52 protein-coding genes (2 of these 52 cut by a window edge) are annotated in these 57,671 nt (G+C 54.3%); 35 read left to right on the top strand and 17 right to left on the bottom strand.

All coding sequences use genetic code 11. The annotated features are described in order from the left end of the window. Positions 1–562, bottom strand: the beginning of a protein-coding gene (locus tag ABD851_RS00860) for a sensor histidine kinase (protein ID WP_344973823.1). The gene continues 1,112 nt to the left of window position 1, outside the view; only the first 562 of its 1,674 coding nucleotides appear in the window; it begins with the start codon at positions 560–562; its stop codon lies off the left edge, out of view. Positions 563–679: 117 nt separating this feature from the next. Here ABD851_RS00860 and ABD851_RS00865 point away from each other — a divergent pair, with 117 nt between their 5' ends. Next, positions 680–1,777, top strand: coding sequence for a DNA topoisomerase IB (locus tag ABD851_RS00865; protein ID WP_344973826.1), 1,098 nt, complete (start codon positions 680–682; stop codon positions 1,775–1,777). Between the two features lie 276 nt (positions 1,778–2,053). Further along, entirely contained in the window at positions 2,054–2,503 is a 450-nt protein-coding gene (locus ABD851_RS00870; protein ID WP_344973828.1) for a YbhB/YbcL family Raf kinase inhibitor-like protein, read from the top strand. Positions 2,504–2,570: 67 nt separating this feature from the next. Here ABD851_RS00870 and ABD851_RS00875 read toward each other — a convergent pair whose 3' ends face one another. From ABD851_RS00875 to ABD851_RS00895, 5 genes are read right to left on the bottom strand one after another with little or no spacing between them, the layout of a single operon-like run. Further along, positions 2,571–2,870, bottom strand: coding sequence for a hypothetical protein (locus ABD851_RS00875; RefSeq protein ID WP_344973831.1), 300 nt, complete (start codon positions 2,868–2,870; stop codon positions 2,571–2,573). Positions 2,871–2,874: 4 nt separating this feature from the next. Continuing rightward, positions 2,875–3,171 (bottom strand): hypothetical protein, encoded by a 297-nt coding sequence (locus ABD851_RS00880; RefSeq protein WP_344973834.1) that lies wholly within the window; start codon positions 3,169–3,171, stop codon positions 2,875–2,877. A 25-nt stretch (positions 3,172–3,196) separates the two neighbouring features. Next, positions 3,197–3,775 (bottom strand): hypothetical protein, encoded by a 579-nt coding sequence (locus ABD851_RS00885; protein ID WP_344973837.1) that lies wholly within the window; start codon positions 3,773–3,775, stop codon positions 3,197–3,199. Positions 3,776–3,803: 28 nt separating this feature from the next. After that, positions 3,804–4,655 (bottom strand): HEPN domain-containing protein, encoded by an 852-nt coding sequence (locus ABD851_RS00890; protein ID WP_344973839.1) that lies wholly within the window; start codon positions 4,653–4,655, stop codon positions 3,804–3,806. Between the two features lie 6 nt (positions 4,656–4,661). Beyond that, entirely contained in the window at positions 4,662–5,111 is a 450-nt protein-coding gene (locus ABD851_RS00895; RefSeq protein WP_344973841.1) for a hypothetical protein, read from the bottom strand. A 179-nt stretch (positions 5,112–5,290) separates the two neighbouring features. On the opposite strand from ABD851_RS00895, the gene ABD851_RS00900 reads away from it, so the two are divergent. Further along, a complete protein-coding gene (locus ABD851_RS00900; RefSeq protein WP_344973843.1) occupies positions 5,291–5,515 on the top strand; it encodes a helix-turn-helix transcriptional regulator in 225 nt (74 codons plus the stop codon). A 32-nt stretch (positions 5,516–5,547) separates the two neighbouring features. Here ABD851_RS00900 and ABD851_RS00905 read toward each other — a convergent pair whose 3' ends face one another. Then, positions 5,548–6,012 carry a DinB family protein gene (locus tag ABD851_RS00905; protein WP_344973845.1) on the bottom strand — a complete coding sequence of 155 codons (465 nt, stop codon included), beginning with the start codon at positions 6,010–6,012 and terminating at the stop codon, positions 5,548–5,550. 374 nt (positions 6,013–6,386) lie between these two features. Here ABD851_RS00905 and ABD851_RS00910 point away from each other — a divergent pair, with 374 nt between their 5' ends. The 11 genes from ABD851_RS00910 to ABD851_RS00960 all read left to right on the top strand — a co-directional run bounded on the left by ABD851_RS00910 (position 6,387) and on the right by ABD851_RS00960 (position 14,830). Beyond that, on the top strand, positions 6,387–6,818 hold the full coding sequence (locus tag ABD851_RS00910) for an RrF2 family transcriptional regulator (RefSeq protein ID WP_344973847.1): 432 nt from the start codon (positions 6,387–6,389) through the stop codon (positions 6,816–6,818). Positions 6,819–6,926: 108 nt separating this feature from the next. Next, entirely contained in the window at positions 6,927–9,080 is a 2,154-nt protein-coding gene (locus tag ABD851_RS00915; RefSeq protein WP_344973849.1) for a cbb3-type cytochrome c oxidase subunit I, read from the top strand. A 26-nt stretch (positions 9,081–9,106) separates the two neighbouring features. After that, positions 9,107–10,111, top strand: a complete 1,005-nt coding sequence (locus ABD851_RS00920) for a cytochrome c (protein ID WP_344973851.1) — start codon at positions 9,107–9,109, stop codon at positions 10,109–10,111. A gap of 82 nt (positions 10,112–10,193) precedes the next feature. Further along, the gene (locus tag ABD851_RS00925; protein WP_344973853.1) at positions 10,194–10,454 is read left to right on the top strand and encodes a hypothetical protein; all 261 of its coding nucleotides are present in this window, start codon (positions 10,194–10,196) and stop codon (positions 10,452–10,454) included. Further along, positions 10,455–10,856 carry a cytochrome C gene (locus tag ABD851_RS00930; RefSeq protein WP_344973855.1) on the top strand — a complete coding sequence of 134 codons (402 nt, stop codon included), beginning with the start codon at positions 10,455–10,457 and terminating at the stop codon, positions 10,854–10,856. 14 nt (positions 10,857–10,870) lie between these two features. Beyond that, on the top strand, positions 10,871–11,365 hold the full coding sequence (locus ABD851_RS00935) for a hypothetical protein (protein WP_344973857.1): 495 nt from the start codon (positions 10,871–10,873) through the stop codon (positions 11,363–11,365). Position 11,366: 1 nt separating this feature from the next. Further along, positions 11,367–12,311, top strand: a complete 945-nt coding sequence (gene ric / locus ABD851_RS00940; RefSeq protein ID WP_344973859.1) for an iron-sulfur cluster repair di-iron protein — start codon at positions 11,367–11,369, stop codon at positions 12,309–12,311. A 36-nt stretch (positions 12,312–12,347) separates the two neighbouring features. Continuing rightward, positions 12,348–12,833, top strand: a complete 486-nt coding sequence (locus ABD851_RS00945) for a hemerythrin domain-containing protein (protein WP_344973861.1) — start codon at positions 12,348–12,350, stop codon at positions 12,831–12,833. 29 nt (positions 12,834–12,862) lie between these two features. Further along, positions 12,863–13,228, top strand: a complete 366-nt coding sequence (locus ABD851_RS00950) for a hypothetical protein (protein WP_344973863.1) — start codon at positions 12,863–12,865, stop codon at positions 13,226–13,228. An 11-nt stretch (positions 13,229–13,239) separates the two neighbouring features. Further along, complete coding sequence (locus ABD851_RS00955; RefSeq protein ID WP_344973865.1) at positions 13,240–14,523, top strand: hypothetical protein; 1,284 nt, start codon at positions 13,240–13,242, stop codon at positions 14,521–14,523. Beyond that, a complete protein-coding gene (locus ABD851_RS00960) occupies positions 14,504–14,830 on the top strand; it encodes a metal-sulfur cluster assembly factor (RefSeq protein WP_344973867.1) in 327 nt (108 codons plus the stop codon). The genes ABD851_RS00955 and ABD851_RS00960 overlap by 20 nt, the downstream gene beginning before the upstream one ends. A 49-nt stretch (positions 14,831–14,879) precedes the next feature. Here the strand turns inward: ABD851_RS00960 and ABD851_RS00965 are convergent, their stop codons facing one another. The 4 genes from ABD851_RS00965 to ABD851_RS00980 all read right to left on the bottom strand — a co-directional run bounded on the left by ABD851_RS00965 (position 14,880) and on the right by ABD851_RS00980 (position 20,062). Then, complete coding sequence (locus tag ABD851_RS00965; protein WP_344973869.1) at positions 14,880–16,556, bottom strand: NADPH-dependent assimilatory sulfite reductase hemoprotein subunit; 1,677 nt, start codon at positions 16,554–16,556, stop codon at positions 14,880–14,882. Positions 16,557–16,601: 45 nt separating this feature from the next. Beyond that, a complete protein-coding gene (locus ABD851_RS00970) occupies positions 16,602–18,422 on the bottom strand; it encodes an assimilatory sulfite reductase (NADPH) flavoprotein subunit (protein ID WP_344973871.1) in 1,821 nt (606 codons plus the stop codon). 5 nt (positions 18,423–18,427) lie between these two features. Further along, positions 18,428–19,063: a peroxiredoxin gene (locus ABD851_RS00975; protein WP_344973874.1), complete on the bottom strand. Its 636-nt coding sequence runs from the start codon at positions 19,061–19,063 to the stop codon at positions 18,428–18,430. Between the two features lie 93 nt (positions 19,064–19,156). After that, complete coding sequence (locus tag ABD851_RS00980; RefSeq protein WP_344973877.1) at positions 19,157–20,062, bottom strand: LysR family transcriptional regulator; 906 nt, start codon at positions 20,060–20,062, stop codon at positions 19,157–19,159. 424 nt (positions 20,063–20,486) lie between these two features. On the opposite strand from ABD851_RS00980, the gene ABD851_RS00985 reads away from it, so the two are divergent. Further along, on the top strand, positions 20,487–22,733 hold the full coding sequence (locus ABD851_RS00985; RefSeq protein WP_344973880.1) for a GH92 family glycosyl hydrolase: 2,247 nt from the start codon (positions 20,487–20,489) through the stop codon (positions 22,731–22,733). Positions 22,734–22,757: 24 nt separating this feature from the next. Here the strand turns inward: ABD851_RS00985 and ABD851_RS00990 are convergent, their stop codons facing one another. Then, complete coding sequence (locus ABD851_RS00990; protein ID WP_344973883.1) at positions 22,758–23,615, bottom strand: SDR family oxidoreductase; 858 nt, start codon at positions 23,613–23,615, stop codon at positions 22,758–22,760. A gap of 141 nt (positions 23,616–23,756) precedes the next feature. On the opposite strand from ABD851_RS00990, the gene ABD851_RS00995 reads away from it, so the two are divergent. Genes ABD851_RS00995 through ABD851_RS01005 form a run of 3 tightly spaced genes read left to right on the top strand, consistent with a single transcriptional unit; the run spans position 23,757 to position 26,010 of the window. Then, positions 23,757–24,125: an ArsR/SmtB family transcription factor gene (locus tag ABD851_RS00995; RefSeq protein ID WP_344973886.1), complete on the top strand. Its 369-nt coding sequence runs from the start codon at positions 23,757–23,759 to the stop codon at positions 24,123–24,125. A 41-nt stretch (positions 24,126–24,166) separates the two neighbouring features. Next, positions 24,167–25,072, top strand: coding sequence for an SRPBCC domain-containing protein (locus ABD851_RS01000; RefSeq protein ID WP_344973889.1), 906 nt, complete (start codon positions 24,167–24,169; stop codon positions 25,070–25,072). Positions 25,073–25,089: 17 nt separating this feature from the next. Then, entirely contained in the window at positions 25,090–26,010 is a 921-nt protein-coding gene (locus ABD851_RS01005; protein ID WP_344973892.1) for a BPSS1187 family protein, read from the top strand. 7 nt (positions 26,011–26,017) lie between these two features. Here the strand turns inward: ABD851_RS01005 and ABD851_RS01010 are convergent, their stop codons facing one another. Beyond that, positions 26,018–27,112 carry a glycosyltransferase gene (locus tag ABD851_RS01010; protein ID WP_344973895.1) on the bottom strand — a complete coding sequence of 365 codons (1,095 nt, stop codon included), beginning with the start codon at positions 27,110–27,112 and terminating at the stop codon, positions 26,018–26,020. Between the two features lie 336 nt (positions 27,113–27,448). On the opposite strand from ABD851_RS01010, the gene ABD851_RS01015 reads away from it, so the two are divergent. The 3 genes from ABD851_RS01015 to ABD851_RS01025 all read left to right on the top strand — a co-directional run bounded on the left by ABD851_RS01015 (position 27,449) and on the right by ABD851_RS01025 (position 30,504). Beyond that, the gene (locus ABD851_RS01015) at positions 27,449–27,697 is read left to right on the top strand and encodes a hypothetical protein (protein WP_344973898.1); all 249 of its coding nucleotides are present in this window, start codon (positions 27,449–27,451) and stop codon (positions 27,695–27,697) included. Between the two features lie 316 nt (positions 27,698–28,013). Next, positions 28,014–29,141 carry a formimidoylglutamase gene (locus tag ABD851_RS01020; protein ID WP_344973901.1) on the top strand — a complete coding sequence of 376 codons (1,128 nt, stop codon included), beginning with the start codon at positions 28,014–28,016 and terminating at the stop codon, positions 29,139–29,141. A 43-nt stretch (positions 29,142–29,184) separates the two neighbouring features. Further along, positions 29,185–30,504 (top strand): D-alanyl-D-alanine carboxypeptidase/D-alanyl-D-alanine-endopeptidase, encoded by a 1,320-nt coding sequence (locus ABD851_RS01025; RefSeq protein ID WP_344973904.1) that lies wholly within the window; start codon positions 29,185–29,187, stop codon positions 30,502–30,504. An 81-nt stretch (positions 30,505–30,585) separates the two neighbouring features. Here the strand turns inward: ABD851_RS01025 and recA are convergent, their stop codons facing one another. Together recA and ABD851_RS01035 are read right to left on the bottom strand one after the other, a co-directional pair. Further along, positions 30,586–31,587 (bottom strand): recombinase RecA, encoded by a 1,002-nt coding sequence (recA, locus tag ABD851_RS01030; RefSeq protein WP_344973908.1) that lies wholly within the window; start codon positions 31,585–31,587, stop codon positions 30,586–30,588. A gap of 132 nt (positions 31,588–31,719) precedes the next feature. Beyond that, positions 31,720–32,397 (bottom strand): hypothetical protein, encoded by a 678-nt coding sequence (locus tag ABD851_RS01035; protein ID WP_344973911.1) that lies wholly within the window; start codon positions 32,395–32,397, stop codon positions 31,720–31,722. A gap of 819 nt (positions 32,398–33,216) precedes the next feature. Between ABD851_RS01035 and ABD851_RS01040 the strand changes: the two genes are divergently transcribed. From ABD851_RS01040 to ABD851_RS01070, 7 genes are all read left to right on the top strand, one after another. Continuing rightward, on the top strand, positions 33,217–36,567 hold the full coding sequence (locus tag ABD851_RS01040; protein ID WP_344973914.1) for a SusC/RagA family TonB-linked outer membrane protein: 3,351 nt from the start codon (positions 33,217–33,219) through the stop codon (positions 36,565–36,567). A 10-nt stretch (positions 36,568–36,577) separates the two neighbouring features. Then, entirely contained in the window at positions 36,578–38,371 is a 1,794-nt protein-coding gene (locus ABD851_RS01045; protein ID WP_344973918.1) for a RagB/SusD family nutrient uptake outer membrane protein, read from the top strand. 96 nt (positions 38,372–38,467) lie between these two features. Beyond that, positions 38,468–41,503: a SusC/RagA family TonB-linked outer membrane protein gene (locus ABD851_RS01050; protein ID WP_344973922.1), complete on the top strand. Its 3,036-nt coding sequence runs from the start codon at positions 38,468–38,470 to the stop codon at positions 41,501–41,503. Positions 41,504–41,522: 19 nt separating this feature from the next. Further along, positions 41,523–43,289, top strand: a complete 1,767-nt coding sequence (locus tag ABD851_RS01055; protein ID WP_344973925.1) for a RagB/SusD family nutrient uptake outer membrane protein — start codon at positions 41,523–41,525, stop codon at positions 43,287–43,289. Between the two features lie 25 nt (positions 43,290–43,314). Continuing rightward, positions 43,315–44,328 carry a DUF5627 domain-containing protein gene (locus tag ABD851_RS01060; protein ID WP_344973928.1) on the top strand — a complete coding sequence of 338 codons (1,014 nt, stop codon included), beginning with the start codon at positions 43,315–43,317 and terminating at the stop codon, positions 44,326–44,328. Between the two features lie 29 nt (positions 44,329–44,357). Next, positions 44,358–46,304, top strand: a complete 1,947-nt coding sequence (locus ABD851_RS01065) for a heparinase II/III domain-containing protein (RefSeq protein ID WP_344973931.1) — start codon at positions 44,358–44,360, stop codon at positions 46,302–46,304. A gap of 25 nt (positions 46,305–46,329) precedes the next feature. Then, positions 46,330–48,240, top strand: a complete 1,911-nt coding sequence (locus tag ABD851_RS01070; protein WP_344973934.1) for a heparinase II/III domain-containing protein — start codon at positions 46,330–46,332, stop codon at positions 48,238–48,240. 80 nt (positions 48,241–48,320) lie between these two features. Here the strand turns inward: ABD851_RS01070 and rpoN are convergent, their stop codons facing one another. Beyond that, a complete protein-coding gene (rpoN, locus tag ABD851_RS01075) occupies positions 48,321–49,814 on the bottom strand; it encodes an RNA polymerase factor sigma-54 (protein WP_344973937.1) in 1,494 nt (497 codons plus the stop codon). Between the two features lie 546 nt (positions 49,815–50,360). On the opposite strand from rpoN, the gene ABD851_RS01080 reads away from it, so the two are divergent. Genes ABD851_RS01080 through ABD851_RS01105 form a run of 6 tightly spaced genes read left to right on the top strand, consistent with a single transcriptional unit; the run spans position 50,361 to position 56,503 of the window. After that, the gene (locus ABD851_RS01080) at positions 50,361–51,530 is read left to right on the top strand and encodes a glycoside hydrolase family 88/105 protein (protein ID WP_344973940.1); all 1,170 of its coding nucleotides are present in this window, start codon (positions 50,361–50,363) and stop codon (positions 51,528–51,530) included. Positions 51,531–51,585: 55 nt separating this feature from the next. After that, positions 51,586–52,809, top strand: coding sequence for a glycoside hydrolase family 88 protein (locus tag ABD851_RS01085; protein WP_344973943.1), 1,224 nt, complete (start codon positions 51,586–51,588; stop codon positions 52,807–52,809). Between the two features lie 34 nt (positions 52,810–52,843). After that, positions 52,844–53,689, top strand: coding sequence for a 5-dehydro-4-deoxy-D-glucuronate isomerase (gene kduI, locus ABD851_RS01090; RefSeq protein WP_344973946.1), 846 nt, complete (start codon positions 52,844–52,846; stop codon positions 53,687–53,689). Positions 53,690–53,730: 41 nt separating this feature from the next. Further along, complete coding sequence (locus tag ABD851_RS01095; RefSeq protein ID WP_344973949.1) at positions 53,731–54,522, top strand: gluconate 5-dehydrogenase; 792 nt, start codon at positions 53,731–53,733, stop codon at positions 54,520–54,522. Positions 54,523–54,563: 41 nt separating this feature from the next. Next, on the top strand, positions 54,564–55,859 hold the full coding sequence (locus ABD851_RS01100) for a DUF4861 domain-containing protein (protein WP_344973952.1): 1,296 nt from the start codon (positions 54,564–54,566) through the stop codon (positions 55,857–55,859). Between the two features lie 29 nt (positions 55,860–55,888). Then, positions 55,889–56,503: a NanQ anomerase/TabA/YiaL family protein gene (locus ABD851_RS01105; RefSeq protein ID WP_344973955.1), complete on the top strand. Its 615-nt coding sequence runs from the start codon at positions 55,889–55,891 to the stop codon at positions 56,501–56,503. Between the two features lie 79 nt (positions 56,504–56,582). Here the strand turns inward: ABD851_RS01105 and ABD851_RS01110 are convergent, their stop codons facing one another. Further along, positions 56,583–57,185 (bottom strand): ribonuclease HII, encoded by a 603-nt coding sequence (locus ABD851_RS01110; RefSeq protein ID WP_344973957.1) that lies wholly within the window; start codon positions 57,183–57,185, stop codon positions 56,583–56,585. 75 nt (positions 57,186–57,260) lie between these two features. Between ABD851_RS01110 and ABD851_RS01115 the strand changes: the two genes are divergently transcribed. Next, positions 57,261–57,671, top strand: the start of a protein-coding gene (locus ABD851_RS01115) for a COX15/CtaA family protein (protein WP_344973960.1). Its footprint extends 633 nt past the window's final position; only the first 411 of its 1,044 coding nucleotides appear in the window; it begins with the start codon at positions 57,261–57,263; the stop codon falls past the right edge of the window.

The following is a 57,671-nucleotide window of genomic DNA, read 5'->3' on the forward strand; positions in this document are numbered from 1 at the left end:
TAATCTTGGCCGTGGCATCGGCCACTTTCTGCAGGATATCCTGCACATCCAGCTTTTCAGAGATCGTCCTTCCGATCGCATTCAATATGGCCAGGTTCTTTGCGCTTTGTTTGATCAGCTGCTCCGCCTTTAGACGTTCGGAAATGTCCCTTAGTATCTTGGATGCCCCGATAATATTTCCCTGACCGTCCTTGACAGGCGATATCGTCAGGGAAACCGGGATCATTCTGCCCGACTTGGCCATACGGATGGTCTGGTAGTGATGTATCTTCCGGCCGGCCTTGATGCTGGAAATGATGACCTCCTCTTCTGCTTTCAGCTCCGGCGGAATGATCAGACTGATGTGCTTACCCAGCGTTTCTGCTTCTGTATAGCCCAATATTTTTTCTGCCCCCGCATTCCAGCTCATAATGATCCCTTCCAGGGATTTGCTGATGATAGCGTCGTCGGAAGATTCTACGATGGCAGAGAGGATAGCTTTTTTTTCTTCCCCCGCCGACAGGTTTTCAGCATGTTCCCCGCCTTCTCCCCCAGGGGAGCAGTCGCGATCAGTTCTTTGCATATGTACCAAAGCTACAATTTTAACTTCAAAAACGGAGTGGGCAAAGCGGAGGCATTTCAGTGTCCGGCCGCTGTTTGGTATGATTATTTCTATAGACGGAAATAAATAACGCGCTGCATGGAAACTGCTACTGCTGTACCGCTGCTTGCGAAAAAGAAACTCCGGATCGCCCTGGATCAGCCCGAAAAGGGTGCGGCTATGGCCCAGCTGGTCTATGTGTCGGACGACCAGGCCGGCATAACCCGGGAGCGGAAACAAAAAGGCTTTGCTTATTTCCTGGCGGGTAAGATGATCCGCGAGAAGAAAACGCTCGAACGGATACGGGCCCTCCGCATACCGCCCGCCTGGGAACGGGTCTGGATATGTCGCCTGCCCAACGGCCATCTTCAGGCCACCGGCGTCGATAAGCGCGGCCGCAAGCAATATCTTTATCATTGCCGCTGGACAGCCCTGCGGGGCCAGACCAAGTTCCTTCATCTGCACGCGTTCGGGGAAGCGCTTCCGGAAATACGCCGGCGGGTGAGCAGGGACCTTTCGCAGGAGGGGCTGGGGATGCCGAAAGTCATGGCCCTCATCGTGCGTATCATGGAGCAGACGACCATCCGGATAGGAAGCGAATTTTATGAAAAGCTCTACGGTTCGTTTGGTATTTCCACATTAAAGAACCGGCATGTAAAAATAAAGGGCAGCAGCATCCGCTTTATCTTTAAAGGTAAAAAGGGGGTGGAACATGATATCGGTCTCCGGAGCAGGAAGCTGGCCAGGCTGATACAACGCTGTAAGGATATTCCCGGGAAAGACCTGCTGAAATACGTGGATGCCGAAGGTGTCGTCCACGACGTGACCTCGGGGGATATCAACGCTTATATCGGTGAAATATCCGGCGGTGAGTTTACCAGCAAGGACTTCAGGACCTGGGCCGGATCGGTGGAATGCCTCCGGGCGCTGGCCGAGGGCGACGATGGCAACAGCAGCACCCAAGGACAGATAAAGCAGCAGCTCGTGGCGGCATTAGACCAGGTAGCTTTTCACCTGGGCAATACGCGCAGCGTTTGTAAAAAGCATTATGTGCATCCGGCTATCCTGGAAGGCTATGAGAGCGGTCGCCTGATGCGTATGCTGAGATCTGCATCCCGGAAAAAAGAAACCCGGTATCCCGCCCTGAATGGATACGAACTATTACTGATGCGGCTGCTGAAGAAAAAGCCGGAATGATGATTAAGGCTTTGCCGGATGTTATGTCCCGCCTCAGGGCTGCCATATTTCGGTGCGCTGTTGAATTTATTGCCCACAAAACGTAGACTTCCTTGCCGGTAGGAAAAAGCGCATTTTTTCGTTAATCCGCCTAACGCTCATCCGAACAGCCGGTCCCGGCGAAAAAGACGGCGGATAAGAACAGCCTGAAAGCAGCGGACGGGAAGCACAGGTCGTAAAAGCGGGAGATGGGGAAAACGGTATGGCATGCTTTTTTGGATATAGCTGAAAAAAATCATGCAGATCAAAAGCCCGGCGTTCAGGGAGGACGAAAGCATTCCCCAAAAGTATACCTGTGAAGGACCGAACATCAGTCCGCCTCTGCAGTTTCTGGATGTGCCTTTAGAAGCAAAGACGCTCGTCCTGATGGTAGAAGATCCCGATGCGCCGGCAAGGCCCTGGGTACACTGGCTGGTATTTAATATACCGCCCAAGTGCCGGGGGTTTGAGGAAGGCAGTATCGACCAGGGCGCGCAGCAGGGGTGGTGCAACGGCAATACCTTTGGTTACGAAGGTCCCTGTCCGCCCGGCGGCGAGCATGCCTATCTTTTCCGGCTGTATGCGCTGAAGAGCGTTTTGCAGCTTCCGCCGCAATCCGATCGTAAAGACGTGCTGGCAGCCATGCAGGGTGAGGTGCTTACCGAAGCCGTGTTGAGGGGCCGGTACCGGAAAGGCAATAAGAGCTGAACGACGGCTATGCTTCTACTTCATCGACCCGGAACCGGAAGATTCTGCAGAGCGTTGCAGCGTCGACTCAACCCGCCTTTTTCGCGGCTCGCGCCTTTTTCGCCTGATAGAGCACATGCACGGCCTCCAGGAGCAGTATCAGGAATTCATATCCGAAGATAAGATCATGGCGTGTTGTTCCTTCCTCAGATTCTTCCACGAGATCGTTGGTAAGGGCCCCTTTGGTAAGTACCCAGAGTTCTTTCTTTGTTTCCGCTATACTGATAAATTGAAAGTATTCCTTAATAATAGCCCAAGCAGCTTCTTTATTCTTCTCCTTTAGTAATTCTTGTCGCATTTCTTCTAAATCTTTCGGTAGCGAATGCATATGTTTACTTTTTGATGGTTGTTTCCCTCATTTTAAAGAACAATACATAATTGGCTTTCAGCAACTCGGTAAGCAGCTCGAAAAAATAGATCAGGTTGGTCCGCTTTATTTCATCCCATTCATTGATTTCCTCGCTGCCTATGGTGAATTTCAACATTTTCCAGAGCCGTTCATGTGCGCTGCCCAGGCTATAGGTATCAAAGAATTGATGGATCGATTTTTCAGGATGCTCCACCGCATCTTTCGAGAGATACCATAGTTCTTCCGGGGAAGGTTTGTTGACGAATTGAGTATTGAGCATAATTCGTTTTGGATGGTTGAGAATTTTATTTTGCCATGCTGTAAGCGAGGCGGGTCAGGTAGTGAATATGCTGGTAGAACATTACGGGGTTGACGGTATAAGCCGATTTTACTCCCTCGTATGATGTTACCGCTCCTAACAGATCCAATAACTCTATCCTGACATAGGATTTCTCAAAAGCTTTGCAAAATAGGTTAACTGCTAAACAGGGGTCTTCTTTTTCTTTATTGGTTAGTAAAATGGGTTGGTTTATTTGAGATATTACTGTTTTCATTTTTCGTGAGAAACCTTTTATCAGTCTGAGTTTTCTGCTTGCGTTTTGCCTCTCATTAATTATGTGAAAAGCTTCAATAAGCCTTTGCAGCAATTGTATAAAATCAATCAAATCTTCCCGTGCATTGCCTTCATCGTATGCGCTGTGATCATTTGATAAGGCCATATTCTGCCAATGGTTTATTTCTCTTCGGAAATCTTCGAGCGAGAAGTTTTGAAATATTTCCCAAAGACAAGACACAGGATTATAATCCGACTTAACTAAAAAATGATCTGGTTTATAAAATCTTTTCAGCGCCGGTTCTTTATTTTCATGCGGGTTTGATTTCATTTTCAAATTGTATGTTGTTTTGCAAGTTTTATGTATTAAATATATTTTCTCCCGTTTTTAATAATATATCATGCAGATGTCTGATCTTGCCCATAAGATGCAGCAGGTCATCATTACAAATCTTATAGTTCTTATTGTACCGGCTGTCTATATATGCTTTTTGTAAAAGAGAAAGTAATCGCCTGTCCTGTTCATTACCTTGTGAAAATACATCCGGTATTCGGTAGGATACCAGGCCGGCATAACGCAGCAAACGTTCAATGTTATGCGTATTGGGATGGTATTCTGTTGCGCTTTTTATCAATGTAATCAAGGCTTGTTCCGCAGATTGATGTAACATAAAAGCAGCTATTGTATTTTGATTGCGGAGGCGACATAGTTCCGATCCCGCCAGAAATCCTTCTGCCATTTCTAATCCTTGTGTAAAGCTGTGCTTCAGCGCTCTATTAGGGAGCAAATCAGAACTATCTGATTGGACATTCCAGGGTAAATTCCCTGAATCATGTATCTTGGCTCCGGAGTGCCAAACCTTGAGTGCAAAAGGATGCCCCGATTTCAACCATTGTCCGAATGTTTCTGCACGGAGTACCAGGGCAGTAACTGGCATTAATGACTTACAGCATTCTTCGATCTTACTCTGCCATTCGTGTAGTCCTCCCGGTATAGTTTCCTTCATAAGAACCAGGAAAAAACAGTCGGAAAAATATGTAGAAGAAGGCGCCGGCTCATTAAATATGCTTTCTGATCGTCTTCGGTATAAAGAAGCGCCCAGGAGAAAAATCATTTCCGGATTCGCAGCTTCTATAATAAGGGCCACAAGCTTTTGCTGAAAAAAAGTTAAAGCGCCCTGCGATAAGTAATATATGCTAAAAGGTCTCATACCCGGTCACTTTGTGACAGTTTTTCGTCTTGGCTTTGAATACCATTTGTTAAACCAGTAGATATCATTTTTATCCCGCCATTCGCTATACAGATCGATTAATCCGGTATGGTCGTTTTCGGGAAATAAAAGTCCCACGGCATCCATCTCCCGGAATATTTCCCGGATTTCCTCTTCGGTATAATGCTGTTGACCATAACCATGTTTAATGAAATATTCAATGAGGATGGTTTTAATTTCATCCCTGCCTTCCCGTTTCCAGCTGCCGCAGGAGAGGTTGTCCATGAAATCGAGTACGACTTCATAAGGCGTAATATCCATGAGCTTGCATAGGCAAAGAAAAGGCTGCGGAGGGGCAAAGTTGAATTTATCCTGCTTGTCATATTCTTCTATTTGCCATTCGGCCCTGGACTTACGGCCCGTCGTTTTTCTCTTTTTCGATGCGGTCTTTTTCATGAGGATGATTGAACTATCAAAAGAAATTCACGTTCGTGTGCAAGGTAAATAAAATTCCTGATAAGAGAGATATAATTCTTATTTAAGTTTATTTAGTGCTGTTATACAGCTTCTCCTTGCAAAAATAAATCCGCAAAGTTTCTTATTTTGTCATTTAAATCGTGAAATGCGCTAATAAGATGGCAGAAGAAAGAATACTCAACCGCATCAAAGCCGTCCTGGCTGAAAAGGGTAAGACCAATCTATGGCTTGCGGAACAGCTGGGGAAGAACAAAAGCACCATCTCAAAATGGTGCACCAACGACCAGCAGCCTTCCCTGGAAACGCTTTTTGACATTGCGCAAGAGCTGGGCGTAGAGGCCTGCGAGCTGTTGGCGTCCGGTAAAACGAAAAAAGAGCATTAGGCCCCGTCACGCCGGCAGGGAACAGGAGATATTCATACCAGGTGCTTCAGCGAAAGGATAGACCCGCTGTGCAGTCCTTCATGATAAAGCAGGTAATCGATAGCTTCATGAATGTTGGTTACCGTAAATCCGTAGACCTCCGATATCCTCACGGAGGGGGTATAACGTCCGAACATGTTTTTATCAAAATCGGATTGCAGCCGGTCTATCGACCGGATAAAAAGCTCCCTGATGTTTTTGATCTCCGCTTCCTCAACAAATGTTTCCGGGCGGGTGCCGGACAGGTAAGGCGAAACATATTTGCCTTCAATTGTGAACGGCAGGCCGGATCGTTCATAGCACATCATCTGCACGACGGCGGTAAGATGCGCCAGGTTCCAGATGATATTGTTGTTGTGCCCGGGCGGGATGATATTCAGCTGACCGGCGCTGAGATCATCGATGTGACGGAGCAGGAAAAGTCGGAACCCTCTTATCTTGCTGATATTATTATACATAAGGACCTCGTTTGACAGAATGTTCGATCACCTGCACCTTTGTTGATGCCTGAGGGTGGGCAATACCCATAACAAAGGAAAGCAAATATCCGTCTGTCCCCAAAAAATACTGATTACTCTGGCTCATCCCAAAGCGGGCCGGGATCCTGAAAGTATTGATGAGCGACCGCCCCGGCCGCTCTCACCTTACTGAGCGGATCTTGTTCGTTATACCTGAGGAATTTATTTCGGCTTCGCTATGGCAACGGCAGGGAGCAGACAATAAAAGATATTTTTGTCTTTTATTTTGAATGCTGCTATCTTTGTCGGGTGAAATGCGGGAGCCGGGTCGTTTAAGATACGGTTAAAAGATTGAGAACCACAAAAAAGGGTGAATGTTTTCGAAGACTTGTGAGTATGCCATCCGCGCCATGATTTTTATTGCGCAGAAATCCAGGGACGGTGATAAGGTGGGCATAAAAGAGATCGCCAAAGGCATTGATTCTCCTGTACATTTCATCGCCAAGATCTTGCAGGACCTGAGCAGGAAACAGCTGGTCGGTTCGGTGAAAGGGCCGAACGGCGGGTTCTATCTGGATAAAAATTCCCTGAAATACTCCCTGGCGGATATTGTAAGGGTTGTGGATGGCGATAAGCTTTTTTCGGGTTGCGGACTCGGTTTAAAACAATGTTCTGAAACGCATCCCTGTCCCATACACCACGAGTTTGGAAAGATCAGGCGGGAAATGCACGCCATGCTCGAAAAGGCGAAACTTGGGGAATTCACCGAAAAGCTGGAGAAAAACCTGATGTTCTTAAAAAGATGATAGTTTTTATATCTATTAAAGATAAAAAGGTCTTATTATCTGCTATGGAAAACCGGGCATGGTCATCTACCGGCCGGCGGATGACACTATAAAAATGAATATCAACAGATGAAACGGTATGTTTTTGGAAAAATAACCGTCCTCCTGACGGTTGCCGGTATGCTGGGGACGAATCCCGCCTTCTCGAGACAGCGGACCCAGCCCTACGGGTTCTCTTTTGCGGATGCGGCCACCTGGCCCTGGCTTTTATTGCTGTTTCTCCTCATCTTGCTGTGCGCGGCCCTGGCATTGAAATGGAAGATAAACGGTTTCAGGAGATCCATGCTGAGACAGGCCGGAAAGGAACGGGAAAAAAGACTGAAAGAGCATACTGCCCGTTTGAACAGCGACCAGGTCGAACAATTGCTGCGTTACAAACGCGCTCAGATCAGGAATAAGACGAGAGCGGCGACCGTCCTTGCCTTTTTGTTGCTGACCGTTGATTTTTCCGCGATGCCCGTTTCCGGCGTCATGGCACAGGGGGCAGACAGTCGACCCCTGCTGGGAGAAGCCGGTATCCTGATCACTATTTTCCTGCTGCTCATCCCGGTCCTGACCGGTATCGTTCTGCTGACCGTGAAGATCATCCGCGTCATACATCAGTATAAAGACAAACAGCGCCAGGAAGAAGCAGAACAGCTGGCCGGCTACCTGGAGTCGCTTCCCCCCGAGGAAACGGCCGCTGCATTGGAAAAGCGGAAGTCAGCGCTGGATTACCGGCTGACCCATGCCGAATTATCCGGTAACCGTGAAGCGGAAGACGATAAAGGGCTGCTGCAGCTGCATGCCCCGGCCGGCCTGCCGCTTGTGGAACTGAAGAAAAAGGCCCAGCCGCGCCCGGCCGTAGATCCTGCATTGTCGCGGCTCATCCTCGGATATTTCGGCTGCGCCGTCTTCTGGCTTCTTTTCGGGACCACAGTAGGGGAATACCTGGGCATAAAGTTCGTCGCCCCGGATGCCGACCATCTGAGCTGGCTGAGCTTCGGTCGGCTGCGCCCGGTGCATACCAATGCGGTGTTCTGGGGCTGGGCTTCGCTCGGGATGCTGGGTCTGGGGTATTATGTGGTGCCCCGGGTAAGCAATGCGGCGCTGGCCAGCATAAAAAGAGGGTGGTACGCGCTGTTCCTGATCAACGCCGCAGTGGTGCTGGGGTCGCTCTGCCTCATGGGAGGTATCAACAACGGGGGCGGCGAATACCGGGAATACATCTGGCCCGTGATGCTGCTCTTTGCCCTGGGCCTGGTGCTGAGCCTGTCTGATTTTTTAAAGACGATCGCCCGGCGGACGACAAAAGAGATCTATATATCCAACTGGTATATCGTTTCCGCGCTCATCTTTGCCCTGGTGATCGTCACCGTGGCCTATGTGCCCTACTGGCAGAACGGTCTGGGCGAAACCATCGTACAGGGCTATTACATGCACCAGGGGGTGGGCATGTGGTTCATGCTGTTCACCCTTGGCCTGGTCTATTACTTCCTGCCCCAGCAGCTGAACAAGCCGATCTATTCTTACAGTCTCGGTATCCTGGCCTTCTGGACGCAGATACTTTTTTATACGCTTATCGGTACCCATCACTTTGTGTTCAGTGCCATCCCCTGGTGGCTGCAAACCGTCGCCATCGTGGGAAGCGGCGGGATGATCATCCCGGTGGTGGCCGGCACCACCAACTTCCTGATGACCTTTAAAGGTGCATGGTACAAGGTTGGGAGCAGCTATACCCTTCCCTTCTTCCTGGTCGGCATCGTCTTCTATTTTACCGGTTCGATGCAGGGAACGGCCGAAGCCTTCCGGAGCACCAACCTGATCTGGCATTTTACGGATTTCACAGTGGCGCATTCCCATCTTACGATGTACGGGATCATCAGCTTTTTCCTCTGGGCGGGCATGTATGCCATTATGCCCAGGCTGACCGGAAGGGAAGCGCCGCAGATCACCGTGGGAGCGCATTTCTGGCTGGCCCTTATCGGGTTGCTTTTCTATACGGTTCCGCTCATGTACGGGAGCACCCTGAAAGGCCTCTTATGGCTGCAGGGGAAACCCTTTATCGACGGCGTCGTGCTGATGGCCCCCTATTGGCTGTGGCGGGCTATCGGCGGCAGCCTGATGTGGATCTCTCATCTCTTTTTTGCGTACAACATATACAAGATGTGGCCGGCCCGCGAGTCCCCGGATATAAAAGAGCAGGCTATCCGGATACTGGGGGAAAAGACTGCCGCCGTTTGACTTATGCATAAATCGTCGCATGCACTATGGAATTTTTTGATAATCATAAAAAGCTTTTCACTGCCGCCGCGCTGTTCTTCGTGGGTCTGACCGTCCTGGTAGCCATTGCCCCGGCGATCCACAACCAGAACAGCAACGCATCGCTGCCCGGTGCCGCGGAATTGAGCCCGGATGCCGCCCGGGGGAAAGCGATATTCGTGGCCAACGGCTGCGTAGCCTGTCACACCCAGCAGGTCCGCAATGTGGATATGGACAAAATATGGGGATCCCGGCCCAGCCTGGCTGCCGATTACGCGGACATACACCGTACAGATTTCTGGAGGAATACGGCCACCCTGATGGGCACCGAACGCACGGGCCCGGATCTTACCGATGTGGGGAACCGCCAGCCGAGCAAAGACTGGAACCTGGTGCATCTCTTCAACCCCCGCATCGTGGTGAAGGAGTCGGTCATGCCGGCTTATTCCTGGCTGTTCACGGTCAAGAAAAGCCCTGACTCTTCCGATGTGGTCGTGAATGTGCCCCCCGGGTATCTGAAAGGGAAGGAAGGAAAGGTGGTGGCTACCCGGGATGCGCTCTACCTGGTGGCCTATCTCCGGTCGCTGAAGCAGGTGAAGCTGCCGGATGGGATGCCGCCGCCAGGGTTTTTGTATAAAAAGGAAGCGGCAAAAACGGAAGGCAAGCAACCGGCTGTGGCCGGCGGGCAGCAGCTCTTTACCGCGAACTGCCAGAGCTGTCACCAGGCGAACGGGGAAGGCCTTCCGGGCGCCTTCCCGCCCCTGAAAGGAAGTCCTGTCGTATTGGGAGATAATCTGGAAACCTATGTAGGGATCATTATGAATGGCTACGATGCAAGAGCGGAGTATGGGGTGATGCCGCCGGTAGGGACCAATATGGATTTTACCGAGAACGAGGTGGCTGCGCTGATCAATTATGAGCGCAGCAGCTGGGGGAATAACGGCAAGCAGGTGACACCCGAAGAGATAAAGAAGATCATGGATTTTGTCAAGCTAAAGCCTGCAGATAAATAATGCCGGGCATGATAATGCTTATTACACAGGGACGGGTTGATGCGAGGCGCGATCTGACCGTACCTGAAAAAAATAATAACAGATGAAACGACTGTTCTTTCTGCTGTGTCTGCTGCTGACCGCTTCTGCTGCCATGACCTGCCCGGTCTGCGATACCCGGCAACCTGCGGCATTGAGGGGTATTACGCATGGGACGGGCCCTGAAAGCCGATGGGATTATCTCATTGTGTGGGCCATGGTGGCTATCGTGCTGGCGACGCTTTTCTTTTCGGTAAAATGGATGATCCGGCCGGATGAGGGCGGAGAGGATCACATCAAGAATTTCATTTTAAACAATCCGTAAATGGAGGAGAGAAGCACCATATTTGTTTTTATAGATGATGAAAGCAAGCCTTTGGCGAAGCTGGTATCGCCGGTCACCCTTGAGCTGGATACCCGCAAATTACCCGACGGCGATCATGTGCTGAAGATCGTCAGCAAGGATCCTTCCGGGAAAGAGGGTATCCGGAAGATCCCCTTTGTAGTGCGGAACGGACCCGCCATTGTAGTGGAAGGCATCCGGGAGAACGATGTGGTGGACGGCGTCCTTCCCCTGATGGTCAACGCATACGGGAAGGGCGATCAGAAAAACTTTGTGATCGTCGGCAGCGAAACGCCCAAAGGCATTCCCTCCTGGGTCTGGATCATGGTGGTCGGATTCTTCGGCTGGGCCCTGTATTATCTTATTACTTATTTCACTATTTAAATATCAGCATGGTCATGAAATGGAGCAGACTGATCATCATGATGAGCATCTATATGTGGATAGGATTTACCTGCGCCATCAGCTTTATGGAAGCCTGGCTGAAATTCCGCGCGCCGGGCGTTTCGCTCCCGGTGGGACTGGGGATCGGCAGGCTGGTCTTCTCCGCTTTGAATAAGGTGGAATGGGGGTTTGTGATCGTGCTTACGGCCTGCTTCCTGTTCGGGGAAGACAGGGGATTGCTGACGCGGATGAACCTTGTGCTGTATATCGTGATATTGCTGCTGCTCGCTCTTGAAACCTTCTGGCTGCTCCCCCGTCTGGACGCCCTGGCCGCCGTCGTCATCAGCGGAGAGCCGGTTGCCCCCTCCCGGCTGCATATCTATTTCGTGGCGGCCGAGCTGCTGAAGACCCTTGCATTGCTGTTCCTGGGCGCCGGACTGTTCCGCGCTTTCCATCTTGCAGACCTGAAGACCGTCATACCTGTTAGTTCACCCATAAAACCAGATTAATATGATTATCACGCAAACGCTGGATGTGACCCAAATTGAGCCGAGGCTCAAGCACCCCACTATATTCAGTCATTTTGATGCGCTTGAGCCCGGAGAAGGGTTCTGTATTTCCAATGACCATGATCCCAAGCCATTATACTATCAATTGTTGGGAGAAAGAGGCAACATCTTTAGCTGGGAGTACCTCGAAAACGGTCCCGATCTGTGGCGGATAAGGATCGCCAAAAATGAAGCGGAAGAGGGTGAGGTTACCGTAGGAGCGATTGCCGCCGGGGACAGGCGGAAGGCCGAGGTGTTCAGAAAGATGGGAATCGATTATTGCTGCGGCGGGCAAAAGACGCTTAAGGCGGCCGTAAGCGAAGCCGGTATACCGGAGGAGCGGCTCCGGGCGGCCCTTAAAGAAGCGGAGAAGACTGCGCCTTCCGGGCCCGTGCACGATTATGACGGGTGGGATCTCGGCTTCCTGGCTGATTATATTATCAATATCCATCACCGTTATGTTAAGGACAATGCCGAAGCCATAACGGAGCTGGCGCTTAAAGTAGGCCGGAGGCACGGGGATCATCATCCTGAATTAAATATACTGTCTGAGCGGGTTCATCTCTTTATGGATGATCTGCTGCAGCATATGGTGAAGGAAGAACGCGTATTGTTCCCGCAAATCAAGCGGATGGCCGCCGGCGGGAATGCAGGCGCTGTCGCTCCGGGGCTGATAAGCAATGCCGTAAAAATGATGGAGCAGGAGCACACCACCTCGGGCGACGATCTTCGCTTTTTCCGCCGGATCACCAGCGATTACAGCCTGCCGGCAGATGCCTGTAATGCTTATGCCCATCTTTTTGAGCAGATGAAGGCATTTGAAGATGATCTGATCCAGCATCTTCACCTTGAAAACAATATTTTATTTCCAAAGGCGGTGAAGCTGGAAGAAACATGGCCTGCCTGATGCAGGGGATAATAAAGAAGCATCAAACTTTTTATCATGACACAAAAACCGATTAAACGGGATGAAAACATACGGCATTTTTCAAAGGAACATCACTTCAGCCTGCTGTTTTGCTGGAAAATACGGCAAGGCATAAAGAAGGATGTCGACCGGGAACGGATACGCCGATATGTGAAATACTTCTGGGTCAAATGCTTACAGCCGCATTTCCAAACCGAAGAGGAACTCCTGTTTGTGCCGTCGGGAAGCAGGATGGTACAGCGGGCCCTGAACGAGCATAAGCTTATCGGCGAGCTGGTTGCCGTTATCCTGAAGCCTGCCGCCCGGGATGTTTCAAAAAAACTTTCCCTGCTGGCCGACGCGATCAACGATCATGTGCGGTTCGAGGAGCGGCAGCTGTTCCCGCATCTTGAAAAGAAGCTGGGCAGGACAAAGCTGCAATCCATCGGTGAACATATGCCCGAGGAGATACCCGCAGACGAATACCGGGATGATTTCTGGAACTGGCCCTCCACGTTGTGAAAAAGTTCCGGCCGTAAAAGCTTTCTGAGATGACCGTCATTTATCCATATACGAAGATATCCAGCATCATCAGGGCCGATAAGGACAGCATAACCGCGATCTCGTCCCTGTCCCGGCCGCTTGAGAAGCTGCGCAACCCGGTGCTCCGGAAGGTCATGGCCTCCCGGGTGACCGTGGCGGAAGCGGCCCACATCGGCGGCTGCTCGCTGGAAGATATTGCCGCCGTCCTGCGACCGTTGGGTTTTTATCTTATGAAGGGCGACGAAGAGACATCTGATGATAAGACCGGGAAAAAGCCGGCGTGGCTTTTGGAGGCGCTGCGCGATAAAGGCTGCGCTATACACATATGGGAGGTTGCAGCGGGGGATGTACGGCTGCTGATATACAAAAAATGAAGGTATAGGTCATGGATAATGTGCGCATCGGAAAAGCTCCGCCCGTATGGGCGGTGTTGCCGTTCTTTGCTGCGGGAACGATATTCTTTTTGGCCATGGCGGTAATGCTGCTGCTCTCGGGCGATAGCCTTCGGGGAAATTACTTTGATCCGCGGTTGCTGGCCATTGTGCATACCGCGGCGATCGGATGGGGCACCATGATCATTTTTGGGGCGGCTTATCAGCTGCTGCCGGTCGTTTGTGAGCGGGATCTGTACAGTCCCCGCCTGGCGTTGTTGTCGTTCGTGCTGTTGCTGGCGGGGGCTGTTCTTTTGATCGGCAGTTTCTGGTATTTCCGGACAGGCCCGTTGATGATCGCTGGCGGCATTCTTGTCGTGCTGTCTGTCTTGTCCTACTGCATCAATCTTTACGGCACTGTCGGCATTTTTCATAAGCCGGACATACAGCGGTTATTTCTGCTCAGCTCTGCCGCCTGGCTGTTATTTACCGTCACAATCGGGTTATTACTCGCTGTAAACCTCGCCTATCCGTTTATCGGCAGACCGCATCTGGAGATACTGACCTTACATGCGCATGCCGGCCTCGCGGGATGGTTTTTACAGCTGATCACCAGCATTGCCAGCCGGCTGTTGCCGATGTTTCTTCTGGGTAAGCCCCGTCCCGGGAAATGGCTGCAGTGGTCGTTCCTTCTTCAGCAGACAGGGCTGGTCCTTTTTCTTGCGGACAGTTATTTCAATGGCAGCAGCTGGCGGGTTATGCTGTATGCCGCTGTTTTTTCAGCCGGCATCTTCCTGTTCATGTATTATCTGTACAGCGCTTTTCGTGGCAGGTTGAGGAAGACGGTTGATCTTCCGATGAAGCAGAGCCTTTTTTCCTTTGTTTTTTTATGGCTGGCCATAGCCTGTGCCCCCGCTGTATATTTCCTGACCGATAGCCGCTGGACGGTCATCTATGGTCTCTTGCTTTTTTGCGGATGGATCAGCGGCCTTATACTGGGTCAAACCTTCAAGACGCTGCCTTTTATCATATGGAATTTTCATTACAAAGCGGTTAACGGAAAGATAAAGACGCCCCTGCCCCGCGATCTGTACAGTGCTTCCCTGGTCCGCTGGCAGCTCACCGGCTTCATCCTCTCCCTGGCCGTGCTGGGAACAGGGATAATTGCGGACCGGGCGATGCTGATCCGCTCCGGCGTTTGGCTGTGGCTGATTGTCGCTGTCCTGTACATGTGGAATGTGTCAAGAATTTTCAGTCACCGTATCAAAAACAACACTGATGAAAGTGGACATACATGACCCGTTTTTCAGCCAGAAAATGACGGCGTTGCATGCGCTGCACGGCGTGATGGACCCGGAGCTGTTTATCAACATCATAGACCTCGGTCTGGTCTATGACATCAGCTTTCTTGAAGAGGAGAAGATCATCATCATCATGACGCTCTCCACCCCGCATTGTCCCCTGGGGGAGGCGATAAGATCGGGTGTGGGGAATGTGCTGCGTCCGCTCTTCCCGGAGCGGGAAGCAGAGATAAGGATCGTATGGGAGCCGGCCTGGAGCCCTGCCATGATCACCGAAGCGGGGAAGCAGGAACTGGGTATATAGCCGTAAGATCAGGGACCTGATGACCTTCCCTGCTGACAACGGCCGGGCCTCAAACAATCTTTTTCCGGTGAACGAAATCCCCGAAATGTTCGCCTGCCAGCCTATCCCCGGAGAAGCGCTGCAGTATGCCGCCCAGCTCCTGCAGGATATCCGCCTCGGCCAGCATTTCCTTATATAAAGTATTCAGGCGGTCCCCGTTATGACTGGCGCCCAGATACAGGTTGTACTTTCCGACGGTGCGGCCCACAAGTCCTATTTCTCCCAGTCGCGAGCGTGCGCAGCCGTTGGGGCAGCCTGTCATGCGGATATTGATCTCTTCTTTTTCAAGCCCGTTCTCTTTCATGAGGATATCCAGCTTGTCGATCAGCGAGGGCAGGTAGCGTTCTGCCTCTGCAAAGGCCAGCCCGCAGGTATTCAGGGCCACGCAGGCCAGGGAGCTGAGCCGCAGTCCCGTATAAGCGGCGCTGTCCGCTATATGATAAGCCTTCAGGATGTCTTCGATGGCGTTTTTATCCGCCGCCTCCACATTTCCGATGATCAGGTTCTGATTGCCGGTGAGCCGGAGATCGCCCCGGTGTATGCGGGCTATCTCGCGCAAAGCGTCCTTTAGCGCCCGTTTCCCGTTGTTTCTGACCCTTCCGTTTTCCACAAAAAGCGTGTAGAACCATTTTCCGTTGATGCCCTGCAGCCAGCCGTACCGGTCGCCGTTGGTGTCAAAATGGTAAGGGGCGGCGGGTAGGAGCTCCCGGCCCAGCCGGTTTTGCAATTCGGCCACAAACCAGTCCATTCCCCTGCGGTCGATCGTATATTTTATGCGGGCGTTTTTGCGGTTCAGCCTGTCCCCGAAATCGCGCTGAATGGCCATGACCGTTTCGGATACGGCTATGATCTCTTCAGGAGCAATAAAGCCGATCACATCGGCCAGGCGGGGATAAGTGCTGCTGTCGCCAAAGGTAGCGCCCATGCCGCCGCCTGCACAGACATTGAACCCCTTTAGTTTTCCGTCCTCTTCAATGACGATAAAGCCCAGATCGCTCGCAAAGATGTCAATGTCGTTATTGGGCGGCGTCGCAATGCCGATCTTGAATTTCCGGGGGAGGTACCTGCGCCCGTACAGGGGTTCCTGCTCCTGCTCGGGGCTGCTGATCACTTTTTCCTGATCCAGCCATATCTCGTAATAGGCCTTTGAGCGGGGTTTGAAGTATTCGCTTAGCCGGACGGCATGGGCATACGCTTCTTCGTGGACGGCAGATTGATACGGATTGGGATTGCACATCACGTTCCTGTTCACGTCGCCGCATGCGGCAATGGTGGTGAGCAAAGCGTCGTTGATCAGTTTAAAGCTGGCCTTCAGGTCCTTTTTCAGGATGCCGTGGAACTGGAATGACTGGCGGGTGGTCAGCTTCAGGGTCCCGTTGCCGTATTGATCTGCCAGCTCATCCAGCAGGAGCCACTGGGGAGCCGTTACAATGCCGCCGGCCGCGCGCACCCGGACCATGAACTGGTACAGCGGCTCCAGCTTTTGCCTTTTCCTTTCCTTTTCGAGGTCCCTGTCCTGCTGCTGGTAGGAGCCGTGGAACTTGAGGATCTTCATATCGTCGGGAGTTAAAGATCCGGTCAGCGGATCCGTCAATCCCTGCTCAATATTTCCTCTCAGATAGTTACTGTTCTCTTTCAGGTGTTCTTCCGGGGAAACCGCTTCCTCCGCAAATGTTTCTTGATTCATCGGACGATTCAGATTGTAGTAAAATACGGGTAGTTCTTTTGTCTGCTAATACACATCGCTTTGATAACGGCCGGAATGCTGGAGGGTCTTTATATACGCTGCGGCTTTCTCCGGGCTCATCCCTCCGTATTCCCGGATAATGCTGCTCAGGCTCTTGTCCACGTCTTTGGCCATATGTTCCCTGTCCCCGCAGACATAAAAATGTGCGCCGTTCTCCAGCCAGTCGAACAGCTCTTTCCCGTGCTCCAGCATTTTGTGCTGCACATAGACTTTCTCCCGCTGGTCTCTCGAGAAGGCCACACTGGCCCGGGTGAGCGTTCCTTCTTTAAGATGACGAAGCCATTCGGCCTGGTAAAGGAAGTCCGTGGTGAAGTTCCGTTCCCCGAAGAAAAGCCAGGACTTACCTTCGTCTCCCCTCGACGCCCTTTCCTGGATGAAGGCCCGGTAAGGGGCTATCCCCGTCCCCGGCCCCACCATGATAACAGGAGCGTCGGGATCGGCCGGCAGTCTGAAACGGGTGTTGGGATCCACAAAGATCCCCACCTGGTCCCCTTCCTGTATCCTGTCTGCCAGGAAAGAAGAGCAATGGCCTTCCCGGGAACGGCCGTGCGCGGAATACCGTACTGCCGATACCAGCACGTGTACTTCATCGCCGACCATACCCTGACTGGATGCGATCGAATACATCCGGGGCGTATTTTTACGTAGCAGGGATAGCCATATTTCCGGGCTGAGGTCAGCGGGATAAGCGGCAATGAAGTCGAGGATATCCCGTCCGTGCAGATACTTTTTCAGCCTGCCGTCGTCGGCCAGGATTTCTTTTATCTCCTTGTTTCCGGTAATCTCGGCATGGCGCCTGAGGGATACGGCGGTCAGAGGAGTCAGCTCATAGTCTTCCATAAGCGCATCCTTCAGCGTTTTCGGGCCCCGGTATGATTCAACAAGCTCTTCTCCGGAGGCCTGTAAAAGACCCAGCGCCCCATCCACCAGCCGGTTGGAGTTCAGCGCATAAATACCCAGCGCGTCTCCCGGTTCATACCGGAGACCGGAATCGCCCAGATCGAGCTCCAGATGGTAGGTTTCTTTGGTTGAGCCGCGCCCGTTGAGCTTGATCTTCTGCAGTACGGTAGCGGAGAACGGGTGTTTCCGGTCGTAGCGGGGCGAGCCATCCTGAGGAGCAGTCTTGTCTCCGGGGAAGCCGATCAGTAAGCCGTTATGACTTACCGACAACTGTCCCAACGCGGTGATCACTTCCTTTATCCATCGTTCATAATCGTCCTCAAAGTCCACATCGCAATCGATCCGGGGCACCATGCTGCTGGCATTTAACTTTTCAAGGGCTTCTTCAAAATCCTTTCCGGTCTTACAGAAGTAAGTATATGATGTGTCTCCCAATGCCAGTATGCTGTAAGACAGGTGGTCCAGCTTCCGCGCTTTGCTGCTTTGCAGGTACTGCAGAAAATCTTCCGCCTGGACCGGCGGTTCGCCGTCCCCGTCGGTGCTGACGATGATCAGCAGCTGGTCTGTATCCGAGAGCTCCTTTATCTTGAATGAGTCCATGTCGGATACTTTTACCGCCCTGCCCGCTGCCTTGATCCGCTTTGCGGCTTCCCCGGCCAGCCGCTCGCTGTTACCGGTATGGGTACCGTAAAGGATATATACCGGCTTGGCTTCCGGAGCGGTGGACGGTGCCGTCTCATCTTGTCTTTCCGCCGGCAGCGGGGTTTCCAGCAATGGACTTATCCCGGCAAAGTAACCGGACAGCCATTGGGCCTGTCCGGCGCTCAGGCCGGACAGGGACTCCACGAGCTGCTTCCCCTGTGTTTCCGAAAAAGGCCCCTTTACTATTCCTGTTGTCCAGTCCATCTTGATCAATTGCCCGGCTGCGGGGTGTAACGAAGATATTCATTCACGGTCCTGTGTCCTTTGGGGAAAGTCTTGGGTATATCGGCGTCTTTGACAGAAGTGGCAATGACAACATCCTGCCCCGGTTGCCAGTCCACGGGAGTGCCCACGCTGTATTGCGAAGTCAGCTGCAGGGAGTCCAGCACACGGAGTATCTCTGTGTAGTTTCTTCCGGTTGAAGCGGGATAGGTGATCACAGCCTTGATCTTTTTATCGGGACCGATAAAAAATACGGATCTGACCGGCGCTGTTGAGGAGGCATTGGGATGGATCATCCCGTACAGTTCGGATACCTTATGATCCGGATCCGCAATGACGGGGAAGTTTACCGTGCAGTTTTGCGTCTTGTTGATGTCCTTGATCCATCCGTGGTGGGATTCGAGATCGCCTACGCTTACAAAAATGACCTTTGTTCCTCTTTTTGCAAATTCGTCTCTTAACAGGGCTGTGCGACCGAGTTCCGTGGTGCAGATAGGCGTATAGTCGGCAGGGTGTGAAAAAAAGATACCCCAGCCGTTTCCCAGAAATTCGTGAAAGTTGATGTTGCCGTCTGTGGATACTGCGCTGAAGTCGGGAGCAGTATCGCCGATTTGTAAGCTCATGTGGTGTGGTTTAAGATGTGTGATAATTATTATTGTTAATATATAGGACTTATAGGTTTATAATAAGCATTTCTCATCTTCCGTTCTTCAGGCTCAGGCGCTGACCGGGTCCGGGCTTATATTGATCTCTTCCCGGAGGAACTTGATGAAATAATCAAAGAATACGGGATATTCCCTTTCCCTGATCCTCGCCATAAACTGATTCCTGAAAAAGCCTTCCTTGGTTACCTTGATGGCCTTTATCTCCTCGGTGATATAGGGCCTCAGAGCCCAGTTGGCCATGACGATCACCCCCATATTGGCCTTTGCCATTTCAATGGAGGCCTCGGTCAGGGGCAGTACGATCAGCTTCTTCGGATTAATCCCCTTGGGTATGAGCAGGGACCGGAAAACCGATACGGTATCCAGCGGCAGGGAATGTATAATGAGGGGGATATTTGCAAAATCCTCAGCGCTCACATATTCCTGGCCTGCCCAGGGATGATGCTGCGATACCACAGCGAGCATTTCGTCGGTAAAAAGCTCGATATACTCGATCTTGTCTGTTTGTTCGGGATTGCTGGTAATGGCAAGATCAAGACTCCCGTCCATCAGCTTTTCAATGGGCCGGTGCGTAGCCTCGAAGACGATCTCTACCTCTACATTCGGGAAAGCGCTTTTGAATTTCTTCAGCACCGGCGGCAACCAGTGATAGCTGGTATAGCATTCGGTGCTGATCTTGATCACTCCCGTTTCCCCGTTCATCATTTTTCTGATCTCCGCTTCTGCCGCATCCAGCTCTTTTAATACCAGGTTGGCTGTGGCATATAGCCGCTTTCCCGCCGGGGTAAGGATCAGCTTCTTGTTCCTTCTGAAGAAAATGGGCGTCCCGAGCTGCAGCTCAGCCTCCTTCAGCTGGTAGCTCAGCGCGCTTTGTGAAAGATGCAGCTGGTCAATGGCCCGGGTGATATTGCCTTCTTCTACAATTGCCTTTATAAGCCTGAGATACCTCGTTTCCATGTCGCTCCTTGGATGAATCGCTTCCTTCCCTGACTCTTCGTCAGCGGGTAACTGAAACATCACCACTCATTTCTATGCAATTGGCAGAATGCAAACCTGTTGTAAGAAAGAACAGTCTTATTTTCAGTGAACTGGCCGGATGCGTTGTTTGCTCCCTCAAAATTAAGACACCCCGGGTAATTATTCCATGAAATTCTCCCATGAACACCATGAAAAAAATAGATGCAAGCAATCAAGGAATGCTTATGCCGAGTGCTTCAGCGCAAGGATATATCCGTGATGCCGTCCTTCATGATAAAGCAGGCAGAATGCCGGGATCTTTGCATGTATACCGTAGAAGAGATAAATTTGGGTGAGGATTACCCTTTATCCCGTCTGTAAATCCAGTTATAATCAACAGTACAACCATTCAGATCAGCTTAAAATGACAAAAACCGTAAGAAGGCTGTCGGGTATTGCATTACTTCCGCTATGGCTGGCGGTAGCCGGAATATCCGCCGGAGCGCAATCGCTTACCTCATATGTGGATCCCCTTATCGGCTCCGGAGGCCACGGTCACGTATTTGTCGGCGCCAGTGTTCCGTTTGGCATGGTGCAGCTGGGCCCCCAGAATTTTTTTAAAGGTTGGGACTGGTGCTCGGGTTATCATTACGGGGACAGCGTCCTGACCGGCTTTGCCCATACCCACCTGAGCGGCACGGGCATCGGCGATCTGGGGGATATCCTGATCATGCCCTATACCGGCCCGGTGAAAACCGGTAAGGGAAAGGAGCAGGTGCGCGGCAGCGGCTATGCCTCCCGCTATTCCCACCGGCGGGAAAAGGTAAGACCCGGCTACTATTCCGTTCATCTGGACGATTACGATATCCTTGCCGAGCTGACGGCCACGGAGCGGGTGGGCTTTCACCGGTATCATTTTCCTGCGGGCAAAAATGCCCATGTGATCATCGATCTCAGGGAAGGGCTGAACGATCAGGCTACGGATACCTATATAAAGCAGCTGGATGCCTATACCCTGGAAGGATATCGTTTTTCGAAGGGCTGGGCAAAGGACCAGCGGATATTTTTTGCCATCCGCTCTTCTGTCCCGGTCCGGGAGTTTGAAGTCTATAACGATACTGTGCGACTTCGGGGAAAGGAAGGCAAAGGCCGGGCCGTGAAAGGGCTGATCAGTTTTGACAAGGCTCCCGCTGTACTGGAGCTCAAAGTCGGGCTCTCTCCCGTCAGTTCTGAAAATGCTCTCGCCAATATCCGGACGGAGATCCCGGGCTGGGATTTTGAAGGGGTGGCGAAGCAGGCCGATGCACAATGGAACAGAGAGCTTTCCCGGATCACCATTCAGACCCGTAATGATTCCGATAAGCGTGTTTTCTATACGGCGCTTTACCATACCATGATCGACCCCGCCGTTTTTAATGATCATAACGGGGACTACCGCGGCACAGACAAAAAGGTGTATAAAAAAGCTGCGTTTACCAACTATTCGGTTTTCTCGCTCTGGGATACTTACCGGGCGGAGCATCCGCTGCTGATCCTTACCCAGCCCAAAAGGGTTGCCGATATGGTGAATTCCATGCTGGCCATTGATGATCAGCAGGGCAAGCTGCCCATCTGGCACCTGATGGGCAACGAAACCGGCACCATGGTAGGGATCAGCAGCCTGCAGGTGATCGCGGAAGCCTATCTGAAAAACATCGGCGGATTTGATCCTGCCCGGGCCTATGCAGCGGTGAGGTCGACCGCCATGACCGATCCGCTCGGTCTGAAGTATGTAAAGGCCTTACAGGCGATTCCACAGGATGCCGAGCGACGGTCGGTAGCCAAGGGATTGGAATATGCCGTCAGCGACGGCAGCATCGCCCTCATGGCCAGGAAGATGGGGAAATCCGGCGATTATAGCTATTTCAGGAAAAGGGCCGGCGGTTATAAACGGTACTTCGATCCTGCCGACGGGTTTTTCAAAGGTAAATTGTCCGGAGGGCAATGGATGGCGGATTTTAACCCGTTGAAAAGCAATAATAATGTGTATGCCGAAGGAGATGCCTGGCAGTACCTGTGGCTTGTCCCGCAGGATGTGGAGGGGCTGGTCTCGCTGCTGGGCGGTGAAAAGCGCTTTAATAAAAGGCTGGATTCGTTTTTTATCCTGAAGCCCGACCCTACCGAAGACCTGGCGGACCTGACCGGTCTCATCGGTCAATATGCCCACGGGAACGAGCCCAGTCACCATATCGCCTACCTTTACGCCTATACGGGACAGCAGTGGAAAACCGCCAGAACGGTGCGGTATATTATGCATGATTTCTACCGCGACGATCCCGACGGCATCATCGGCAACGAAGATTGCGGCCAGATGTCTGCCTGGTACGTTTTTTCCTCCCTGGGGTTTTATCCTGTCTTTCCCGCTTCCGGCGTATATGTGATCGGCAGCCCCCTGTTTGACAAAGCCACGTTGAATCTGGCCAACGGCAAAAAATTCACGGTGGAAACCGTTCATAACGGCCCGCAGAATCTGTATATTACCGGCCTGGAGCTGAACGGAAAAAAATACGAAAAAGATTTCCTGCGCTACGAAGATATCATGAAGGGCGGGGTACTGAAGGTATTTATGGGCGACCGCCCTGCGCGTGATTTCGGAAAACTACCCGGTAACCGGCCGCCTTCACCTTACTGAGCTGTCTGAGTTTATTTCTGCGGATCAGGCGTCGCCCGCCGCAGCTTCCCGGAAAAATTCATCGAGCGTCCGGCTGCCGTAAGGCGGCGCCAGCATGTCCATCGTGAGCACTGTCAGCAGAAATTCGACGGGGCCATAGATCTTTACGGATGTAAAAGTGTGCAGCAGCCCCAAAGCAATGGTCTTTACCCAGACGGGGATGCAGGTGATCGCGGCTTTTTTGTTCAACGCTGCGAAGGCCATCTCTGCTATCTCCCGATGGGTCAGGATCTGCGGGCCGCCGATGGCTATTTCTTTTTCATTTTTTTCGAGGGCGCTTATGCAGGCTTCCGCCAGGTCCGCTCCGTGGATGGGATTGATCCTGAAATTTCCTTTACCGAACAGGTATATCCTGCCCTTTTCCGCCATCGTCAGAAATTCGCGCATATCCGCAAAAAATCCGTTCGGCTGTATAATGCAATAATCCAGTCCGGAACTTTTTAACGCCGTTGCAAATTTTTGCTTGGCCCTGATCATCTTCAGATGCTGCAGCCGTTCTGCGTTGGCGATAAAGATGAAGACGAACTTTTTTACCCCGCCTTGCTGCGCTTCGCGGAGCAGGTTCATGTTGGCCTGATAGTCCACGTCCATATAGGTGAGCCCGTCCTTCTGCCGGGTAATGCCGAGGGTGGAGATCACCACATCGATCCCGGCGCAGCAGCCGGAGAGGGTTGCGGGGCCGGTCGCTTCACCTTTAAAGACTTCATCCGCCGGAATATGCAGCTGTTGCAGCTTTTTGGTATTCCGGGCCAGGGCGCGGATGAAGTAATGTTGCTTTTTCAGCTCCCGGCAGAGATGGCTGCCTAAATATCCTGTCGCTCCGGCTACAAGTACCCTGGTCATGATATCGCGTTCTGATGGTTGAGATGGTAACCCGGTCATCCCGGTGCCTGAAGGTAACAGATTATGGGGGCTTAAAAAAATTTTGCGTAACCGAAAGGTTACATTATATTTGTAACCGAAAGGTTTCAGAACGTTAAAGAAATGAGAAGAGATGTTTTTCAGGCCATTGCCGATCCGACGCGCAGAGAGATCATAGGAATGCTGTCGCAACGGCCGTTAAACCTGAATGCCATTGCGGAGAACTTTGATATCAGCAGACCGGCGGTTTCCAAGCACATCAGGATACTGACCGAATGCGGCCTGGTGGCCGTACAGCTGCGGGGACGGGAACGGTATTGTCACGCGCAGCTGCATAAGCTGAAAGAAGTGGTGGACTGGACGGAGCGGTACCGGGTATTCTGGACGAAGAAATTAGATGCGCTTGAGGATTTTCTGGCGGCAGATCAAAGATCCGGAAAGAAGGTACAGACCAAAATCGCAAACAGAAAAATTTCAAAAAAGAACCGCTGATAATCCGCTGCAGGCGGACCGTCATTAAAAAAGCTTGACCGATGAAAAACGCACAGTCCGCCGGCGGGCGGGAAGCCCCCTTTGTCATTGAACGTATCTTGAATGCGCCGGCTGAGAAAGTCTGGCAGGCCATCACCGACAAGGATCAGATGAAGCAATGGTATTTTGATCTCGAGGTTTTCAGGCCGGAAGCCGGATTTGAGTTCAGCTTCTATGCCGGGCCGGATGAAAAGCAATGGCTGCATGAATGTAAAGTCCTGGAAGTGATACCCGGCAAAAAGCTGAAGTACAGCTGGCGTTATGCGGGTTATGAAGGTGTTTCTTTCGTCACCTGGGAATTATTTGCCGATGGCAATAAAACCAGGTTGAAGCTTACCCACGAAGGACTGGATACCTTCCCGGCCGATGTTCCCGAGCTCGGGAAAGAAAATTTTGCCATAGGATGGCAACAGATCATAGGCGCTTCCCTGAAAAACTATCTCGAAGCTACTGCGGATAGCAACCCGCCCTGTGCAGAGGCGCAGATGCTGATCCGAAAGCCGGCCGCTCAGGTCTTCGAAGCTTTTGTTGATCCCGGCATCACCGCGAATTTCTGGTTCACCAAAGGAAGCGGCAGGTTGGAGGTAAACAAAAACGTTACCTGGGAATGGGAGATGTATGGCGTTTCCGCCCGGGTAGTGGCAAAAGTGATTTTACCCGGGGAGAAGATATTGTTCGAATGGAACGAGCCGGCCCGGATGGTTGAGTTTACCTTTAAGCCCTATAAAGGCGACGCCACTTTGGTAAAGGTTACGGAATGGGGGTTCGACAAGCAGGGGGATGAGCTGATCGCCGCCATCAGAGACTCCACCGGTGGATTTACCACCGTGCTGGACGGCCTTAAGGCCTTTCTGGAGCATGGTATTCACCTGAACCTGATCGCGGACAAGTTTCCGCCGCAAAAATGAAAATCGTATCTTCCGGCATGATCCGTTTCAGATTTTTTTATCCCCTGTTATGTCTGGCCGGGCTCTGGCTGACTACGGGCACGGCTTTTTCCCAGGTGAAGGTGCTGAGGGTGTCCCCGCCGGCCACCGGGGCGGCTATCGAAACCGTACACGGTCCGCACATCGCGCTGTATGACCCGCATACGTCCTCCCGGCACCGGCTTATCCTGATGATCGTCGGCACCGGGGCGTCGGCGGAGGGGATCCGGCCGTTCGACAGCTGTTTTGCCGCCATGGGCTATCATGTTGTCAGCCTCGATTATAAGAATAATGTGATCACCACCACCTGCTCAAACAGCAGGGACAGCGGTTGTTTTGATCATTTCCGCGAAGAGATCGTTACGGGTACGCCGGTCAGCGAAGTGGTACAGGTAGATACGGTAAACAGCCTGTTCCACCGTTTTCAGCAGCTGTTGGCTTATCTCGCAAAAGAGGATCCGCAGGGTGGATGGCAGGAATTCGTCCGGCCGGACGGGCAGCCCCGCTGGGAACGTATTATCACCGCCGGCCATTCCCAGGGCGCAGGTCATGCCGCCTGGCTGGGGAAGCGGTTTCGCGTGGACCGGGTACTTATGTTTTCCGGTCCGCAGGATTATCTCAACCCATATCATATGCCCGCAGGATGGCAGTCCGGCAGCAGCGCCACGCCTCCTTCCCGGTTTTTTGCTTTCCTGCACCGCAAAGATCCTTTCGACGTTACCCACCAGCTGGCCAATTGCAGCAGGCTGATGGAGACCCGCCGCCCCGACACGCTGGCGGTACAGCCCGGCCGTCCCGTCCGCGGCCGGCAGCACATCCTGATCACGGACATACCTACGAAGAATCCGCACGGGTCCACCCTGAACCCGGTGTTTGTGCCGGTATGGCAATACATGCTAACGGCAAGGGGTAGACGCTGATCGCTGTTTACAGCGATTTTACAAACTCCGTCACTACGGCTTTATACTGTTCCATATCGGCTTCCGGCAGGGGTTGGAAGCGGAAGTTGCGGCAGGCTTGCAGGGTCTGCTCCAGTGCAAAGCCTTCCTGCGCCACGCTGTAGAAATAGCCTTTCTGCATCAGGTAGTCGCCCAGGTAAACCTGTTCCGTCTGGCCGGGGGTGGGTACCAGCACGGCCTTTTTCCGCATCCGTACCAGGTCCATGACGGTAGTATATCCCGATCGCGTCAGCACCAGCGCTGCCGCATCTATGGCGGCGGCGAGCGCGCCGGCGTCCAGGTGGTTCACCTGCCGTACCGTTGCGGAGATCATCCGGTCGTACGTGTTGCCGGGCTGTCCGCTGACGACCAGCGCTTTCAGCGGTAGCTGCGGCAGCTGCCGGAGAATGCTTTTCTCAAAATGGGTACGCTGGGGCTCCGGTCCGGAGATCAGTACCAGCAGGTCGTATTTTTTTTCAATCCCCGGCAGGGATTCAAAACGGGAAAGCGCTCCGAGATATCGGACATGGCGGGGCATATGTTTCGGGTGGGATAGAATCCCGGCCAGATTGGCGGGCCCTTCGAAATCCACCACCCAGCATTCCCGGAAACGGTTGATAAAAAAATAATTGATACGCTGCAGCCAGCGGTCCGTGCTGGGGTGAAAGGGGGATTTTACCAGCAGCTGGTGGGTCATGATCACACAGGGTATCCGCTTGTGGAACAGCCCGAGGCGGTTATCGGAGATCACGGCGTCGATCTTGTATTCGATGACCATCTCTTCCAGCCAGCGGCGCTCGCGTCGGATGGCTTTGCCGAGTTTAGGCACCTGCCGGAGCATCTTAATGCCAAAGCCGCTGCCTTTGTCGGCATACGTGATCCGGTAGCCCGGCAGAGGCAGGATGGAAAGCCGGGGAAATTCCTGCTGCAGCAGGGCCGCATGCTTCCCTTCGGCGCCGATCAGCACCTCGCAGCCCAGCGCGGTCAGCTCGCGGATGATGGGGATGCAGCGCGTGGCATGGCCCAGGCCCCAGTCCAGCGGAGCTACCAATATGCGTTTGGGTTGGGGAAAAGAAAAAGACAAAAGGTTGCCGTTTTTTTACGAAATTAGTTTAATTTAACTTTGTACTTTATTAAGAAATAGTTATCCGGAAAACCGGGACACGGCGCGCGTTCCCATGGGCAGACACCGGAGGGCAGGTCCCTCCTGCGGAATACCGGCCGGTGGAAGAAGGCCGCGGCAGCGATGGAGGTAGGGTTTCCGGCGAAAGCGCTGATATGGGCAGAAGAACAAAATGGTTGTGGTTCCTGTTATTATTAGGTACACTGGGGCTGGGAAGTTGTAAGGTGCTGAAAGGAAAAGGCTGCGGGTGTCCTTCTATACCCCGGGGCCGCATGCATTAACCCTTAAGAGAAAGCCATGCAAACAGCAGAAAGAGACCTACTGATTGTAGCCGGCGCTACCCGCTACAGCAATGCAGATATCGAAAAGGAAGTATTGCGGATCGTACACCTGCTTACCGGCGTGGAAACGCTGGCTTACACCCGCGGGGTGGTGGAGCTTATCGAGGTAAACCGCAACCGTATTACCAGCAAGATTTTTCCCCTGGACCGCGCCCTGCGGAGCAAAAAGCTAAAGCCCTTCCAGTTTATTTTCCACAAAAATTAGCCGCTCCTGAGCGCGGGATTTGCGTCTGCTGCGGTATGCCGCTCTCGCATTCCCAGGACGTGAAGCGCGGTCACGAAAAACCCGGCAGCCGATCTGACCCTCAAACCGGAAACCTCAAACCGGAAACCGGAAAATCGCGGATCAGAAACTTTTAGACCATCCCAAGGCTCCATTCCGAGCCAATCAACTTTAGGCGTTGAACTTTAAACCTTAGACTTCCGGAACCGGAAACCTCAAACCGGTTGCCGGTTTAGCGAAATTCCTGTAGGTTTGCGCCGTACCTGAAACGGTAATCAGTCACAACAGATTATTTTCTATGTCCGACCTGCTGGATTTCCTGCTGCCGGTGAGCCTTTCCCGGTTAAATCACGACGAGACCTATAACGATTTTCAGATCGGCAGTCAGGTCCTGCTGCACGATACGCAGTTTCCCGACTGGGAACCAGCCTCCGTAGTGCTGGTAGGCACGGGAGAACAACGGGGAGCCGGCACTGCGGCGGATCCGGGTTATCCTGACGAAATCCGGCGGCAGCTGTACCGTCTCTATCACTGGCATGAGGGTATCGTGCTGGCCGATCTGGGGAATATCCGGCAGGGTGCTACGCTGCAGGATACCTATGCGGCGCTGAAGACCGTGGTGCATACGCTCGTCACGGCGGGAAAAACCGTGCTCATCCTGGGCGGATCGCATGACCTCACCACGGCCCAGTACCAGGCCTATGTCCTCGGGAAGAAAATCGTTGAGGCCACGGTGGTAGACGCCCTGATCGATCTGCAGGAAACGCCGCATCCCCGTTCTGCGGCTTTTCTGATGGACATGCTTACGGGGCAGCCCAATTATGTGCGGCATTACAACCATATCGGTTTCCAAAGTTATTTTGTACATCCCCGTATGCTGGAAACGCTGGATAAGCTGCGGTTCGACTGCTACCGCCTGGGTAAGGCGCGGGAAAATCTGGAAGAGATAGAACCGGTGCTGCGGAATTCGGATATGCTGAGCTTTGATATCTGTGCTATCCGGCGTGCGGAGGCTCCGGCAGCAGGACTTTCTCCCAACGGCTTTTCCGGTGATGAGGCCTGCATGCTGGCCCGCTTTGCGGGCATGAGCCTTTCGCTCAGCTCTTTCGGCATATATGGCTACAACCCGCTCCGGGACCCCGGCGGGGATACCGCCCTCCAGATCGCCCAGATGATCTGGTATTTTATAGACGGAAAGTCGGTGCACAACCGCGAGGCGCCGCTTGAAGAAAAAACGGCCTTCCTCGAATTTTATGTCACCTTTACGGACGTAGCCACCACCTTTATAAAAAGTAAAAAAACGGGACGCTGGTGGATGCAGCTGCCCGGGGGCCAATACATACCCTGTGCCTACAGCGATTATCTCGCCGCCTGCAACAACGAGATACCCGAACGCTGGCTGCGGGCGCAGGAGCGGTTGTCCTGACCCGCGGGGCGGCGAGGCTTCCGTGTTTTAATTTTATGGCGATATGCGTTATATCCTCCTGTTGCTGGTCACCTTTACGCTGCCCCTGCATGTACTGCGGGCGCAGACCTCCCTGGCCCGGCTTGCGGAGCAGACCCTCATCAATGCACCGGGTCTGAACAGGGGATATGCCGGCATCTGCATCTATGAGCCGGCTACCGGTAAATATCTTTACGGGCATGATGATGATAAATACTTTACCCCTGCTTCCAATACGAAGATCTATACCCTGTATGCCGGGCTGAGCACGCTGGGCGATTCTACCACCGGCATCCAGTATCAGCAAAGCAGGGATACGCTTTATATCCGGGGTACGGGCGACCCGTCTGTGCTGCATCCCCATTTTGAGGAACAACGTGTGCCGGAGTTCCTGAACGGCGTTACGCTGCCCCTGGTGTTCACCAATCCGGGGTATGATAACGAAATCTACGGACCGGGCTGGGGTTGGGATGATTATAACGAAGAATACCAGCCGGAGCGGTCAGCCATGCCCCTCTACGGAAATGTCGCCCGGTTTACCGTCCGCAATTACAGGCTGCAGGTAATGCCGTCCTATTTTGAACCGGACCTCCGCACGGAGGCGGATGAAAGTCTCCATCCTGTACACTTCTTCGTGCAGCGGGACCGGGCCACCAATATCTTTGATCACCGCGTACGCGTGCGGGACGACGAGGAGGCGCAGGAGGTGCCCTTTGTAACAGACGGGGGAAGGGTCAGCGCCATGCTGCTCGAAGACACCCTGCACCGGGGCGTGCTGTACGATGCCCGTGCAGGCAACTCCCTCCCGGCGACCGGGTGGAAAGCGGTGAAGAACATCCCTTCCGACAGCCTGTACCGGGACATGATGTATCACAGCGATAACTTTTTCGCCGAGCAGGTATTGCAGATGTGCTCCATGCAGGTCTTCAACCGCATCGACACCCATAAAATGATCGGCTATATGCTGGAGCACGGGCTGAAAGGCCTTCCCCAGGAAGCACGCTGGGTGGACGGCTCGGGTTTATCCCGTTTTAACCTGTTCACGCCGCGCGACATGGTCTTTGTGCTGAACCGGCTTTACCGCGAATTTCCCCATGAGCGGCTGTATGGTATCTTTCCCACCGGCGGAAAGGGAACGCTTTCCCATCTTTACCGGGATATGGAAGGCGCCATCTTTGCCAAGACCGGCAGCCTGAGCAATAATTCTGCGTTGAGCGGTTACCTGATCACCCGCAGCGGGCGCACGCTGATCTTCAGCCTGATGGTTAATCACTATATCTGTCCTGCCGCAACGGTGCGGCTGGCGATGGAGCGCTTTCTGCGGGAAGTATACCGCAATTATTAAGGGGCGCCGGGCTCATGTTATGGGCGTCCCGGAGCCCTGCAGATGCAGCGCTATGGACCGTCGGACGCTACGGGGCGCCGCTTAGCTTCCTTCCGCGATCTTGGCCTTGATCTTGGCCTCCACCTCGGCGGCCAGCTCGGGGTTGTCCCGCATCAGCTGTTTGATGGCGTCGCGACCCTGCCCCAGCTTGTTGCCTTCATAGCTGAACCAGGAACCGCTTTTCTGGAGTATGCCGAAGTCTACCCCCATGTCCACGATCTCGCCGCCCTTGGAAATGCCTTCGCCGAAGATGATATCGAACTCCGCCAGACGGAAGGGAGGGGCCACCTTGTTTTTCACTACCTTTACCTTCACCCGGTTCCCGATGGCGCCTTCCCCGTCTTTGATCTGGGCCATCCGCCGGATGTCCAGGCGTACGGAAGCGTAAAACTTAAGGGCGTTCCCGCCGGTGGTGGTTTCAGGGTTGCCAAACATGACCCCGATCTTTTCGCGCAGCTGGTTGATGAAGATACAGCAGGAGTTGGTCTTGCTGATGGTGGCCGTCAGCTTGCGCAGCGCCTGCGACATCAGCCGGGCCTGAAGCCCCATCTTGCTGTCGCCCATCTCGCCTTCCAGCTCCCCTTTCGGGACCAGGGCGGCTACCGAGTCGATCACCACCACGTCCAGCGCGCCGGACAGGATCAGCCGGTCGGCGATCTCCAGGGCCTGTTCTCCATAGTCGGGCTGGGAAATGAGCAGGTGCTCCACATCTACGCCCAGCTTCTGGGCATAGTTGGAATCAAAGGCATGCTCGGCATCAATAATGGCGCACATCCCGCCCTTCTTCTGGGCCTCGGCGATGACGTGGATGGCGATGGTGGTCTTACCGGAAGATTCCGGCCCGTAGATCTCGATGACCCGCCCGCGGGGCAGCCCGCCCACGCCAAGCGCTACATCCAGCCCCAGGGAACCGGTAGAGATCGTTTCCAGCTGGCGCTCGCCCCGTTCGTTCATCATCATTACGGATCCTTTGCCAAAGTCTTTGTCGATCTTATCCATGGTAAGCCGGAGGGCTTTCAGCTTTTCGGAAGTTTCATTTGCCATAATAGTTGTTTTAGGATAAAAAACTAAAAATTTTAGTAAATATAAGAAAATTGCTAAAATCAATAGCAAAAATTTTATACCGATATACGAATGTAGGATGTGAGAAGGCAATCTAATTGCGCAGCGCCCCGGTCAAATTATCCAGACGGCCATCAGCTGGGCTACGATGCCCGCCATCAGGCCCCAGTAGAGCTCCCGCGGAGAATGCGCTCCCAGCAGGAGCCGGCAGGTACCCAGTACGCCCGCCAGCAGGATAAGCGCCATCAGCAGGGGCGCCGCGGAGAAATAGGGCGCGCTGAGGAGGGTAAAGCCCATACCCAGCAATCCCCCTGCCCCCAGCAGGTGCATGCTTATCTTCATAAAGATGTTACAGAGAAAGGCAATGATGATGGCGATAAAATTGCCCAGCATAAAAGCGGTGAGCTCCTGCGGAATATCTTTCTGATGACGGAAGACATAAAAGATCCAGAAATAGAAGATCATGGTGGCGGCATACGGGATGATCCGGTCCCGCTGGGTGCGCATATAAACAGACTGGATGAATCCCAGCGCCTTGAGCAATAAGGCGGTTATGCAGGGAAAAAGAATGGTATTGAGTATAACGGCGCCCAATACACGAAAGCGGAAGAAGCCCGTAAAAGCAGCAAAATGATAGGGATAGGCCCATACGATCAGCAACGTCCCGTAGAGGGGCATGAATACCGGATGAAAGACAACGGTAAAAAAATGAGCTGCAGCGCGTAACACGGGTGAAAAAGCCGGCATCTGCCGGGTTGCCTCCTCCGGCCCCATATGAGATTCTTCCGTCACGAATGGTTTTTGATACATGAAAGGGGAGCTAAGTTAGCAATTCCCGGGGAAACGCGCGCCCGGGGCGAAATATACCGGGAGAAAAAAGTTTTGGATTTTTATTCAGGATAATTATCTTTATGCAAACGATTGCTTGCCGCATGAATCCTGAAGGAATTTCCGAATCCGACCGCCGGCAGAAACCGTATCACCGGCAGCATCCTTAAAAAGTTTCCGTATGTAGTATCCATTAAAGCCTATGTTCTGACATTAACCAAAAATATCGTTATGCTTTCTTACTCCATCCTTCCCTCTCCTGAAACGCATACGAACACGGGACCACCCGCGGCGTTTCTTTTTCAAACAATCCCATTTTCTCCCCCTTCCGGCGCTATCCACCGGACGGCCGCAGGTCGTTCTCCGGGCGATGGTTCTTTCCGGGAAGTAGCTCCCTGCGCGGCGTCCGCGTCATGGACACAGGCGGAGACATCATAATCTTTTCCGTTTAATCGCCGGGGTATGACCGGCCTTTTTCTGCCCGAACAGGGTATCGGCGGAGCTGCGTCCGCGGTCCGGGGAAGCGTTTTCCTGCTGCCTGCCCCTGCGGTTTTATCAAGCCGGGTCAGGACAAGCCCGTGAAACCGGACAGGCAGGTTCCATGCGGGAGCCAGACTCCGCTATACGGAGAGGTACCTGTGAAAAAGGCAAAAGGTCTCATACTCCCCGAAGGTAAAATGCGGCGTCACGCGCCCATGCAAACAAAATACTCCACCCATGAAAAGATTTTTACCGCTAAATCTGCCGCCGGGCGGCAGATCGTATCCGAAACGGATACAGGACATGCGAACAACGTTTACGCTTTTCTTTATCATCTGCCTTCAGGTTTCCGCCCATGCAGGCGCCCCGGCAGGCCCGTTGCCGGCCCTACATGCAGACTCCCGGGACAGGCTTCATGAAAGCAGTCATAAAGAAGGCCATGCCCCCGGCCATCTGAGCGGATATACCGCTCATGAATGGCTTAAAGGATCCTCCCTCCCGGAAACTTCCGGCAAAAGAACGGTTCGGGATGATCATGAAATACAAGGCACCGTTACTGACGAAACCGGCGCGCCCCTTCCCGGTGTGACCGTCCGCGTCAAGGGCACTTCTGCCGGGACGGTCACCGACGGCGACGGAAAGTTCACCCTGAAAGTTCCCGAAAATGCTACCCTCATCTTCACTTATCTGGGCATGGGCGTCAAGGAGGTAACTGTCGGAAACAAGACGAACGTAAACGTCATCCTCGGAAAAGGGGCCGTGCAGCTCGGTGAAGTGGTGGCCGTGGGCTATGGTATCCAGAAGAAGGAAAGCATGGTGGGCGCAGTGGCCCAGGTTACCGAACAGCAGCTCAAACGTGCAGGAAATGTTCCCGACCTCCGGGAAGCGCTGGCGGCGCAGGTGCCGGGGCTCGTCGGGCTTACCTCTTCCGGCGAGCCGGGAGGCGTGCTTACCGGAGAAAGCGCGACCAATCTTTTCATCCGCGGGCAGACCACCTGGAACGGCAGCCAGCCGCTGATCCTCGTCGACGGCATCAAAAGGGATATGAACAATATCGATGTAAATGATGTGGCGAGCGTATCGGTGCTGAAGGACGCCTCGGCCACCGCCGTCTTCGGGGTGGAAGGCGCCAACGGGGTCATCCTGATCACCACCAAACGGGGAAAGGTGGGTAAGGCGCAGCTGCACTTCGATTATGTAGGTACCGGAAAGATGCTCTCCCGCCAGCCCCGTACGCTGGATTCCTATGCGGCGCTCATGGCCAAGGATGAGATGATTGAACGCGAAGGGGTCATCAACGAAGCTTCCTGGAATGATTATATGCCTTACGACATCATTACCCGGTACAAGAAACCACAGACCGATGAATATGCCGTAATTTATCCCAATGTGGACTGGAAGGATGCGATGTATAAAGATCTGGGATTCTCCCATAAAGCTACCCTGAGCGCACAGGGCGGCAGCAAAACGCTCCAGTACTTCGGCTCGCTGGCCTATCTGCATGAGGGGGATATGTTCCGGCGATACGACAACGGGAAAGGATACAGCCCCGATTACAATTTCGATCGGTTTAACTTCAGGAGCAATATCGACATACAACTCACCCGCACTACCAAGCTGATGGTGAACCTCTCCGGCTTTTACAGCCAGAAGAACACCAACTACAACAACGAGGGCAGTACCAGCAGGGCCGATCAATGGATGTGGAAAGCCACCTACGGCCTGGCGCCCGACCTGTTTCTGCCGGTATACCCCGACGGTCGCTGGGGGGCGAATCAGGAAGGCGGGAACAACACCGCCAATCCTGCCGCCGTAGTCTATAATATCGGTATCCGGCAGACCCGCACCACCCAGCTCAACTCCGATTTTACCCTCGAGCAGGATCTCGGCTTTATCACAAAAGGACTAAATGCCCGGGTGCTGTTTTCCTCCGATAACAGCCTGCGTTCGGAAGGAGGTATATACGACGTCACCAACCACGTGCGGCCCGGCGAAGCCTCGACGAATGTAGAATATGTGCAGATCTATCCGGAGCTCTACGAAGGACCTGACCAGGACCCCAGCGAATACATGGTCATACTGCCGGTCAGCGATGAAGAGTACGACTGGATACTGCGCCCCTGGAGCGTTCGCCAGGAAGCCATCGCTTCCTCCAACTGGTCGTCCTATATCCCCGTCTTCCGGCAGCTGACCTATCAGGCGCAGCTCAACTACGCCAGGCTTTTTAATAACGTGCACAACGTGACCGCCATGGGCATCTTCAAGCGGGAGCAATATGCGCGGGGAAGCATGTTCAAGAGCTACCGGGAGGACTGGGCCTTCAGGGCTACGTACGACTATGCCGCCCGGTATCTGCTGGAAGTAAACGGCGCTTACAACGGCTCCGAGCAGTTCGGGCCGGGGTACAGGTTTCATTTCTTCCCCTCCGTGGCCCTCGGCTGGAATATCTCCAATGAGCCGTTCTTCAAAGTGGACTGGATGGACCGGCTGAAGATCCGCTACAGCATGGGTGAGGTCGGGAACGACGATGTGGGCGGCGGGCGCTGGCTATATACCACTTCTTTCTCCTACGGCGGAAATGCGAGGCTGGGAGAAGCAACGGACGCCAGCAGTCCCTATACGAATTACCGGACCTCCGTTATCGGGAATCCGGACATCCACTGGGAGACCGCCTTGAAGAAAGACCTGGGGGTCGAGCTGGGCATGTTCCAGAACCTGATCTCGGTCAACTTCGATTACTTTACCGAAGACCGCACCGATATCCTCCTCTCGGGCAGCAGCAGAAGCGTACCGCCCTTTTTCGGCGCTACGCCGCCGAGCGCCAACCTGGGCCATGTAAAGTCCAAAGGCTATGAAATAGAGCTGGGTCTCAATAAAGCGTTAAACGCCGATCTCAGCATATGGGCCAGCCTCTCCCTCAGCCATAACCAGAATAAGGTCATCTTCAAGGACGATCCTCCTCTCGAATACGATTATCTGAAGGCCGCCGGATATCCCATCGGGCAGCAGCGCAGCCTGGTCAGAACGGAGATCTATCAGAACTGGGACGATGTATATGCCAGCGTGCCGACCGAAAGCAATGACGCGCAGAAGCTGCCGGGCTACTATGACATGATCGACCTGAATGCGGACGGCATGATCAAAAGCAGCGACGACATCATTCCGGACGGCTACTCGGAGGTGCCGCAGAATACCGGCTCCGTTTCCGTGGGGGCCGAATACAAGGGGCTCAGCGTAATGCTGCAGTTCTATGGTGTAAACAATGCCAGCCGTATCATCGCCTTCCAGAATTTTCAGAATTATACCGACATCCTGTATGGCGACGGCAACTTCTGGTCCAAGAGCAACCCCGGCGCCGGGGGCGTGCTGCCCAGATGGAAAACGCAGGCCAACAACATCGGCGATTATTACCTGTACGATGCCTCCTATCTGCGGTTAAAGACGGCCGAGATCGCCTACACCTTTGACAGCAAAACATCATGGCTGAAAAGAGTAGGATTCTCCAACCTGCGGCTTTACCTGAACGGCAACGATCTGTTTTTCTGGTCTGATCTGCCGGACGACCGGGAAACCACCTATAGCGGGGGGAGCGCCACCCAGGGAGCCTATCCCACCGTTAAACGGATTAACCTCGGCATTGACCTGACTTTCTAAAACCGAAAAGATGAAAAAAACTATCATCCGTCTCGCCATAGCGACAACGCTGTTGTTTTCGGCTTCCTGTGAAAAATATCTGGACAAGTCGCCCGAGGCCGATATCAACGAGAAGGAAGTATTCGGCAACTTCATCAGCTTCCAGGGTTTCATAGAGGAAATGTATGAGTGCATCATGGATCCCAATAAAGGCGGTGCATGGAACCAGTACCTGTTTGCCGATGAAACGCTGAACAATTATCCTTACGCCTTTGACAACGGCGATTATTGGGGAAGCGCCAGCTATTTTTACGGTGTAAACCCTACCCCTACGGATAATAACTCCAGGAACCGGAGGGTATGGGAATATGCCTGGTACGCCATACGCAAGGCCAACGAAGCCCTGGAGAAAATCGATCAGGAAGGCCTGTTCCAGGGATCGGAAGAAGAAAAGAAGCTGATCAAGGGCCAGGCCCTGTTCTTCCGGGGCTGGTTCTATTTCCAGATCGCCCAGTACTGGGGAGGCATGCCTTACATTACCCGGGTATTGAATCCTACCGAAAGTCTGGTGACGGAGGAATTCAACAGGCTCAGCTTCCAGGAAACCGCCAAAAAGATGGCGGAGGACTTCAGGGAGGCGGCCGAACTTCTGCCGGACGACTGGGATAAAACGGCGCCCGGCCAGGCCACTCTCGGACAAAACCGGGGAAGGATCAACAAGTTCTTCGCATTGGGATACCTCGGGAAAGCCTTGCTGTTCGGCGCCAGCCCCATGATGAATGAAGAGGCCACCGGTAAGAATGCCTACGACCCTGAGCTCTGCCAGCAGGCGGCCGAAGCCTTCGGACAGCTGCTGGACCTGGCAGACAAAACGGGTGTATACCGGATGCAGTCCTGGGACAGCTGGACCGATAATTTCTGGCGCTGGAACAACGAGCGTCCCGGCGGCACCGAAGTGATCATGCAGCCGACCATCTATGACAGAAGCCGGGTAAGATGGTCTACCCTGGGCGGTACCGTACCCTCTTCCCTCGGCCTGAACAGCGGATCCGCCGCCGATGTGCCTACCAACAACTTCATCAAGAATTATGCGATGGCCAACGGACTGCCCATTGACGACCCCAACTCCGGATATGACCCGAAAGATCCCTGGACGGGAAGAGAACCCCGGTTTTATAAGGACATCGTCGTAGACGGGGATAAGATATTCGACTGCTCCTGCGCCGACGAATATGCCCAGCTATACAACGGCGGCCGCCATCGCTCGCAGATCAACCCGCCGAGCGTAACGGGCTATTATGCCAAAAGGTATTCTCCGCTGGGCCCCGACTTTACGGTTTCAAAGGCAAACGGATTGCAGGCTTATGTGCCCTATCTCCGGCTGGCAGATATCTACCTGATGTATGCCGAGTCGGTATTGTACGCTTCCAAGGGAGGATCCCCGCAAAGCACCTCGGGGAATTATGCCATGACGGCCGTGCAGGCCCTGAACGTGGTAAGGAACCGGGCCCAGCTGCCGGACCTCGATGTGAAGTATGCTTCAGATAAAGGTTTGTTCTTCGAAGAGCTGGTAAGGGAAAGGGCTGTGGAGCTGGCCTTTGAAGGATCCAGGTTCCTGGACCTGAGACGCTGGAACAGGAACGGAGACCCGAGATACCTGAACAAGACGGCGCTCGATTTTGACCGGGGGCCAAACGGGAAGCCGGTAAACATCAAGGAACGGGTGCTGGTAAAAAGAGTGGTCGGAAAGAAGCACAACTGGCTGCCCATACCGGTTAAGTTCATCAATCTCTATCAGGGATTTCCCCAAAACCCCGGCTGGTGATGCTCGGGCCTGATCCGAAGGCTGCGTTGCAGATCCGGCGGCATCCTGTCCCTGAAGCAGGAAGCGTTGGGTGAAATAAAAACAAAATATCAACGGATGAAAAACAGATACATTCTAATAGGGTTCCTCCTGGCCGTGGCGGTTCCGGCTATCGCTTACCGTGCCGCAGCCCAGCAGCAAAAGCTGCATATAACCATGGCCGTTAAAGACGAGGAAGGCCGGCCCGTCGCCGATGCAGAGGTCTTCAGCGGCGATGCGCGGGCCAGGACCGATGCGAACGGAAAGTTTACCATCTCGGCGGACCCTTCCGATAAGATCGTGGTGGATGCGCCCGGCTTCGGTACTTATTCCGCCCCCGCGGAAACCTTTGAAACGGGGGGCGCCCTTACGCTGAAAAAGGAAGATGGGCTGTATGGTGAAAAGGCAAAGCTGCCGGCCGCTTTCCGGGAGGTGGCAAAGGGCGATCTTGTCGGCGCCATCACCACCATAGATGCCCGTAAGATCGGGAAGTACGATCATACCATCTGGGCCCGGGATGTGCTTGGAGGTGGCCGGCTGCTGGGCATGCTGGGCGCCGACCGTATCCGCGGCATCGGCCGGGGCATCGACATCGAGGACCTGACGGGCACCGGCACCGGTACGGTTGTTTACCTGGTCGACGGCCTGCCGCGCGACATCACCACGCTCCGGTTATCGGAGATCGAAAGCATTACCGTGCTGCGGGATGTGAATTCGGCCGTTCTTTATGGCAGCGATGCGGTGAACGGTATCGTCTCCATCAAAACCAAGAGGGGCGAGGCCTTTAAAAAAGAATCCAATTTTTCTCTCAATTACGGCATATCTGCGCCGAGGGAGCTTCCCAGGTATCTGAACTCCGCGGACTACATGACCTACTTCAACCGGGCCAGACAGAACGACGGCCTTTCGGATCAATTCAGCGAAGAGACCATAGCGCATTACCGCGACGGAAACCGGTACCGCTACCCGGATGTGGACTACTATTCCGATGAATATTTAAGGTCGGTCAAAAACTATTTTGATCTGAACGGAGAGTTTTCCGGAGGGAACGACCAGGCCCGCTATTATGCCGACCTCGGATGGAATTCGGCCGGGAGCCTGCTGAACTTCGGCGAAGGCGCAAAAGCCAGGAATAACAAGTTCAACGTTCGCGGAAATGTGGACCTGAAGGTGAACGACTGGATCAAGACCGCTGTGAACGTGGCCGGCTTCTTTGTGGATAATAAAGGTCCCCGCGGTGATTACTGGAGCGATGCGGCCGAGATACGGCCCTACGAATATACCCCGCTCCTGCCCATTGCGCTGATATCTCCGGGCGACCAGCTGTTGCTGGGCAGAAAGAATGATGTGGGCGGCACCTATCTGCTGGGCGGCAACTCCAATCATACGGAAACGCCCTTCGGCGACGGGTATTCGGGCGGCGTTAACGAGCGGGTGGAACGTACCTTCTCCTTCAACAACCAGATCGACGTGGACCTGGAAAAGCTGACGAAGGGATTGTCCTTTCATACCAACATCAGCTTTGACTATTATGCCCGGTATGACCAGGCGGTGGAGAACCAGTATTCGGTATATGAGCCGGTATGGTCGGAAGATCAGGATTCCATCATCGCTTTGAAGCAATACGGAAAAGACTCCCGGCCGGGAACACAGTCCATCGCCAATACCTATTTTGAAAGAAGGTTCGGGGCTTACGGCCTGTTCAGCTACGACAGGACTTTCGGCGGCGTGCACCATCTCACGGGCTCATTGCTGGGTTATCTGAACAATTATAAGCAGCAGGGAGATTTCCAGGGACTGAAGCAGGCCCATGCCGGTCTGCAGCTGGGCTATGTGTACAACAAAAAGTATATGGTGGATTTCAGCGGCGCCTATGTCAACTCCGTAAAGCTGGCGGAGGGACACCGGGGCGGATTTTCCCCCACCATCGGGCTGGGCTGGCTCATCAGCTCCGAAAATTTTATGTCCTCGGCAAAAAATATCGACTACCTGAAGCTGAAATTATCCGCGGGAATGCTGAAGACGGATTTCCTGATAAATGGCTTTTTCTATTATGACAACCGGTACGGAACCTCCGGCAGCTATAACTGGTACGAAGGCGGAAGAAGCCGGTCGGGCGTAAAGCCCAGCTGGGGCGATAATCCGAACCTGAATTTCAGCCGGCGGAACGAGATCAACCTGGGGGTCGACGGTTCTTTCTTTAACCACCTGCTGTCGGCCGAGGTGAACGTATTCTACGATGTATACGACAAGCTCGTTACGCGGCCCGGCACGGAATATCCCGGCTTTTATACCGATTTTATACCGTATGAGAATTTCGGGGCCAACGCCTACAAAGGGGCTGAAGTCGGGCTCGGTTTGCACAGGACGTCGGAAAACTGGTCGATCGATGCGGGGATCAATCTGCTTTACACGGATTCCAAAAGGACCAAGGTGGATGAGATCTACAACGATGCCTACCAGTACAGGAAAGGCCGGCCGGCGGATGCCAACTTCGGTCTGAAGGCGATCGGGTTGTTTGCGGATCAGGCAGATATCGACAACAGTCCCGTACAGTCCTTCGGGGCGGTAAAGCCGGGGGATATCAAATACAAAGATCAGAACGGGGACGGCGTGATAGACGATAACGATCAGGTTTACCTGGGCCGTTACCAGGCGCCCTTCTCCGGCGGCCTTCAGGTGAGGGTGGGCTATAAAAGTCTTACCCTCTATGTGCTGGGCGAAGGCAGCTCCGGATCCGTCGGCTTCCGGAGCAGCGACTACTACTGGGTGGACGGAAACAAAAAGTATTCGGAAGTGGTGCTGGGCAGCTGGACGCCCGAAACAAAGAATACCGCTACTTATCCCCGGCTGAGCTCCCAGACGAACGACAACAACTTCCGTACTTCCAGCTACTGGATGTACAGCGATACCTATTTCCAGATACGGCGGATCCAGGTCACCTACGCCATGCCCCGGGCCGTGAGGTCGGCCCTCCTGATGGAAAACCTGGATCTGTTTGTGGATGCGACCAATATCTGGCAGTTCTCCGGGAACAGGAAAATACGGAACCTTACCGACAAGGCAGAGCCGAATTACCGGACCTTCTCGATCGGTCTGAATGCGTCCTTTTAAATCATTTCAAACTCCGGATATGAAAGTATACAGGATATATGTTCTTCTGGCCCTTGCCCTCACCGTATCCTCCGCGGGGTGTAAGAAGATACTGGAACCCAACAATGACGATCACAGCACGTTCAACCGCGTTTACGACGATCCGTCTTTTGCCGAAGGCCTGCTGATCACGGCTTATACCCTCATCCCGACGAACGACTATAAATACGACGAGGTGGCTACGGACGACGCGGTGACCAACGACAAGTTCAGCGATCTGATGAAGATGGCCACCGGCGGATGGTCGGCGCTCTCCAATCCCGAGAATGTATGGGACAACTGCAACAAGGCGATCTTATACATCAACCGCTTTCTGGATGTTGTGGATACGGTGACCTGGAAGCGGACAAATCCGCAGCTGAACGAGCTGTATAACCGCCGGCTGAAAGGAGAAGCCTACGCCCTGCGGGGATTGTTCAAATACTACCTGCTGAGGAATCATGCCGGTTACGATGCATCGGGGGCGTTGCTGGGATTTCCCATCTACGATAAATTCCTCAGCTCCGAGGCGGATTTCTCCCAGCCGAGGGCCAGCTTTTCCGAATCGGTAAAGAGCGCTTATGCGGACCTCGATACCTCGCTCCGGTTTCTTTCGGCGGACTACGGCAATCTCAGCGATCTGAACGAGCTGCCTCCCGGCTTCGGGACCATAACCGATATCGGGGATTACAACACGGTATTCGGCGATGTCACCCAGCAAAGGATCAGCGGACGGCACGCGCGGGCGCTAAAAGCCCGCCTGGCGCTGCTGGCGGCCAGCCCGGCCTTTAATGAGGGCAACAATGTCCGGCTGTGGGAAGACGCGGCCGATTATACCGCCGGGCTGCTGGACGATATCGGCGGTGTGGGCGGACTGGATCCCCAAGGCGCCGGATTTTATCTCAAGCAGCAGGTGGACGATGCCAACCTGACCAGCGGGGATAAGAAGGATATCGGCGAGATCCTCTGGAGAAGACCCATCTACAATAACCACCAGCGGGAACAGGATAACTTTCCGCCTTCCCTGTATGGTAACGGCGAGATCAACCCTTCGCAGAATCTTGTGGATGCTTTTCCCATGGCCAACGGCTATCCCATTGATGCGCAGGGTTCCGGCTACGATCCGGCCAAACCCTATGACAACAGGGACCCGCGGCTGTCGTTATACATCGTATACAACGGCAGCACGATGAAAGGGCAGACCATCGGCACGGCAGCCGGCAGCGGCGACGACGCCATCGACAATCTTCAAAACGGCACCCGCACGGGCTACTATCTCAGAAAGCTGCTCCGGGAAGATGTAAACGTCAATCCCATCTCCATCTCCGACCAGAAGCACTACAATACACATATCCGTTATACCGAGCTCTTTCTGAACTATGCGGAAGCGGCCAATGAAGCCTGGGGGCCCGACGGCCGGGGAAGCCACGCCTACTCCGCCAAAGACGTCATCGCCGCCATACGGAAAAGGGCCGGCATCGCGCAGCCGGACAATTATCTCGCTTCCATCGCAACGCAGGAGGACATGAGGACGCTGATCCGTAATGAGCGGAGGCTCGAGCTTTGCTTTGAAGGCTTCCGCTTCTGGGATCTGCGCCGGTGGAAAGCCGACCTGACCGTGCCGGTGAAAGGGGTGAGGATTTCCGGTGGGAACTATCAGTATTTTACCGTGGAACAACGCAATTATAATAACAGCTACATGCATTACGGCCCGGTTCCGGATAAGGAGATCGTGAAATTCCACCTCACCCAGAACAAAGGATGGTAGCGTCTGTAAAACCAAAAAAGAAAAAATGAAAAAGAAATATATTGTCCTGGCAAGTCTGTCTGTCATGCTGTGTTCCTGTCATAATTTCGAAATAGCCCACCCCGATTTTGAATACACGTCGGGCTATTTCCCGTATCAGTTTCCCGTAAGGACCCTTGTACTGGGCGACTATATCTATGACAACACGAACGACAACAATCACCAGTTTCTGATCTCGGCCCATATCGGCGGGGTGTATGAAAACGACAAAAAAAGAACGTTCAGCATAGCAGTGGACAACAGCCTGACCGACCATATCCTGTTTTCGTCCGGCGGCGACACCATACGGCCCATGCCCGCAAAATACTACAGCCTGAGTGCGGATAACATCGTTATTCCGGAAGGAAAGATGTACAGCGGGGTAACGGTGCAGCTGACAGACGCTTTCTTTGAAGACCCTGACGCCATAAGGCTTTCCTATGTGATCCCCGTACGGCTCAAGGGATCGGAGGATGTGGATACCCTTCTGGCCGGGAAAACCGAGAGTCCCGATGCGGATCCCCGGGTGGCTTCCCAATGGACAGAGCCGCCCAAGAATTTTACCATGTTTGCCGTCAAATATATCAATGAGTATCACGGCAACTATTTTCATTATGGAAAAAGCACGCTCAAGGATTCGACCGGCGCCGTGACGGAGGATACTACCTACAGCGAAAAGTATGTAGAGAACAACCCGGTGTCCAAGCTGACCACCACCGGGCGGTACGAGGTGGCTTTTTCTACCTTTCTCCACACTTCCGTTTTGCCTGAAGAGGTTTCCATGTTGCTCACCTTTGACGGAAACAAGTGTACCGTTACTGCGGCGGCCGGCGCTCCCTACACGGTCAGCGGCATGGGTGAGTTCAAGTCAAAAGCATATGCGTGGGGAAACAAAAAAAGAGACGGCATCCAGCTGACCTATACCGTTTCCGACGGTAAAAACACGTGCACGGCGACGGATGTGCTGGTGGTCAGGGACAGAGAAGTGGTTATGGAAACCTATACTCCCGTTGTTTACTGAGATTTTTGAAAAACGATAAACAGTACATTATGCGAAAAAGAATCCTGTTGTGGCTGATCGCAGCGCTGATTTTTAGCCCGGGAAGAAAGCTGCTTGCCCAACGGAACTGGCTGGCCGGAAGTACCACCGAAACAGCCCTTGCTTCCGGTCTTGCACACATTGAAAGCTGGCGGAAAACGGAAAAGGAAAACATCCGTCAGCTGCTCGGCCGCCTGCCGGATACGGTAAGACAGACGTTGATCAGCCGGAGCGAAAAGGACCTCGATTATGCCTGGCCCAACCTGCCGGCGACCGTTTTTCTGCAGTTTGGCCAGAATGGCAACCGCACGAACTATCAGAACATGCGGGAGGCGAGAAGAAGGGTGCTGAATGAGCTGGTCATCGGAGAGCTGCTGGAGCGGAAAGGACGCTTTATTCCCCAGATCGTGAACGGCGTCTGGGCCATTTGCGAAGAAAGTACCTGGGCCTATCCCGCCCATCTCTCCCTGCAGAAAAAATACAGCCCCCTGCCGTATCCGGGGGAGGACATCATTGACCTGGGCGCCGCCACAACATCTTCGCAGCTGGCCTGGATCTGGTTTTTGCTGAAAGATACGCTGGCGGCAGTCTCTCCTGTTATCCCCGGCAGGATCGTATATGAGCTGGAGCGGCGGATCGTTACCCCTTATCTCGGCCGGGACGACTTCTGGTGGATGGGGCTCCACGGGCAATCGGTGAACAACTGGAATCCCTGGGTGAACGGGAATGTATTGCTCAGCGCCCTGCTGGTGGAAAAGGAAGATGCCCGTCTTACCGCAACGGTATACAAGACCATGCAGAGCGTGGACAAGTTTATCAACCAGTACCCTGAAGACGGGGGCTGCGACGAAGGGCCTTCTTACTGGACCATGGCCGGGGGGGCGCTGATCCGTTACCTGCAGTGGCTCGACGATGCTACGGCGGGAAAGGTGCGGATCACGGACCGTCCGCTTATCGGCAATATGGGCCGGTACATTTATAAGTTAAACATCGGCGGAAACGCGTTCGTTGATTTTGCCGATGCACACCCCGAAACCACGCCGGATATTACCGCCGTCTTCACCTTCGGACAGGCCTGCCGGGATGAGGACCTGAAGAGCTTTGCCGCTTATTTTGCCAGCCAGGACGGATCGGCCGCCGGGCAGTTTAGTCATATGCAGGGCAACCTGGACCGCTTTATCAGCTATCTGCAGATCTTTCCCGAGATACAGCAGGCGACCCCGCGGCAGCCCCTGCCCAAGACAGCATGGCTCCCCGACCTGCAGGTGCTGACCGTCCGCCGCCAGGCAGGGAGCGCCGAAGGACTATTCCTCGCGGCCAAAGGAGGAACGAATGATGAAAGCCATAATCACAACGACGTCGGCAATTTTATCATTTATGCCGACGGCAAGCCGGCCGTCATCGATATCGGCGTGGGCACCTATACCCGGCAGACCTTCAGCAAAGACCGGTACAAGATATTCACCATGCAATCGGCCTGGCACAACCTTCCCACGATCAACGGGGTGATGCAGCGCCAGGGGAAGGATTTCCGCGCCCGGAATGTGCATTTTTCGGAAGGGCGCAGCAAGACCGCTTTGTCCATGGACATTTCCGGCGCCTATCCGGAAGCCGCCGGCGTCGACTCCTGGATCCGCTCGCTTACTTTCGGTGGAGACCGGATCACCCTGCGGGAAAAATATGCCCTGAAGGAATATAAGCAACCCTTCACCCTGTCCCTGATCACGCCCCTGCAGGCAACCGTCAAAGGCAGCGACATCATCCTGAAGAGCGAAGACAACAGCTACGGCCTGAAGATCCGCTATGATCCGCGGCAGTTTGAGGTGAAGATCGAGGACCGCAAGCTGGATGATCCCTCCCTCATCCATGCCTGGGGAAGCTCCTTACGGCGGCTCCTGTTGATCAGCAGGAAACATGATCTTAAGGGCGGTTACAGCCTTGTTTTTGAAAAGGGATAAACTGATAAAAAACAAATACTGACAGATGAAACATACCCTGCCCCGTCTTTGCCTGACGGTATCGTTTATTTTGTGTATATCGTTAACCGCCCGTCCGGATGCGATATTCCGCGCCGGCGCCTCCGTACAAAGCGACTCTTCCATCCTCCGGGATTCGGTGAGCGTTGATTTTCTGAAGCACCACCTCCGGAAGAAAGGCCCCCGGCTGATCCTTACCCCGGATGTGCAGGCGCAGCTCAAAAAATCGCTGAAAAGCGACCCCGTGGTCGGGAACGTCTATAAAAGCATCCGGCTCAATGCGGATAAGATCATGCAGGAACCGTTGCTGGTATACAAAAAAACGGGCAAGCGGCTGCTCGCCGTTTCCCGGGAGATGCTTTATCGCATGAATATCCTGGGCATGACCTATGTGATGGAAAAAGATGCAAGGTCGCTGGACCGGATCAATCGGGAGCTGCTGGCGGTCTGCGGCTTCAAGGACTGGAACCCCTCTCATTTTCTGGATGTGGCGGAGATGTCGATGGCTGTAGCCCTGGCGCTGGACTGGACGCAGGGGAAGCTGCCGAGGTCCACACAGGACCTGGCCCAAACCGCACTGATCGAGAAAGGGATAAAACCCAGCTACGGCAAAGGAATGGGATGGATCAGGGGTACCAACAACTGGAATCAGGTCTGCAACGGCGGAATGATCGCCGCTTCGCTGGCCGTTGCCGGTAAAGACCCTGCACTGGCGGCGAGGACCATCACCCGCTCCCTGCGGGGCATGCCCTATGCGTTAAAGCAATATGCACCCGACGGGGCCTATCCCGAAGGCGCCACCTATTGGGATTACGGCACTACCTTTTCTGCGCTCACCGCTTCCATACTGGAAAGCGCGCTCGGTACCGACTTCGGATTGTCTGCCTACCGTCCCCTGATGGAAAGCGCCGATTTCCGGCTCCTGAGCGTGGCCCCTTCAGGATGGTACTACAACTTTTCCGATTGCGGGGACAAGCGCGGCGCGAAGGGGGATATGACCCTGGCCTGGTTTGCGGTAAAGACCGGCAACGGCAGCTATTTTGAAAAGCAGCGTTTCCTGATGGCCCCGGACAGCATGGGAAAGCTTCCGCGCCACGCCGGGGCGGGTCTTATCTGGATATCGCAGTTTGAAAACAGACAGGGCGACAGAAAGGAAACCACCCTGCCCACGGTCTGGAAGGGAGACGGGCCGAATCCCGTGGTCTTTTTCAGGAGCCGGGACGGTGATCCCAGAAGATTTTATGTAGGCGCAAAGGGCGGACGGGGAAGCAACAGCCACGGCAACATGGATGCGGGCTCCTTTATCTTCGAGCTGGACGGCGTCCGCTGGGTGGTGGACCCCGGCACCCAGGATTATTATGAAGTGGAAAAGACCGGCTTCGATCTCTGGGGATCCTGCCAGCAGTGCGATCGCTGGAAGCTGCTGACCAAAAACAATTTCGGTCACAGCACACTTTCGGTCAACAACCGGCTGTTCGACGTCAACGGAAAGGCGGAGATTACCGCCTTCAGCGCGGGCGCGCAGCCGGAGGCCACCATCGACCTTACGCCGGTCTACGACGGGCGGCTGGACCAGGTCACCCGGAAGCTTGTCATGGAAAACAACCATTCGCTGCTGATCCGGGACGACTTTACCCTTACCGATTCCACGAAAATGATCACCTGGCAGCTCATGACCACGGCGGATGTGGAGATCGTCAAGGGAGGAGCCGTGCTGCACCGCGGCGGGAAACAGCTGAAGCTGGAGATACTTTCCCGTCCGGAATTATCGGTTTCTGTCGTATCGCTGGACCCGCCCCCGCTGAAGATCGACCGGCAGATCAAAGGCCTGAAACGGATAGAGATCCGCTGCCCGGCCTATCTGTTTTCGGAGAAGGGGAAAGGGTCCGTCGGGGTACGTCTGTCCGGGCCGGAGTAAAGACAGCGCGGGAAAAGCAAGCATCGGCGCGGCGGCAGCATCGCAGGAAGCAGCGGCATCAGCCATTACCATAGGGAGCCCTACAGCTCCTTCCGCAGACGGGCCACGGAGATGTTCAGCTGCTCGCGGTACTTGGCTACCGTCCGGCGGGCGATGTTATAGCCTTTTTCCTGTAATAGTTTGGTGAGACTTTCGTCGCTCAGCGGTTTTCGCTTGTTCTCGTGTTCGATGAGGTCGGTAAGGATCTTTTTCACCTCGCGGGTGGATACCTCTTCCCCGCTTTCGGTAGAAAGCGATTCGGAGAAAAAGTACTTGAGCTTGTAAGTACCGAATTCGGTCTGCGCATATTTGCTGTTGGCTACCCGGGACACGGTGGAGATGTCCAGCCCCGTCCGATCGGCAATATCCTTCAGGATCATGGGCTTCAGCGTAGTGTCGTCGCCGGTGAGGAAAAATTCTTCCTGGTACTGCATGATGGTTTCCATCGTGCTCAGCAGCGTATGCTGCCGTTGCTTGATGGCGTCGATAAACCATTTGGCGGCATCGATCTTTTGCTTGATAAACAAAACGGCCTCTTTCTGCCTTTTGTCTTTTTTGCTGCCCCGGTCATAATCCTTGAGCATCTCGCGGTATCCTTCGGAGATACGCAGGTCCGGCGCATTCTTGGCGTTGAGGGAAAGCTCCAGCACCCCGTTGTTGTTAAAGATGATAAAGTCCGGAACGATGTAGCTTTCCGCCTTGCTGGCCTGGTTATAGTTGCTGCCCGGGCGGGGATTGAGACGGATGATCTCCGAGATGGCGGCTTTCAGCGCTTCGTCGTCCAGGCCCATGCCCCGCTGGATCTTTTCGTAATGCTTTTTGGTGAACTCGTCAAAGTACTCGCTGATCACGCGCCGCGCATTGATCACGTTGACATCGTCCTGCGGCTTTCTTTTCAGCTGCAGCAGCAGACATTCCTGCAGGTCGGCGCAGCAGACGCCGGGGGGATCGAACTCCTGGATGCGCTGGATCAGCTCGCTGATTTCGGCGGCATTGCTCGAAATATTCTGGGAAAAGGCCAGGTCGTCCACAATGGCTTCCACATCCCGGCGCAGATAGCCGTCGTCGTCGATGCTGCCGATGATCTGCTGGGCGATCTTCCGTTGTCTTTCATCGAGGTTCAGCATGGCCAGCTGGTCCCCCAGCAGGTCGTGAAAAGTATCCTCCACGCGGATGGGGATGGTTCTTTTTTCTTCCTGGTCGGCGGAATAGTTCTCATCCCGCAGCCGGTAGTCCGCAATGTCGTCGTCGCCCTCGGCAATGTACTCCGATATATCGATGTTGCCGTATTCCTCCTCGCTTCCGTCCGGCTCAAAGTCCTCCCCGTTCTCTTCGGCGGTATAGGGATCTTCTTCGTTGTGTTCCTCTTCGTGTTTTTCGTCCCCGTATTCCAGGGCAGGATTTTCCTCCATCTCTTCCTTGATGCGCTCTTCAAGGTTTGCAGTAGGCACCTGCAGCAGCTTCATCAGCTGAATCTGCTGTGGGGATAATTTCTGCAGCAGCTTTTGCTGCTGGGTCTGACGCATCATTGCCATTCGGGTCTCCTGTTTATTTTCGCAAAAATAAGAACATTCCCAGTTCGAAACAGTTTACAATTTGATTCAGTTTTTCCGGCTAACGGTTTCGTTTTTAACCGACAGCCTTTTGTCATCCTCCTCCCGGAGCGGACCTCCCGGCAGGATCGGGCAAACCACCGCCGCCGGTCCGGTCCGCTCTGCGGCTTCCCGTTCTCCGCCTCCCCGGGCTGTTTCCCGTCTCCCCGTGGCTTCCCGTCCGCTGTTGCCCGGCGCTGCAAAGCGGCTCTTGCTTCGGCAAAAGCTTCATTTTGTCGCGAAAGTACCGGCCGTATTGCGAGATGCAACAACGTTCCTTACTGCCGCAACGGGGCTGCTGCCGGCCGGCCTCACATCCGCTGCTTTCCGCTGCAATCGTTTGCGCCGTTGCCTCCTTTCGCTTATCTTTATCCCCTTTCCGCATCCGTTGCCCCGGCAACCCTGCAGCTCCCTGCCGGCAGGGCCGGCGGATGGCCTGCGAAAGCGGGTTAAGGGCAGGAACAGGAACTTTAAAAACGCTGAAAAACGATGCTCAAACGACCGATTACGCTACTGCTCATCCTCACCACACTCGGAGGGGGGCTGCTCAGCAGCTGCCAAACCTCCTCCCGCATTGCCCGCAGCACCGGGATAGCACAGGGATTCACCCCCGATTCTATTTTCAGGCTGATGCAAAAAACGGCCCGCTGGCAGCTGGACAGCATCCGGAACAAAGGCTGGCGTCACCCCGCGCGCGACTGGACCAACGGGGCGCTTTATCCCGGTTTGCTCGCCTACGCTTCCATAGCCGGAGACAGTACCTACTATCATTTTCTGAAGGAAGAGGTGGGAGATAAATACGACTGGAAGATCGTAGACGGCCGGGCGCGTTACTTTGCCGACAATTACTGTGTCGGTCAGATGTACTGCGACCTCTACGCCGTCTACCGCGATCCGGCCATGATCGCCGATCTGAAACTGCTGGCCGATACGCTTATCGCCCGTCCGCATACCGAACCCCTGGACTGGAAGAACAGCGTACAGCTGCGGGAATGGGCCTGGTGCGATGCCCTCTTTATGGGACCGCCCCCGCTGGCGATGCTGGCGAACGTGACGGGCGAACGCCGTTATATGGACCTCGTGGACAGCCTCTGGTGGAAAACCACCGCCTATCTTTACGACCCTGCCGAGCACCTCTATTTCCGCGACGGCAGCTTTTTGCACAAAAAGGAAAAAAACGGCCAGAAAATGTTCTGGTCCCGCGGCAACGGCTGGGTCATGGGCGGCCTGGTACGGGTGCTCGAGAACATGCCGGAGCATTACCCCACACGTTCCCGCTGGGTGAAGCTGTATCGCGATATGGCGGCGCGCATTGCCTCGCTGCAGCAGCCGGACGGCACCTGGCACGCCAGCCTGCTGGACCCGGCAAGCTATCCGGTGAAGGAAACCAGCGGCTCGGGCTTCTACTGCTATGCGCTGGCCTGGGGTATCAACCATGGGCTGCTGGATGCAAAAGCCTATGCCCCCGTGGTGTGGAAAGCCTGGGCGGCCCTGGTCAGCTGTCTCCACCCGGATGGCATGCTGGGCTATGTGCAGCGTATCGGCGGCGCACCGGACCAGGTGAGCTATGACAATACCGAGGTATACGGCGTCGGCGCCTTCCTGCTTTCCGGCGGCGAGCTGTACAGGATGGCCGGCGGTGAGCCGCGGAAAAAATAGCCGCGGGCAGAATGTACCCGTAACCGCATGACAGGAACACTTTAAATGTAAATACATGTTTTTGCTCAGAAAAAATTCCCTGCCGGCCGCCCGTTGCGCGGCACTGCTTCTTGGTCTGCTGCTGAGCGGCAGCGTCTTTGCTCAGCGGAGCAATCGCGCCGCTATGCAGAAGCTGGTGGATGACGATCTGCATTTTGCCGTGGACCAGTATAAGCTGATGATGCGGGAGCTGCCCCCGGACAAGCTGCCCCGCACTTACGATTCCGTAAAGCAAAAGCTGGAAACGGTCGGCTCCCGGGCCTGGGTCTCGGGCTTCTATCCCGGCACCCTCTGGTATCTGTATGAATATACGAAGGACGCTGCCCTGAAAACAGAAGCGGAAAAAAGAACCGCGCTGCTGGCGCCGGAACAGTATTATAAAGGTACCCACGACCTGGGCTTTATGCTCTATTGCAGCTATGGCAACGGCTATCGGCTGACGGGCGACAAAGCTTATAAGCAGGTGCTGCTGAATGCCGCCCAATCCCTGTCCACCCGCTTCAACCCCGTGGTGGGCTGTATCAAGTCCTGGGATCACGGCAGCTGGACCTTCCCCGTCATCATCGACAACATGATGAACCTGGAGCTGCTTTGCGAGGCGTCCGTCATGAAGGGCGACGACGCCTACCGGAAGATCGCGGAAACCCATGCCAACACCACACTGCGGAATCATTTCCGGCCTGATTTTAGTACCTTTCATGTGGTGGATTACGATCCTAAAACCGGCAAGGTGCTGCAGAAAAAAACGGCGCAGGGCTATGCGGACGGCTCGGCCTGGGCGAGGGGCCAAAGCTGGGGGCTGTACGGCTATACGATGATGTACCGCGAAACCAAGGACAAGCGCTACCTTAGCCAGGCGGAACATATCGCCGCCTTCCTGCTGAACCATCCCCGCCTGCCCGAGGATGGTATCCCCTACTGGGACTACGATGCTCCGGACATTCCCCATGCTTACCGCGATGTGTCCGCCGGCGCCATCATGGCTTCGGCATTGCTGGAGCTGAGCACCTTTGAGAAGAAGAAAAAGACGGCCGCCACCTACCGGCAGGCGGCGGAGAAAATACTGACCAGCCTGAGCAGCGACAGGTACCGCTGTACGCCGGGCACCTATGGCGGCTTTCTCCTGAAGCACAGCGTAGGCGGTCTTCCCGGCAACGTAGAGGTGGATGTGCCCCTCAGTTATGCGGATTATTATTTCATAGAAGCGCTGATGCGCTATAAAAAATGGTTTTTAAAATAAAAGACGATCCCTGTAAACGCAAATCTTTTAAGCGATGAGTACTTCCCATTACGAAACACGTTATGCCGGCAGTCCGGAAGCGGTGAAGACGCTGGACACCGCGGCATTACGCAAACATTTCCTGATTGAAAAACTCTTTGAAGCCGACCGGTGCAGCTGGGTGTACAGTCATTACGACCGCCACATGACGGGCGGCGCCATGCCGGTAAACGGACCGGTAAACCTGGATACCCTCGACGTCCTGAAGGCCGGCTATTTCCTGGAACGCCGCGAGCTCGGCATCATCAATACAGGCGGCACGGGAACCGTGGAAGTAGACGGGGAAAAATTCACCCTGCAGTATAAGGAAGCCCTGTATGTAGGCCAGGGGAAAAAGAAGGTGCTTTTCAGCAGCGCGGATAAAAATGCACCGGCGAAGTTTTATCTCAACTCCACGCCGGCCCATACGGCTTACCCGACCAAAAAGGTAACCAGGGCCGAAGCCGAGATCGTGGAGCTGGGCTCGCTGGAAACGGCCAACCACCGCGTCATCAACAAGCTGCTGGTGAACAGCGTTGTCAAGACCTGCCAGCTGCAGATGGGGATGACCGAGCTGAAGGCCGGCAGCGTCTGGAACACCATGCCGGCACACACGCACGACCGGCGCATGGAGGTTTATTTTTATTTCGAGGTACCCGAAGGGCAGTCGGTATGTCACTTTATGGGACAGACCGATGAAACCCGCCATATCTGGATGCAGAACGAGCAGGCGGTGATATCGCCCCCCTGGTCCATTCATGCCGGCGCGGGCACCAGCAACTATACCTTTATCTGGGGCATGGCCGGGGAAAACCTCGATTATGACGATATGGACAAATGCGCCATCACGGCGTTAAGATAAACGACGCCGTAGGGCATACGAAAACCGGTAACAGCAATACTATGATATTATCGCAATTCAAACTGGAAGGAAAGATCGCCCTGGTCACCGGCGCCACGCACGGGCTGGGCATGGCCATGGCGAAAGCCCTGGGGGAAGCCGGCGCCACGCTTGTCATCAACGGCCACTCCTCGCAGGAAAAGATCGACAAAGCGCTGGAAGCATACCGCGGCCATGGCATCAAGGTCACGGGCTACAGATTTGACGTTACCAGCCGTGAGGAGGTAGCGGAATATATTGCCCGCATCGAAGAGGAGGTGGGCCCCATCGACATTCTGGTCAACAACGCCGGCATCATCAAGCGGATCCCGATTACCGAAATGCAGCTGGAAGAATGGGAAGAGGTGATCCGTACCGATCTTACCTCCCCCTTCCTCATGTCCCAGGCTGTGGTAAAGGGCATGATCCGGCGCGGCGGCGGCAAGATCATCAACATCTGCTCGATGATGAGCGAGCTGGGTCGCAATACGGTATCGGCTTATGCAGCCGCCAAGGGCGGGCTGAAAATGCTGACCCGCAACATGGCTACGGAATGGGCCCGGCACAACATCCAGGTAAACGGTATCGGCCCCGGCTATTTTGCTACCAGCCAGACCGCCCCGCTCCGTGTGGCCGGAAATGCTTTCCATGAGTTTATCCTGAACCGGACGCCGGCAGGGCGCTGGGGGGAACCGGATGAGCTTGGCGGCGCCGCGGTATTCCTGGCCTCGGCGGCGAGCAATTTTGTAAACGGACAGATTCTCTACGTGGATGGCGGTATCCTGGCCACCATCGGAAAGCCCATGGGCGAGTAGGATTGACGTATATTCGTGGTGCATGCGATAAAACAGCGGTTATGCTTTGCAAAAGGTATTTTCCGGTTGCCGCCGCGCTGCTGCTGGCGCTGGGCGGCTGTCACCAGCCCCCGCCCCGGGAAAAGCAGCCTCCGGTAAGGCTGACCAACCCGGGCGGATTTGCACAGCCCGATGCAGCCGTGGTCATCCGCCGCGAAGAATGGGAACGGTCCCGCCAGGAGATCGCAGACAATGCGGTGCTGGTGTTCCGCGATTCGGCGGGGCAGCCCGTGCCCTCCCAGCTGGATGATCTGGATGGCGACGGCCGCTGGGATGAGATAGCCCTGCTGTATGCTTTCGCACCCCGCCAGCAGGTGGGTCTTTTCTACGATTGGGTGGATTCCGCACAAGCCCCTGTCTTTCCCAAGCGTACTCATATTTACCTGGGGAAATGGGACTCGCTGGCCCGGAAGTATATTCCCCTGCAGTCTGAAGACCGCCCCACGGACCATCACCGTCAGCTCAGCGGCACCTTTCTTTACCAGATGGAAGGTCCGACCTGGGAAAACGACCGTATCGCCTTCCGGCAATACCTCGACGAACGCAATCAGAAAGATATTTACGGCAAAAGAATTTCGCGGATGTACCTCGAAAACATCGGGGCGCCGGGCACACCCTCCTATCACGAGCTGCACGACTGGGGCATGGATATCCTGGCCGTGGGCAACTCGCTGAGCGCAGGAGGGCTGGGGCTGCGTTACCGGGATACGCTCTATGCCCTGGGACCGTCGGAAACCGCCCATGTGGACATGCTGGCGGACGGCCCCGTACGCTCCGTGCTGCGGATCAGCCAGACCGGCTTCCATGTGGCGGATACGGCTTTTGCCCTGTCCGAGACCATCAGCATCTGGGCCGGCGTATCCGGCTACGGCAGCGCGGTGACCCTGCAGGGACCGCTGGACAGCGCAGAGCTGCTGACCGGCGTGCCGGACCTCAAGGAAGGACTTTCGCCGCTTAACGAAAACTACGGTAACTTCGGCGCTTACGGCACCTACGGCCGCCAGAGCGAAAACGGGGACAATCTCGGTATGGCGGTTGTTTTTCCCAATGCCGAGCTGGCAGGGAAAGGCCGCGCCGCGCGGGCTCCTGTAGACAGGCCAGGGCTCTTCAATACTTTTTATGTGCGTCTGAAGAGCGAACCGCAGCCGGTCCGTTTTTATTTTTATGCGGGCTGGGAGCAGAGCGACAAACGGTTTGCCACCCGGGCGGGGTTTGCGGCGTATGTGAAGGAGCAGGCGGCGAGACTTAACAATCCCATTCTGGTGGAGATCAGCAGAAAAGGCAATACACACTTATAAAAACTAAAACTTCGATTATGCTGCGATTCATGCAACAAAATGTTTTCAGACTGTTCCTGGCGCTGGTGCTCCTGCTCTCTGCCGGCACCCTCGCCTCCGCACAGGGAACAAAAAAAGGAGAAAGCGATGCGGCCTGGTTTGCCGGCAAGTCCTGGCTGAAAGGACTGAAGCTTACCCCCCATAAGTCCATCAACCAGCGGGTATTTACCGAACAGTATCATAAGAACCAGGCTGCCTGGGACAAGGCTTTTGCCTTTATGCGGGATCATGACCTGGCCACGATGGCTCCCGGGAAATATCCCATCGACGGCGAGCAGGTATTTGCTACCATCACCGAAGCGCCCGGAAAAGACAAGGACAAGACCCAGTTTGAGTCGCACCGCAATTACAGCGATCTGCAGTATGTGATCAGCGGGAAAGAAATGATCGGGGTATGCCCGGTCTCCAAGGCCAAGGTGACTCGTCCGTATAATCCCGCTGGCGACGGAGCCAACTATACCGCCAAGGGCAAGTATTACCTCGCCGAGCCCGGCACGTTCTTTATTTTCTCACCAGAGGAAGCGCACCGCCCCGGCATCAAGGGGGATAACAGCGGGACTCCCATCAAAAAGCTGGTGATCAAGGTTCGCATGGCGGGTCGCTGAGCAAGCTGAGCAATTTCTTTTCCGGATCGCCGATGCCGCAAAATGGCGGTATGTCCGGAGCGTTTTACCGGTGCAGGTATTATTCCAGCGGCAGCTCGGGCATGTCGGGTAGCAGGCGGAAGCTGCGCCGGTGATAGGTTGTCGTGCCATGGGCACGGATGGCATCGCGGTGATATTCGGTGGGATAACCCTTATTGGCGTCCCAGCCGTATTGCGGGTGTTGGTGATGCAGCTCCCGCATATAGGCGTCCCGGTAAGTCTTGGCAAGGATGCTGGCGGCGGCGATGGAAGCATATAGCCCGTCGCCTTTTATGATGCAGTGGTGGCGGATGCTGGGGTAAGGGTGGAAGCGGTTCCCGTCGATCAGCAGCAATTGAGGTGTCAGCTGCAGCTGTGCGATGGCCAGATGCATGGCCCTGAAAGAGGCCTGCAGGATGTTGATACGGTCTATCTCGGTATTGTCTACCGAGGCTACGGCATAAGCCAGGGCCTTTGTCTCCACGACTTCGCGCAGCATTTCCCGTTCTTCTGCCGTGAGTTGCTTGGAATCGTTCAGCAGGGGATGGCGGAAGCTTTTGGGGAGGATGACGGCGGCGGCGAACACCGGACCGGCCAGACAGCCCCGTCCTGCTTCATCGCAGCCAGCCTCTATCCATTCCTTTTGTAAAAAAGCCCGCAACATGCCTTCCCCGTTTTTCAGACAACGATTACAAAGATAGGGAAAAACACATACCGCTTTCTGGCGTACCTTTACGTCATGAACGACCTCCTTGTTTCCCGCCGTTCTCGCCCTGTTGCCGTCTGGTTGCTGACCGGGGTCTTTATGCTGATGATCCAGGTTTTGCTGGGCGGCATCACCCGGCTTACGGGGTCCGGGCTTTCCATTACAGAATGGGCGCCGATCATGGGCGCCGTTCCGCCCCTCAACCATACCCAGTGGGAACATGCCTTTCATCTTTACCAGCAGACGCCGCAGTACCGCCTGATCAACGGCGACTTTTCCCTGGGGGATTTTAAATTTATTTTTTTCTGGGAGTGGTTTCACCGCCTCTGGGCCCGCCTGATCGGTGTGGTATTCCTGGCGGGATTCGTGATCTTCCTGCTGCAGCGGCGCTTTAACAGCTTCATGGTACGCCCGATGATCATCCTGTTCCTCCTGGGCGCACTG

It is taken from the genome of Compostibacter hankyongensis (genome assembly GCF_039541075.1).
GTDB lineage: Bacteria > Bacteroidota > Bacteroidia > Chitinophagales > Chitinophagaceae > Compostibacter > Compostibacter hankyongensis.

Excerpts from the sequence above, each read along its gene's own strand:
- ric (WP_344973859.1), top strand. The coding sequence starts at position 11,367 with ATGATTATCACGCAAACGCTGGATGTGACCCAAATTGAGCCGAGGCTC.
- ABD851_RS01100 (WP_344973952.1), top strand. The coding sequence starts at position 54,564 with ATGCTTTGCAAAAGGTATTTTCCGGTTGCCGCCGCGCTGCTGCTGGCG.
- ABD851_RS00935 (WP_344973857.1), top strand. The coding sequence starts at position 10,871 with ATGAAATGGAGCAGACTGATCATCATGATGAGCATCTATATGTGGATA.
- ABD851_RS00900 (WP_344973843.1), top strand. The coding sequence starts at position 5,291 with ATGGCAGAAGAAAGAATACTCAACCGCATCAAAGCCGTCCTGGCTGAA.
- ABD851_RS01000 (WP_344973889.1), top strand. The coding sequence starts at position 24,167 with ATGAAAAACGCACAGTCCGCCGGCGGGCGGGAAGCCCCCTTTGTCATT.
- ABD851_RS00870 (WP_344973828.1), top strand. The coding sequence starts at position 2,054 with ATGCAGATCAAAAGCCCGGCGTTCAGGGAGGACGAAAGCATTCCCCAA.
- ABD851_RS00915 (WP_344973849.1), top strand. The coding sequence starts at position 6,927 with ATGAAACGGTATGTTTTTGGAAAAATAACCGTCCTCCTGACGGTTGCC.
- ABD851_RS01070 (WP_344973934.1), top strand. The coding sequence starts at position 46,330 with ATGAAACATACCCTGCCCCGTCTTTGCCTGACGGTATCGTTTATTTTG.
- ABD851_RS00930 (WP_344973855.1), top strand. The coding sequence starts at position 10,455 with ATGGAGGAGAGAAGCACCATATTTGTTTTTATAGATGATGAAAGCAAG.
- ABD851_RS01095 (WP_344973949.1), top strand. The coding sequence starts at position 53,731 with ATGATATTATCGCAATTCAAACTGGAAGGAAAGATCGCCCTGGTCACC.
- ABD851_RS01080 (WP_344973940.1), top strand. The coding sequence starts at position 50,361 with ATGCTCAAACGACCGATTACGCTACTGCTCATCCTCACCACACTCGGA.
- ABD851_RS00880 (WP_344973834.1), bottom strand. The coding sequence starts at position 3,171 with ATGCTCAATACTCAATTCGTCAACAAACCTTCCCCGGAAGAACTATGG.
- ABD851_RS01060 (WP_344973928.1), top strand. The coding sequence starts at position 43,315 with ATGAAAAAGAAATATATTGTCCTGGCAAGTCTGTCTGTCATGCTGTGT.
- ABD851_RS00990 (WP_344973883.1), bottom strand. The coding sequence starts at position 23,615 with ATGACCAGGGTACTTGTAGCCGGAGCGACAGGATATTTAGGCAGCCAT.
- ABD851_RS01005 (WP_344973892.1), top strand. The coding sequence starts at position 25,090 with ATGATCCGTTTCAGATTTTTTTATCCCCTGTTATGTCTGGCCGGGCTC.
- ABD851_RS00910 (WP_344973847.1), top strand. The coding sequence starts at position 6,387 with ATGTTTTCGAAGACTTGTGAGTATGCCATCCGCGCCATGATTTTTATT.
- recA (WP_344973908.1), bottom strand. The coding sequence starts at position 31,587 with ATGGCAAATGAAACTTCCGAAAAGCTGAAAGCCCTCCGGCTTACCATG.
- ABD851_RS00985 (WP_344973880.1), top strand. The coding sequence starts at position 20,487 with ATGACAAAAACCGTAAGAAGGCTGTCGGGTATTGCATTACTTCCGCTA.
- ABD851_RS01020 (WP_344973901.1), top strand. The coding sequence starts at position 28,014 with ATGTCCGACCTGCTGGATTTCCTGCTGCCGGTGAGCCTTTCCCGGTTA.
- ABD851_RS00965 (WP_344973869.1), bottom strand. The coding sequence starts at position 16,556 with ATGAATCAAGAAACATTTGCGGAGGAAGCGGTTTCCCCGGAAGAACAC.
- ABD851_RS00955 (WP_344973865.1), top strand. The coding sequence starts at position 13,240 with ATGGATAATGTGCGCATCGGAAAAGCTCCGCCCGTATGGGCGGTGTTG.
- ABD851_RS00945 (WP_344973861.1), top strand. The coding sequence starts at position 12,348 with ATGACACAAAAACCGATTAAACGGGATGAAAACATACGGCATTTTTCA.
- ABD851_RS00995 (WP_344973886.1), top strand. The coding sequence starts at position 23,757 with ATGAGAAGAGATGTTTTTCAGGCCATTGCCGATCCGACGCGCAGAGAG.
- ABD851_RS00890 (WP_344973839.1), bottom strand. The coding sequence starts at position 4,655 with ATGAGACCTTTTAGCATATATTACTTATCGCAGGGCGCTTTAACTTTT.
- ABD851_RS00950 (WP_344973863.1), top strand. The coding sequence starts at position 12,863 with ATGACCGTCATTTATCCATATACGAAGATATCCAGCATCATCAGGGCC.
- ABD851_RS01055 (WP_344973925.1), top strand. The coding sequence starts at position 41,523 with ATGAAAGTATACAGGATATATGTTCTTCTGGCCCTTGCCCTCACCGTA.
- ABD851_RS00970 (WP_344973871.1), bottom strand. The coding sequence starts at position 18,422 with ATGGACTGGACAACAGGAATAGTAAAGGGGCCTTTTTCGGAAACACAG.
- ABD851_RS01045 (WP_344973918.1), top strand. The coding sequence starts at position 36,578 with ATGAAAAAAACTATCATCCGTCTCGCCATAGCGACAACGCTGTTGTTT.
- ABD851_RS00975 (WP_344973874.1), bottom strand. The coding sequence starts at position 19,063 with ATGAGCTTACAAATCGGCGATACTGCTCCCGACTTCAGCGCAGTATCC.
- ABD851_RS00905 (WP_344973845.1), bottom strand. The coding sequence starts at position 6,012 with ATGTATAATAATATCAGCAAGATAAGAGGGTTCCGACTTTTCCTGCTC.
- ABD851_RS00920 (WP_344973851.1), top strand. The coding sequence starts at position 9,107 with ATGGAATTTTTTGATAATCATAAAAAGCTTTTCACTGCCGCCGCGCTG.
- ABD851_RS01050 (WP_344973922.1), top strand. The coding sequence starts at position 38,468 with ATGAAAAACAGATACATTCTAATAGGGTTCCTCCTGGCCGTGGCGGTT.
- ABD851_RS01110 (WP_344973957.1), bottom strand. The coding sequence starts at position 57,185 with ATGTTGCGGGCTTTTTTACAAAAGGAATGGATAGAGGCTGGCTGCGAT.
- ABD851_RS00895 (WP_344973841.1), bottom strand. The coding sequence starts at position 5,111 with ATGAAAAAGACCGCATCGAAAAAGAGAAAAACGACGGGCCGTAAGTCC.
- ABD851_RS01015 (WP_344973898.1), top strand. The coding sequence starts at position 27,449 with ATGCAAACAGCAGAAAGAGACCTACTGATTGTAGCCGGCGCTACCCGC.
- ABD851_RS00925 (WP_344973853.1), top strand. The coding sequence starts at position 10,194 with ATGAAACGACTGTTCTTTCTGCTGTGTCTGCTGCTGACCGCTTCTGCT.
- ABD851_RS00875 (WP_344973831.1), bottom strand. The coding sequence starts at position 2,870 with ATGCATTCGCTACCGAAAGATTTAGAAGAAATGCGACAAGAATTACTA.
- ABD851_RS00885 (WP_344973837.1), bottom strand. The coding sequence starts at position 3,775 with ATGAAATCAAACCCGCATGAAAATAAAGAACCGGCGCTGAAAAGATTT.
- ABD851_RS01025 (WP_344973904.1), top strand. The coding sequence starts at position 29,185 with ATGCGTTATATCCTCCTGTTGCTGGTCACCTTTACGCTGCCCCTGCAT.
- ABD851_RS01065 (WP_344973931.1), top strand. The coding sequence starts at position 44,358 with ATGCGAAAAAGAATCCTGTTGTGGCTGATCGCAGCGCTGATTTTTAGC.
- ABD851_RS00865 (WP_344973826.1), top strand. The coding sequence starts at position 680 with ATGGAAACTGCTACTGCTGTACCGCTGCTTGCGAAAAAGAAACTCCGG.
- ABD851_RS00980 (WP_344973877.1), bottom strand. The coding sequence starts at position 20,062 with ATGGAAACGAGGTATCTCAGGCTTATAAAGGCAATTGTAGAAGAAGGC.
- ABD851_RS01040 (WP_344973914.1), top strand. The coding sequence starts at position 33,217 with ATGCGAACAACGTTTACGCTTTTCTTTATCATCTGCCTTCAGGTTTCC.
- ABD851_RS01085 (WP_344973943.1), top strand. The coding sequence starts at position 51,586 with ATGTTTTTGCTCAGAAAAAATTCCCTGCCGGCCGCCCGTTGCGCGGCA.
- rpoN (WP_344973937.1), bottom strand. The coding sequence starts at position 49,814 with ATGGCAATGATGCGTCAGACCCAGCAGCAAAAGCTGCTGCAGAAATTA.
- ABD851_RS01105 (WP_344973955.1), top strand. The coding sequence starts at position 55,889 with ATGCAACAAAATGTTTTCAGACTGTTCCTGGCGCTGGTGCTCCTGCTC.
- kduI (WP_344973946.1), top strand. The coding sequence starts at position 52,844 with ATGAGTACTTCCCATTACGAAACACGTTATGCCGGCAGTCCGGAAGCG.
- ABD851_RS00960 (WP_344973867.1), top strand. The coding sequence starts at position 14,504 with ATGAAAGTGGACATACATGACCCGTTTTTCAGCCAGAAAATGACGGCG.